This window comes from Lactococcus sp. bn62, assembly GCF_029492705.2.
Classification (GTDB): domain Bacteria; phylum Bacillota; class Bacilli; order Lactobacillales; family Streptococcaceae; genus Lactococcus; species Lactococcus petauri.
In genome coordinates this window covers 1,322,982-1,380,652 of record NZ_CP120417.1, presented here as the reverse complement: position 1 = coordinate 1,380,652, position 57,671 = coordinate 1,322,982, and the positions used below count along the sequence as shown (strand labels likewise).

Here is a 57,671-nt window from a genome sequence, read left to right as displayed (position 1 = left end):
CGGCTATTGCAGTGGATTGGATGGTCTTTGATAAACCTATCATCGCTTATGTGCCCGACTTTAAAAGCTATTCTAAAAAACCAGGTTTAACAATCGATTACTTGCAAGAATTTCCAGGAGCGGTTACTTTTAATGAAGGTGAACTTATCCAAGCGCTCCAGGCAACGGATAGCACATCCTACCAAAAGGAAAGAGCTCTCTTTTTCAAGAAAACCTACAACTATTGTGATGGCAAAGCGACAGAACGTGTGCTTAAGGTGATTGAAAATCTTATGACTGAAAAAACAGTAGAGAAAAATATGAGGGAAGTAGAGATATGAAAACGATAAAAAAACGAAAGAAGTTAGGTTGGTTTATTAGCTTTGGCCTTCTACTAATTGTAGGTTGGTCTGCATTTATAATTATGACTCCTAAAAAACAAGAAGAACCACATGGTCAAGCTCAAAGTGTACAACATACAGATCAAGAGTCAGGTTATATTGCCTCCAACAGTTCGAAAGAAGCAGTCAAGTCTTCTGAAAGTATTGTCAAAGATACAGGAGAAGCCCGCACGATAAAACTAAATTCGAAAGAGGGAGGCGAGAAGTTTACTGATCTTTCGTCGGGCAGTTTTAAAATTTATAAAGCCAACAATGTCGAAGTATTAAAAACGGCAACTTCGGTTGATGCTCCAGCTTTTACCTTGCAAGAAATTATGCAAAAATACCCCGAGGCCTTAATCATGAATGCTTCTGGATTTAATATGAGCACTATGCACATCACAGGGTTTCAGATGAATAATGGAAAACTTTTTAAGGATTGGGGTTCAGATAAGAGAGCTAACAATGCCTTTGTTATCAATAGCGACGGCAGTAGTCAAATCTATGACTCTTCTGTACCCGCCTCAACAATCATTGAAAATGGTGGGCAAATGAGTTTCAGTTTCGGTTCGGTGCTAATCCGTGATGGTGAAATTCAAAAAAATGATGGTTCAGTGAATTGGATGATTCACTCTTTTATAGCAAATGACGCGCAGAATAACCTTTACCTTATTATTTCGGATACAAGTACAGGATATGATCAGATTATGAATAAGTTTAAGGAGTTGAATTTAAAAAATGCAGTGGTTCTGGACGGCGGCGGATCAAGTCAAATGGCATTCAAGGGCGAAGTAATATATCCGAGTCAGGATCAACGCTCAGTTAATGATTTTATCATTCTTAAATAAGGAGAGAGTTATGGAAAAAGAAACGTATAGACGGTCAAGTGGAAAGAAAGCTACTCAAAAAAAGGGCAAGTTTCCTAAAGTTATCGGCATCACTTTACTAGTCTTGATACTTGTTTTTACTGGCTTAGGGGTATTCTTCTATCAAAGTTCTAAAACAGCCATCAATAAGGCTAATACTCTGCATCTGGCAGAAGCACGTCCGGTAAACTTAAAGAAAGAAGAAACATTTACGACTTTAATTCTAGGGACTGCTCATGTAGATAATGAGCAAGTTCTTATGACATCCAGCCTTACTTCTACAAATGCAAAGCTCAAAAAGACAAGTCTCATCAATGTTCAACCTCTTTTAGTTTTTCCAGATCAAACAACGCTCTATCAAAGTTATACTCAAGGCGGAGCAGCAGCAGTAAGCAAGAAGTTTAATGAGACCTTTGGTACAGAAACTAATAAAGTAGTAGAAATTAACTTTGACAACATGGGGAAACTGGTTGATGCAAGTGGAGGAATCGTTGTGCAAAATACAACAGCTTTTGTATCTAAGGGCCTCAAATTTGAGCAAGGTTCTGTCCAGTTAAAAACAGCGGATGAAGTTGCAGCTTACCTCAGCTTGCTTGACGCTAACGATCAGAAAGGCTATACAGACAGACTACAAGATGTGGCTATTGCTACATTTGAGAATTTGAAAAAGCCTTCTGTTCTGACGCGACACTCTTTAGCAATTTTGAAAATTTTCCCTGAGGTCATCAATACTAACATCAGCTTCTCAGAGTTTATGAATATGGTCAAACACTATAATAAGGCGCTTAAGGTAAGTAAAATAAACGTCCATGCGACTAAAATCTCAGGAAACAAGACCCAACTTGTTACCCAAGAAACGCTAGACAAGGTCAAAAATAAATTTGAAAATACTTTAAAATAATAAGGAAAATAAAGACGGCAGCTAGCCGTTTTTATTTATAATTTCATGATAAAAATTGGGTGAAAATTGAACTTTCCTATTGACAAGAAAATGAATAAGCGTTATAATGTGTATATACCAATTTGAAAAAGGAGACTCTCTTATGAAAGTTATCACCGTAAAAAACCAACTTGAAGGCGCAAAAATCGGCTTTGACTTACTCAAAGAAGCAATGGATAATGGAGCAAAAACACTTGGACTTGCTACAGGTTCAACTCCAGTAGAATTCTACAACCAAATCGTTAAATCAAATCTTGATTTTTCAGATATGACTTCAGTAAACTTGGACGAGTATGTTGGACTTGATGGTTCAGATGAACAATCTTACCGTTACTTTATGAGCAAACACCTTTTCAATGAAAAACCGTTCAAAGAAAACTTCTTGCCAAATGGTAAGGCGGCAGATTTGGAAGCAGAAACAAAAGCTTATGACCAAATCATTGCTGAACACCCGATTGATTTCCAAATTCTTGGAATTGGTCAAAACGGACACATTGGTTTCAACGAACCTGGAACTTCATTTGAAGAAACAACACACGTTGTCGATCTCCAAGAAAGTACAATTAAAGCAAATGCACGTTTCTTTGAAAACGAAGAAGATGTGCCACGTCAAGCGATTTCTATGGGTATCGCTTCAATCATGGCAGCTAAATCAATCGTATTGATGGCTTATGGCGAATCAAAAGCAGAAGCAATTAAAGGAATGGTTGAAGGTGAAATCACTGAAGATATGCCAGCATCTATCTTGCAAAAACATACTGATGTTGTTGTTATTGCAGATGAAGCAGCAGCGGCCTTGTTGAGCAAATAATATAAATAAAAAAAGGTCCAGAATTCTGGATCTTTTTTTATTTAAAAACACGTGTTGCTTCGACAGCTTTTTTCCAACCCTGATGAAGTGTTTGTCGTCGTTTTTCATCCATTTGAGGTTGGAAGCTTTGCCCTTCTGAATAAGAGCTTTTTATTTCATCAATGTCTTTCCAAAAACCAACTGCTAAACCAGCCAAGAAAGCTGCACCAAGAGCTGTAGTTTCAAGATCCTTGGCTTTTTGGACGGGAATATTAAGGATATCCGCTTGGAACTGCATTAAATAGCTATTATTAGCTGCACCTCCGTCAACTTTCAGTAATGGAATATCAATTCCTGAATCTTCTTGCATCGCATCAATAATGTCCTTGACTTGATAAGCAATACCTTGTAAGGTAGCTTTGATAATATCGTTATTGCTGGTTCCTCGTGTAATGCCAAAGATAGCCCCACGAGCATCCTGATCCCAATACGGAGCACCTAAACCCACAAAAGCAGGTACAACATAGACTTCATCATTATTGTTAGAAGCCAAAGCCGCTGCTTCAGATTCTTTACTGTTATCAATCATTTTCAGACTATCACGGAGCCATTGGACAGAAGAGCCAGCAACAAAAACGGACCCTTCAAGAGCGTAGGTAACTTGACCATTAATACTGTAACCAATCGTGGTTAAAAGATCATTGGATAGTTGTGCCTCTTGACCTGTGTTCATGACGATGAAGGCACCAGTACCATAAGTACTTTTAATCATTCCCGGTTCAAAAGCCATTTGGCCAAATAAAGCCGCTTGTTGATCTCCAGCCATCCCTGCAATAGCTATTTCTGAGCCAAAGAAATGATAGGGCTTGGTCATACCGTAGCATTCAGAATTAGAAACGGGGCGAGGAAGCATAGCTGCCGGAATATTCAAGAGGTCGAGAATATCCTGGTCCCATTGGAGATTATGGATGTTAAAAAGCATGGTCCGGCTTGCATTAGAATAGTCTGTTACATGCGTTTCACCATCGGTTAATTTCCAGACTAACCAACTGTCAATAGTACCAAAGAGCAATTCACCACGTTCAGCGCGTTCCTGCGCGCCGTCAACCCTATCTAAAATCCAACGTATTTTAGTGGCTGAAAAGTAAGAGTCAATAACAAGACCAGTTTTTTGGTGGATAAGTTCAGAATGGCCGTTTTTTTTCAAAGTATCAGCTATGGCCGCCGATTGTCTAGATTGCCAGACGATTGCATTATAAATGGGCATGCCTGTTTTTTTATCCCATACAACGGTAGTTTCACGTTGATTGGTAATACCAATCGCTCCGACTTCTGCAGGTTTGATGCCTGATTGGATAAGTGCTTCGGAGACAACAGATTGTACCGAATTCCAAATCTCATTGGCATCATGTTCAACCCATCCAGCTTGAGGAAAATGCTGCTGTAACTCTTTTTGTGAACTGCCGACGTGCTGTCCTTGCTTGTTAAAGATTATCGCGCGAGAACTTGTTGTCCCTTGGTCAATTGACATAATGTATTTTGCTTGCATGTAGAGCTCCTTGTATACTTCTCATTATCTTAATTATATCAGAAGTAGCAGAAGGGAGAAAACTATATCTGCACTATAAAACAAAAATACTTACAGCCGAATATTATGATTTTATATTTACACCTAAAACTGTCAAGTGACCATTTGAAATTAATTTAACGATAAGATGTGCAAAATCACTCGGTTTCATGGTACTCGGTGAAGAAACCCACCATTTAAGTGTGCCTGCTAAGATAGAAGTAATATAGCTGATGACAAAATCACTTGGAACTAATACATCGTGTTCCCGAATTTCCAGCTTATCGAAAAGTTCGGTATAACGTTCGGTTAATATCTCGATAAAACGATTAATAATCGTTTGGTCCTGTGATTTATCTATCACAATTTGTGCTACTTCTGGATTTTGACGTACAAAGTCGTAGAAGCGCGCCAACATCTCCTCAATATCATTGACATAAACGTCAGTTCCATCCACAGGATTTTGTTCATCTAAAATTTTGATAAAATCCATGATAAAAGTATCAATTAAACTGTCATAAAGATCTTGCTTGTCAGCATAATGTGCATAAAAAGTTGCACGATTTATCATTGCAGCATCTGCAATTTCTTGAATGGAAATTTTTTCAAATTTTTTATTTCTTAACAAAGAAAAGAAAGCTTGTGTAATCATTTTTCGTGTTCTTAAGACACGTAAATCATTTATTTTAGCCATATTAATACATTTCCTCTTTACTTGTAGGTTAAACAACATAATAGTAGTATCTGTTGTTTATTATAGTCCTTTATGATAAATTCTACCGATTTAAGCTATGTAAAACATTTTTGACATAAACGACACGCAACTTCTAAATGTTGTTTAAATGACATTAACTTGTAACTTGACGGTTGAAAAATGAGGAATAAATGATAAAATAGACAATGAATAAGATAAGCAACAGCCTGTCAAATAGAGAAGGAAAAAATACTATGAAAAGTTATAAGGCTGGGATTGATGTCGGCTCTACTACAGTAAAACTCGTTGTTTTTGATGAGGAATATCAGCTCCTTTTTAGCCGATATGAACGTCATTTTTCAGATGTAAAAACGGCAACGATAAAAGTATTAAAAGAATTGTTGGAAGAGAGAGGCGAGTGTTCACTTACCTTAGCAATCACAGGCTCTGGGGGAATGGGACTTGCAGATGTAATTGATGTCCCTTTTATACAAGAAGTTATCGCAAGCTCGATTACTATTGAGAAATTTATTCCTGAAACAGATGTCATGATTGAACTTGGTGGTGAAGATGCCAAGATGACCTTTTTTGACGCAGGTACCCAAGAGCTACGTATGAATGGGACTTGTGCTGGTGGGACAGGAGCTTTTATTGACCAGATGGCGGCTTTACTCAAAGTAGATGCTGCGGGTGTCAATACATTAGCTAAAGACTATGAGAAAATATACCCCATTGCTAGCCGTTGTGGAGTTTTTGCCAAAACAGATGTTCAGCCCCTTCTCAATGAAGGAGTACGCAAAGAAGATATAGCCGCTTCAATCTTCCAAGCCGTGGTGAATCAAACGATTGCTGGGTTAGCTTCCGGTCGTAAGATTACGGGAAAAATCGCTTTTCTCGGTGGACCGCTCTATTTTATGAGCGAATTGCGCAAACGTTTTATTGAAACTTTGGATATTGCAGAAGAGGATATTATTTTTCCGGAAAATCCTCAACTTTTTGTGGCAATGGGTGCTGCTCTGGCTGAGGAAACAAGAACAAGTACGATTCGTACTTTAATTGATAATCTAGAAAGTGACAATAGCGACAGCTTGATTCCGCAGGATACGTTGGATCGTCTTTTTGAAAATGAACAAGAGTTAGCAGATTTTCGAGCACGACATGCTAAGGCAAAAGCAAGCTATAAAAAGCTCTCTGAACATCAAGGAGCAACTTTTTTAGGGATTGATGCTGGATCAACCACAACAAAAATTGTGCTCATTGATGGTGAGGGGCATATTCTTTTTGATCATTATGGTTCAAATAATGGTGAACCTTTAGAGTCAGTCATTGACGTCTTAAAAGAAGTCTATCGTTTACTGCCAAAAGATGTTTATATTGCCAAATCTACTGTGACCGGCTATGGTGAACACCTGATTAAAGCTGCACTCCGAGTCGATTACGGGGAAGTTGAAACGATGGCGCACTATAAGGCAGCGGACTATTTTAATCCCGGTGTGGACTTTATTTTAGATATTGGTGGCCAAGACATGAAAGCTATGCGGATCACCGATGGTGCTTTAAGTTCAATATCTTTAAACGAAGCTTGTTCTTCTGGTTGTGGTTCTTTCATTGAAACTTTCGCTTATTCTTTGAAATACGATGTGCGTGACTTTGCTGAAATTGCACTATTAGCAAAACATCCTGTAAATCTGGGCTCACGTTGCACAGTCTTTATGAATTCGAAAGTGAAGCAAGTCCAAAAAGAAGGTGCGACTGTAGGAGATATCTCTGCTGGTTTAAGTTACTCTGTCATCAAAAATGCCCTCTATAAAGTAATTAAAGTTAAACGTCCTGAAGAATTAGGAACAAAGATTGTCGTTCAAGGTGGGACTTTCTATAATGAAGCTGTACTTCGTGCTTTCGAAAAAATCTCCGAACGTGAAGTTGTCCGTCCCTCTATAGCAGGACTTATGGGCGCTTATGGCTGTGCTTTAATTTCGCTAGAAAAGGAGGAGTATGGGCAAAAATCAAGAATTCTGAACTTGCACGATTTGGAAGCATTCAGCACACAAAAAGAATTTATGGTTTGTGGCCTTTGCGAAAATCAGTGTAAAATGACGTTGACCGTCTTTAATGATGGCAGTAAGTTTGTTACAGGAAACCGCTGTGAGCGAGGCGCAGAAAAAGCAACACAAGTAAAAGTTGACAAACGTGATAAAAAGGTTAATCTTGTCGACTATAAATACAAGAAACTTTTCAAATACCGGAGCTTAACCAAGAAAAAACAAACCCGTGGAGAAATAGGGATTCCGCGTGTCCTAAATATGTATGAAAATTACCCGCTCTGGCATACCATGTTAACGGATCTAGGTTTCCGAGTAGTATTATCCCCTAAGTCTGATAAAGAACTTTTTGAAAAAGGAATTGAAACAATTCCTTCTGATACAGTTTGTTATCCTGCCAAGCTATCACATGGACACATTATGTCCTTGATTCAAAAGGATGTTCCGGCTATCTTTTATCCTTCAGTGCTTTATGAACAAAAAGAACAGGCACAAGCAGAAAATAATTATAACTGTCCGATTGTTCAGTCTTATCCCGAAGTGATTCGTAACAATATTGATGAAATTCGAGAAGGTAAAGTTAAATACCTTCATCCATTTATTAATCTAGGTGATCAGGAAGGTGTAGCTGTCAATGTCCATAAAGCTTTGCTTGGACAGGGTTTCAAAGTGGATTTATCTGAAGTGAAAGCTGCGGTTTTCCACGGTTTTGAAGAGATGGAGAACTTCAAGCAAGATATTCGGGATAAGGCAGAAGAGTTGCTCATGCAGATTAATCTGAACAAGGAAAAAGCTATCGTTCTCTCAGGTCGTCCTTATCATTTGGATCCAGAGATTAATCATGGCATTGCTGACATTATTACGCAAGAAGGTTTCCACGTCCTTACAGAGGACAGCATTGCACATCTTGAAGAAGTTGCTGGGCTGCGCGTTGTTAATCAATGGGTTTACCACTCACGCCTATATGCTGCAGCGCAAGTAGTGTGTAAAAATAAAAATTTGGAATTAGTACAATTGAATTCATTTGGTTGTGGTTTGGATGCAGTGACAACAGACCAAGTCGAAGAAATTATGCGCAACCATAATAAACTCTATACAGTCCTTAAGATTGATGAAGGCTCAAATATGGGAGCAGTGTGTATTCGTTTACGTTCTCTCAAGGCAGCAGTTTCAGAACGTCATCGACATGGTGTTGAAGAAAATATTCAAATCAAAGAAATTGTTGAAACACATCCGGTTTTTACAAAAGAAATGTCTAAAAAACACACGCTTCTCATGCCAATGTTGTCGCCGATTCACCAAGAAGGCTTGCTTGAGAACGCTTTTGCAGCTTCAGGTTACAATGTAGTTGTTTTGCCGGAAACCCAAAGCTCGGTGAACAACGGACTAAAATTTGTGAATAATGATTCTTGCTACCCTGCAATCATAACGATTGGTCAACTCATCGAAGCTCTCCAATCTGGCGAATATGATGTAAACAATACATCCGTCATGATGACCCAAACAGGTGGTGGATGTCGCGCAACAAACTATATTCCTTTACTTCGTAAGGCACTTGTCGATGCAGGTTTCCCCCAAGTTCCAGTGGTAAGCTTATCTATGGGCAACCAAGGGACAGAAAAAGGCTTTAAGTTTACTGTGCCACTTTTGACTCGTTTTATGATTGCTGTGCTTTATGGAGATTTGTTTGAGCGCGTGGTTTATCGGACGCGGCCTTATGAAGCTGAAAAAGGTTCAGTCAATGCACTTCATGCGAAATGGTTAGAAAAAGCACAACATAATGTTAAATCTGCTTCTATTTTTGAATTCAACAAGAACATGAAACAGATAATCAAGGACTTTGATAATATCGAACTCCTTGATATTCAAAAACCTCGTGTGGGTGTTGTCGGTGAAATTCTGGTTAAATACAGCAAAACTGCCAATAATGATATTGTGAAAATTATTGAAGAAGAAGGCGCTGAAGCAGTAGTTCTCGATTTGATTGGCTTTATGAACTATTCTCTATACAACCAAATTTGGAAAACAGATGAGATTGGTTTTGCTAAGAAAAATAAATTGATGGCAAAAACACTACTCTCTATTATTAATATGTTGGAAAAACCGATGGATAAAGCTTTACGTGCTTCTGACCGTTTTGACGGTATTGAGTCTATTTATGAAATAGCGGCCAATACAGAAGGAATCGTTTCAGTAGGTAATCACACAGGTGAAGGCTGGTTCTTGACAGGAGAAATGATTGAGCTCTTGCAAAAAGGCGTTCAAAACATCGTCTGTCTCCAACCATTTGGTTGCCTTCCCAACCATATTGTCGGTAAAGGAATGCTGAAAGAGTTACGTCGGCAATATCCGGGTGCAAATATTAGCCCAATTGATTATGATCCAGGTGTTTCTGCGGTCAACCAGCTCAATCGGATTCGTTTGATGATGGCAACAGCTAAAAAAGCAATGAAGGAAGAAGTAACAGTTTAAAATAAAAAAAGCATTTTTGTAAATGCTTTTTTTTTTACTTAATTTTAGTTGGGAATTTATATTCTTGACAATTCTATTTTTTAAAAGTATAATTCAATTTATATAAAAGTATAGTCTTTTATAAATTAACATATATATTTAAGGAGAATCTTATGCTTACAATGGGATTTATCGGTTTTGGGAAATCAGCAAATCGCTATCACCTTCCTTATGTTATTCTGCGTGAAAACATCAAGGTTAAAATAATTTTTGATTTACACATTAATGAAGAACTTGCAGCACCATATTTGGAAAAGGGCGTGCATTTCACAACTGATTTAGAAGAAATGCTGAAGGATGATGACATACAACTTATCACAATTTGTACACCAGCCCACACGCATTATGAGCTGGCTAAGAAAGTAATTGAAGCTGGAAAATCAGTAATCGTAGAGAAACCTTTTGTTGACACATTGGAACATGCCAAAGAGTTGCTCGCCTTAGGGAAAGAAAAAGGTGTTATGGTGGCTCCTTACCAAAACAGACGTTTTGATGGGGATTATTTGGCAGTAAAGCAGGTTATTGAGCGTGGCTTACTTGGAGACATTCTTGAAGTGGAAGCGCACATTGATTATTATCGTCCAGGATCAATAACAGAAGAAGGTCCAAAAGAAGCAGGTGCGTTTTATGGTTTAGGTATTCACTCTATTGATAGACTCGTGGCACTTTTTGGGCGTCCTGAAGCAGTAACTTATGATATTAGAAACAATGAAGTTGCAGAAGCAGTAGATAATTTTTTTGACGTTGATTTGCACTATGGAAACCAATTAAAAGTTAAAGTAAAAACAAATCATCTGGTAGCACAAGATTATCCAAGATTTATCGTTCATGGAACAAAAGGTTCCTTTATTAAGTACGGTGAGGATCAACAAGAAAATGATTTGAAAGCTGGAATTATGCCTGAAGTATCAGAATTTGGGGAAGATAGTCCTATGAATTATGGTCTTGTTAAATATCAAAATGCAAATGGCGACTGGATTGAAAAACAAATAAAAACACCTGTTGGCGATTATGGTCGCTATTACGATGCTGCTTATGAAACTATTGTTAATGGTGTTGAAAAATTAGTGAAAGATGAAGAAGTTATCACCAATATTGAGATTTTGGAAAATAGCTTTAACCAAGTTTCACCTTCGGTTTACCGTTTAAGCATGTTGGACTAGGAGATATAGCACTATGAAAAGAATTTTAGGATATGAAGCTTCTGATTTTACACGAGAGAGTACATCAAAAGAATTCAAAGAAGCTATTTTAAAAGCAGAAGGACGCACAATACTCGTGGATCTAGCTGCAGAAAATGCACCACTCTATCCAGAGGTTACAAATGGTGAAATGGCGGCAGCTTTTGGTGCAGATTTATTACTTTTGAAAGATATTGATGTACAAAAGATGGTCATTCCTGGATTAGGGGAGGTTAATGACCTCTCAGAGTTACGGAAGTTAACAGGAACCGCTGTTGGTGTCAATTTAATTATCAAAGATACCGGATCTGAATATAAGAGAGTGACAGACGCATCGATAAAGGAAGTTCTTCGCAAAGGAATAAATTTCTTATCGTTAACAGCATATGTTACGCCTGAAGCAAGCCCAGAGCGTATCGTAGCGGATATTAAGCTGGTACGTCGTTTCTATAATGGCTTTTTAATGCTGAATCCCGTTGTCTCACATGGCTCAGATTTGGTTTGGGAAAACTTAAAAGCCTATATTGATGCCGGAATTGATATGCTTGACTTACCCGCTCCGGGGGCTGTACCAGGTACCACAGAAGAACAAATCGCACGATTAGCCTTTGCGACTAGAAAAACAGGTACATTGGTGGACTGTGTGGTTGGAACTTCGCAAGAAGGTGCAGATAAAAGTACGATTCAAAGTTTAGCTTTGGCGGCCAAACGTGCAGGTGCAGATGTCTTTGAGCTGGGAGATGCAGGCGTAGCTGGAATGCCAGCTCCGGAAAATATTTTTCATGCTTCAATGAGTATTCGAGGAAAACGTCACACTTATGTGAGAATGGCGCGTTCAGCCAATCGCTAATAAAGTAAAAATCATAAGTTACTATCACTTATGATTTTTACTTTATTTTCCTACGATATTGTGTAATAATAATGAGAATGTCAGTTTATGAGGTCGGTATATGAAAAAGAAACAGCCAAAATATTTGGTAATTTATGAAGATGTTAAGGAAAAAATTTTGTCTGGTCACTATCCTATCAACTCCAGGATTGCAGATGGTAACGCCTTAGTACAAGAGTATGATGCGAGTTTAATGACCGTTAAAAAAGCATTGGATATTCTTGTGTCAGAGGGTTTTTTGATCCGCCGAAGAGGTTATGGAACGATAGTAAAAGATTGGACCAAAGGCAAAAAAGCGCATCTCTATGCTGTAGAGGGTTCTTCCAAGCGTCATTCAGGACAAATGGAATCTAAAGTTTTAACTTTTGAAGTCGAGCATCCAAATGCGGATATTGCTCATAAATTATCCATAGATGTAGAGGAGTTCATATATCGTATTGAACGGGTAAGATATGTCAAAAAGGTGCCAACGATTATTGAGTACACTTATATGCCCATTTCCATTATTCCACAATTGAAATATTCCCATCTAACGGGTTCCATTTATAAATATATCTTGGAAGAACTTGGTCTTGTTATTCAGAGTTCATTTCTTAATGTTAAAGGTGTACGTCCCAACGCATTAGAAAAGCAGACTATGCATCTTACAGATACGGATTTTCTGATGCAAGTCGAGCAAGTTGCTAACCTTGATGATGGACGTATTTTTGAATATTCGATAGCCCGTCATTTACCTGAGTCATTTAACTTTGAGACAGTGATCTTTAACAACTAAACACAGGACAAAACTTACTTTTAGGTTCCTAAGTTACTCAAAAGTAGGTACTATACAAGTAGGATAATCTGCTATATAATGATTAGAGTACAGAAGTGAAGCTAATGACGAAAGGACCAAATAAATGGATTTAAAATTAACAAATAAACTTGCTTTAGTTACCGGATCAACCAAAGGTATTGGACGTGCGATTGCTGAAAGTCTTGCGGCCGAAGGTACCGATGTTATTATTAATGGCAGAACTTCGGATGTTGTGGATAAAGTAATTGAAGAACTTAACAAAAAATATCCAAACCAAACTTTTTATCCAGCAGCCTATGATTTATCAATAGAAAATGAACGACAAGCTCTTTTTCAAGCTTTTCCAGAAGTTGATATTTTAGTCAATAATATGGCAATATTTAACGATGCAAAGTTTGAAGACATCGAATTAGATGAATGGCGCCGTTACTTTGAGGTTAATTCAATATCAGGGATTGCTTTAGCTCAATTTTATCTTCCTAAAATGAAGACAAAAAATGCTAATGGGCGTGTCATTTTTATCGCATCAGAAGCAGCAATTATGCCAAGTCCAGAAATGCCGCATTATTCTATGACCAAAACAATGAATCTGTCTTTAGCGAAATCCTTAAGCCGTGAAACAGTAGGTACTACGGTAACAATAAATACAGTAATGCCAGGATCAACATTAACTGAAGGTGTTGAGAATTTATTGGCTTCACTTTATCCAGATATAGAGTCTGTTGAAGAGAGAAGTCGCGCCTTCATGTTGAACAATCGTCCAACATCAACGATTCAACGTTTGATTCATCCTGAAGAAATTGGTAATTTTGTCGCTTATGTCGCTAGTCCTCTTGCAGGTGCTTTTTCTGGTGAAGCTCTTCGTATGGATGGCGGGCTTGTTCCGACAATTTTTTAAATAAACAAAAAAACATTGGCCGTAACCAATGTTTTTTATTTACGATAAAGTCGTGTTGAATTTTTTAATTCAGCAAGGCTATAGGGCATAGGATCAGAGAATTTTTGATCAACATGTGCATCCAGACTTTCTGAGAACATTTCTTCATATTCTGGAATAGAAAGTTTTTTACGATTGTCTAAAAGAGCTTGGTGCTCTGATTTGCGGAGATGTTTCTCAAAGCCATCAACTAATTGACCAGAGAAAAATTCGGCAACTGTTCCAGAGCCATAGCTGAAGAGCCCAATCTTATCATCTGCTTTTAAATTTTCAGCATTTTCTAGCAAGGAAATCAAACTGAGATAAAGCGAACCTGTATAAAGATTTCCTACACGACGATTATAGACAATTCCTTTCTCATACTGCGCCAGAAGATGTTCTTGAACTTCAGAACTTTCATTTTCAAGTTGAGGAAGAAGTGCTTTTTTTCCCATCTTAGTATAAGGAGTATGGAAAGCTAAGGCAGCAAAATCAGAGAAACTAAGGCCAGTACGACGTGCATACTCTTGCCAAACTTTAGCAAAAGCCTCGATATAAGTAGCATTTGAAAACTGACCATCAACAGTTGGATAAGTATCACCAAAAGGACGCCAGAAGTCATAAATATCTTGTGTCAAGCTGACAGAGTCATCATTGAGTGCTAAGATATTAGGGTTAGCTGCAATTAACATGGCTACAGCACCAGCGCCTTGTGTGGGTTCGCCACCCGTGTTCAAGCCATATTTGGCAATATCAGTCGCGATAACGAGAACTTTACGCTCTGGGTGACGATAAACATGGTCTTTAGCCATTTGCAAGCCCGCAGTTGTTGCATAACAGGCTTCTTTAAGTTCAATAGAACGCGCAAAAGGTTGAATATCAAGTAAACCATGAACAACAACAGCAGAGGCTTTTGACTCATCAACAGAAGACTCGGTCCCAACAATGACCATGTCAATTGCTTGCTTATCTTCTTCAGTCAGAATTTCAGCAGCTGCGTTGGTCGCAAAGGTGATGAGATCTTGGCTGATCGGATTGACGGCCATTTGGTCTTGTCCAATACCGATATGAAATTTAGCTGGATCAATGTTACGCGCCAGCGCTAAATCAGTCATATCTACATAAGTTTCAGGAACAAAAAAGGCAAGTTTGTCAATACCAATATTCATATATATCCTCCAGTTTATATGCTTTATTAATTTGTATGTTTAAGCTCCAATTTTAACATAAAAGATTAAAAATTGGAAAAAACTTTTGACTATTTGGGGCAGAAATGTGCTATACTTGGCTTATGAAAGAAATAGTAATTATCGATGCGCTTCGTACGCCTGTCGGAAAATATGATGGTGCTCTGTCAGATAAGACAGCTGCAGAACTGGGTGTTCATGTAGTTAAAAATCTACTTGAGCGCCATGAAGATATTAAAGATGACGTCAAACAAGTGATTTTTGGCAATGTACTACAGGCTGGTACAGGGCAAAATATTGCACGTCAGATCTCAATCAATAGTGGTCTATCTCACCATGTTCCAGCTTCAACGATAAATGAAGTCTGTGGTTCAGGTATGAAGGCAGTGATTCTCGCTAAACAACTTTTACAACTTGAGGAAGCGGATGTCGTGATTGCTGGGGGAACAGAATCCATGTCTCAATCCCCAATCATTCGTCACCGTAAATCTGGCGAAGAAGTTCTTACAATGATGTCTGAGGGCTTGGTAGATGCCTTTAATGGCGAATCTATGGGTTTGATCGGTGAAACAATCGCCGAGCAATTTGAAATTAGTCGTGAAGAACAAGATCGCTTTGCTCAACGTTCGCAAGAAAAAGCTCTAGCTGCACGTACAGCGGGTGCATTTGAAAAAGAAATTGTACCATTTTCAGATTTAGCAGAAGATGAGACAATTCGTGCAAACTCGTCATTAGAAAAGCTTTCTTCACTACGTACGGCCTTCAGTGAAAACGGAAGTGTAACGGCAGGTAACTCATCGCCAGTAAATGATGGTGCATCTGCTTTGATTTTAGCAAACGATGATTATGCCGAAGCCAAAGAGCTTCCAGTCTTGGCAAAATTATTAGCTAGTGAAGAAGTTGGAATTGATCCTGAAATTATGGGTGTTTCCCCGATTAAAGCCATTCGCCAATTGCTTGATCGTACAGATTTGGATATTGAAGATATCGACTTATTTGAAATCAATGAAGCTTTTGCGGCTTCCAGTGTTGCTGTAAATCAAGAACTCAATATTCCAGAAGAAAAAGTGAATATTTATGGTGGAGCTATTGCTTTAGGGCATGCTATTGGTTCATCAGGAGCACGTGTCTTGACTACTTTAGCTTATGCACTTCAACGCGAAAATAAGCGCTATGGTATTGCTAGCCTTTGTATTGGTGGCGGTCTCGGTTTGGCTGTCCTCTTGGAAAACCCTAATTTAGTGTAAGCAATGAATATGAAGAAAAAATTTTACCAAATGAGTCCAGCAGAGCGTCTGGATTTTCTTGACTTAAAGTCAGAAACACGACAAATTCTAGAAGAAACAGTACTTGATGCGGCTTTAGCAGATAATCTCATCGAAAACCAAATCAGTGAATTCGAGCTACCCATGGGCTTGGCGCAAAACTTTGTCATTAATGGCAAAAAATTCCTCGTTCCAATGGTAACCGAAGAACCTTCCGTGATTGCAGCTGCAAGTAATGGCGCAAAAATAGCTGGAAATTTTCAAACGGTGCTTTCGGTACGATTAATGCGAGGGCAGATTGTTTTTTATGATGTTGATCAGGCAGACCACTTAATGCAGACTATCGAAGAAAATCAAGCAGGTATTTTTCGTGCTGCCAAAGAAGCTTATCCTTCCATTATTAAACGTGGTGGTGGTTTACGACAGGTGAGCAGTAGAGCTTTCGAAGCAGAAGGCTTTGTATCCGTTGATTTTAAAGTGGACGTGAAGGACGCAATGGGAGCGAATATTGTTAATGCCATTTTGGAAGGCGTTGCTAATCTTTTTCGCACATGGTTTCCAGAGCAAAAAATATTATTCAGTATCTTGAGCAATTATGCTACGGAATCTTTGGTTAAAGTCAGTTGTGAAATTCCCGTTGAACGACTGAGTAAAGGTAATAATGGGCAAGAAGTTGCGGAAAAAATTCAGGCGGCTTCACGTTTTTCTAAAATTGATCCTTATCGTGCTGCCACACATAATAAAGGCATTATGAATGGTATCAATGCTGTTGTCCTTGCCACAGGAAATGACACGCGTGCTGTGGCCTCTGGAATTCATGCTTATGCAAGCAAGGAAGGAAGCTACCAAGGTCTAGCGAAATGGGATGTCAGGGATGGCTTACTTTTGGGAAGTCTTGAGCTACCATTACCGGTGGCGACGGTTGGCGGGGCAGTGAAAGTTTTGCCAAAAGCTCAAGCTGCTTTAGAACTCTTAGAAATTACAGAAGCCAAAGAATTAGCACAGGTCATGGCTGCAGTTGGTTTGGCACAAAATTTGGCTGCTTTGCGTGCTCTAGTTTCTGAGGGAATACAGCAAGGACATATGAGTTTACAAGTTCGGGCCTTAGCAATGACAGTTGGCGCGAAAGACGAAGAAATCACTATTTTGAGTGAAAAACTTCGCCGAGAAAAAGTAATGAATCAAGCGATAGCTGAAAAACTTTTGCTAGAGATTCGTCAGAACAACAAATAATCAAGGCTCACAACTCGCTTTGCTCCCTACGTATTGCCATTCTAATCTGCTAAAGCAGAAAGAATAGTAATAAAAATGCTGTCAAGTTTTTTTCTTGACAGGGAAAAATTTTATGCTATAATAGTTAAGTAATAAAAAATAGAAATAGGAAATATAACATGTCTGTAAAAATTCGTTTAACTCGCATGGGTTCAAAGAAAAAACCTTACTACCGTATCAACGTTGCTGATTCACGTTCACCACGTGATGGTCGTTTCATCGAAACAGTTGGAACTTACAACCCACTTGTAGCTGAAAACCAAGTAACTTTGAAAGAAGAACGCGTTATGGAATGGCTTAACAATGGTGCACAACCATCTGATACAGTTCGTAACATCCTTTCAAAAGCTGGCGTTATGAAAAAATTCCACGAACAAAAATTCAGCAAATAATATTAAAAGCGGCTTAAGCCGCTTTTTGTCAATTTCACAATAATTTGGACGATTTTAGTCAGAGTAGAGGTAAGAAATGCAAAAAGATGTGAAAGAACTTGTAATGACAATTGTAAAACCTTTGGTCACAGAACCCGATGCTGTTTCATTGGAAATTATCGAAGGTGAAGAATTTATGGAGTACCATTTGGAAGTAGCGGAAGCTGATATTGGTCGTATCATTGGCCGTCAAGGACGTATCATTCAAGCAATTCGCACAGTCGTTTACTTTGTGCCCGTTGAGGGTAAAAAAGTTCGCCTTTTGGTGGATCAATAAGATATTAAATAAAAGAGCGCAGGTCATAAATCTGTGCTTTTTTATTTAATATCTTGGATTTGTGGCAAAAAACTAGACAATTTTAAATTTGGTTTAAGGAACAGTTAACTCACAAATAAGAAAAGAATAGTATATTAAAGATACGACTTTGAAAAATTGCTAAAAGGTTCTGAAAATGGGAATAAGAGGGATAAACTATGATTAAGCTATATACGGCGGCGGCCAACTCATCATCACAAAAGGTAAGAAAATGGCTTATGGATCATCACTTAGAGTTCCAAGAAATCAATCTCACCAAAGATACACTTACAAAAGAAGAAGTTCTTGCAATTTTTTCTTTAACGGAAGAAGGGTCTGATGATATTATTACACGTAGAGGAAAAGCCATCCAAAATTTAAAAGATGATTTTTATTCTTTAACGATTCAAGAACTGATTCAAGCAATCGTTGATAATCCTCTGCTACTTCGTCAGCCATTAATCATAGACAATAGCCATTTGCAAGTCGGCTACCACGAAGAAGATATCCGAAAATTTTTGCCTCGAGAAGTACGGAAAGTTATGATTGAAGACTTTGCTAAAAAAAGAAAATTATAAATAAAAAAATGCTGATTTAAAGGTCGGTATTTTTTTATTTGACAATTTTTAAATAAAGGAGTAATCTATATATGTAAATAAAACATGTTTAATTTACATATATAGAAAGAAGGACTAAAAATGAAAAAATACTCTACATTAAAAGACTTTATCGGCTCACATATGATTTATACCTATGACAATGGTTGGGAATACGAAATTTATATTAAAAATGAGAAAACAATCGATTACCGTATTCATGGCGGAATGGTTGCTGGTCGTTGGGTAAAAGAACAAGAAGTTGACATCGTGATGCTTACAGAAGGTATTTATAAAGTTGCTTGGACCGAACCAACAGGAACAGATGTTGCTTTAGACTTCATGCCAAATGAAGAAAAAATGCACGGTATGATTTTCTTCCCAAAATGGGTACACGAACATCCAGAAATTACGGTATGTTTCCAAAATGACTTTATCGATGTGATGCATGAATCACGTGAAAAATACGAAACTTATCCAAAATACCTAGTCCCAGAATTTGCTACAATCACGTATATTGCTAATGCTGGAACAGACAACGAAGATGTCATTGCCCAAGCACCATATGAAGGTTTACCAAATGATATTCGTGATGGTAAGTATTTTGATGAAAACTACCAAAAAGTAAACAAATAAGAAATAGAAAGATGAGTTTATTCATCTTTTTTCATTTATAGCCTGAGAGTGTTTATTTCAATATTATTCCGTTATAATAGAGTTTACATTTACAATTTTTAAAAATTGGGTTATTATGGAATAAGGGAGAAATAAAATGGCCAGTGAAGATAAATTGTCTTATATTATTTTGGGTTTGTTGAAGCACGAACCATTAACAGGATATGATTTAAAGAAAAATTTCGAAAGCGAAGTGGGCGAATTTTGGCAAGCAAATACGGGACAAATTTATCCGACCTTAAGAAAACTTTTTGAGGCTGAAGCAGTCGATTTTGATGTCGAAATTGTTGGTGCCAAATTAAAGAAAAAAAAGTACTACATCACAGATAAGGGGCGTGAAATGTTTGACCAATGGATTCAAGCGCCTGCTGAACTCTATGCCGTTCAAAAGGACGAATTTATGTTAAGGTTGTACTTTTTGAAGAATGACGACGATGTCCGAATTATTGACTTAATTAATGAAGAAATAGAAGTACATAAGAAAAAACTGAATTATCTTCTGCAACGTCAAGCACTTATCTTTGGAGGAGATAATCCTAAAGAAAAAGATGGACATTTTTTAGTTTTAGACTTTGCCATCCAAAGAGAAAACTTTCGACTTGATTGGCTACAAAAGGTGAAAAGTAGTCAAGTTAAGTCTGAGAGTCAGAGATAATACGAGCGTATAATAAAAAGCATCTAGAATTCTAGTGCTTTTTTATTAAACAAGCAGTGTCGCAATGAGGACCGGTAAAGTTTTTGCTATAATAGAGAAGAGAGAATTTTTAAGAATGATTAAAAAATAAAGGGGATAATCTATTGACGGTAAATCTTATAATAATAGTATTAATGATTGCTTTTACAGCTTTCTTTGTTGCATCTGAGTTTTCTTTGGTGAAAATACGTAAAAGTCGTTTAGAAACACTGGCAGCTGAGGGCAACAAACAAGCAAAATTAGCTATTGTTGTTGTGGAGCATTTGGATTCATACTTGAGCGCCTGTCAGCTAGGGATTACATTGACTTCTTTGGCTATTGGTTGGGTTGGAGAAAGCACAATTCACGCCTTACTTGCGCCTGTGATTCATTATTTTCCACTGCCTAATACGATTGCAGAAAGCTTTTCAATTGTTTTAGCTTTCTTGCTGATTACTTTTGTTCACGTCGTAATTGGTGAATTGATTCCGAAATCACTCAGTATTTCGAAGACAGAAGCTGTTGTTTTAGCAGTCGTAAGACCTTTGCACTATTTTTACAAGCTTACATATCCCTTTGTCTGGCTGTTGAATGTTTCCGCAAGCTCTATTGGGAAGCTCTTTAATCTTAGCCTGGCATCAGAAGGAGAAGAAACACATTCGGAAGAAGAACTCCTTTTGATAGCCAACCAAAGCTTTGCTAAAGGTGAAATTAACGAAAAAGAATACGAGTATCTCAACAAAGTTTTTGAATTTGATGATTTATTAGCCAAAGAAATTATGGTCCCTCGTCTCGATATGGAAACAATTGCTTCAGATAAAACAATTAAAGAAGCGCTAGAGTTTGCAATTGAAAAAGGACACACGCGTTTCCCAGTCATTGGCAAATCTAAGGACAATATCTTAGGATATGTGACTCTCCAAGCTCTTATTAAGGAGTATCTTGTGTCGCCAATGCAGAAAGTGCGTACGATTGCTCAGGAACCCATTGTCTTTATCGATACTAGCCCAGTCAAAATCTTGCTTTCACAAATGCAAAGTGAACACAAACATTTCGCAATTTTGTCTGATGAATATGGTGGAACCAGCGGTTTAGTAACGATTGAAGATATTCTTGAAGAACTTGTGGGTGATATTCAAGACGAGCAAGACCATGAAGAAGAAAATATTGTCGAAGTTGAACCAGGAATTTATCATGTCAAAGGGAAAACTCCTTTATCTGAAATTGAAGATAAGTTTGATACTGATTTCGATAATCCTTCGGCAAGCAATACTATCAGTGGTTATATTATTAATGCTTATCTGGAAAATAGAGAAGAATTTGACGTAGGGAGTATTAAAGTTTTGAATAATTTACAGATAAGGATTCTTGAAATGGACAGAGTGACTCCAAGTGAGTTAGAGATAACTAAAGTAGAAAAAATCATCTAGATTTTGATGATTTGTAGATAGTCAAAAGTTCACATAAAAATGTGAACTTTTTTTGATAAATATTTTAAAAAGACATTTCTTATATTTTGTGCACTTTTTAATATAAACTTGACAAACCAGATAGGACATGGTAGAATTCTATTTGTTCATGTGAATACAAACACAAGGAGAGATTATGAAAATTTGGACAAAATTAGGATTGCTTGCCATTGTTGGCCTTTCATTGACGGCATGTGGAGGAAATGCTCAAAATAAAAGTACGTCTTCTAGTTCATCAGAAAAGACTGATGCTAAAACAGGCGCCAGCAAAACTATGACTTATGCAGAACCGTCAAGCTTGAAAAAAAGCTATGATGTCATCATCGTTGGTTCTGGTGGTGCAGGGATGACAGCAGCTATCGAGGCGAAGGATGCGGGAATGAATCCTGTTATTCTTGAGAAAATGCCGATGGCTGGCGGAAACACTTCCAAAGCATCTGCTGGATTGAACGCTTCGGAAACATCTGTCGAAAAATCACAAGGTGTTACAGACTCAAATGATAAATTTTATGAAGAAACACTTAAAGGTGGTGGAGGAACAAATGATAAAGAACTCCTTCGTTACTTTGTCGATCATTCTGCAGCAGCAGTAGATTGGTTAGCACAGAATGATATAGTCCTTGATAATTTAACGACTACAGGTGGGATGAGTGTTTCTAGAACACACCGTCCACATGATGGTTCAGCTGTCGGAGCTTATCTTGTTAAAGGATTAGAAGAAAATATATCTAAACGTGATATTCCAGTTTTTGTTAATAGTGATGTGACAAAAATAAATGAAAAAGACGGAAAAGTCTCAGGTGTCGAAGTTAAAATCGAAGGTGAAACAAAACAAGTTGACTCAAAAGCTGTCGTTGTAACAACAGGTGGATTTGGGGCCAATCAGAAAATGATTGCTAAATATCGTCCTGACTTGAAAGACTATGTCACAACTAATGCAGCTGGTTCTACTGGGGATGGGATTGAAATGATTTCCGCTCTTGGAGGTGCTTTGGTTGATATGGATAAAATTCAAATTCACCCTACTGTTTTCCAAAAAACAGGATATCTTGTATCTGAGTCAATTCGTGGTGAGGGAGCTATTCTCGTAAACAAAGAAGGTAATCGTTTCTTTAATGAAATGGATACACGTGATAAAGTTTCCGCAGCGGAGCTCAAACAAGATGGCAAATATGCCTATGCCATTTTTGGTGAAGGAACAAAGGATAAAGTTAAAGCTGTAGATCAATATATTTCTAAAAATATGGTTGTTGAGGCAGATAATGTTGAGGAACTTGCGAAAAAACTTGATATAAAACCAGAAGAACTTAAAGCAACAGTGACTAAATGGAACAAAGCAGTGGCCGATAAAAAGGATTCAGAATTTGGACGTACAACAGGGATGACCAATGATATTTCTGGAAAGGTTTATGCTATTAAAGTTGCACCAGGAATTCATCACACTATGGCTGGTGTCAAAATTAATACACAAACACAAGTTCTAAAAGAAGATGGTCAACCAATAAAAGGTTTATATGCCGCTGGTGAAGTTACAGGTGGTTTGCACGGTGGTAATCGTATCGGAGGAAATGCAGTCGCTGATATCATTATCTTTGGACGTCAAGCTGGCCAAGAATCTGCAAAATATGCAAAAGCTTAATAAATATTTTCACTTGAAATAAAAAACATCCTAAAGTTGGATGTTTTTCTTTTTATAAAAGTTTTATTTTTCTCAACCAATACCAGACACCACCACTAAGGGCGAGCGAAATCGCCAAAACCAATAGGAAACCAAAGGAGAATTCTTCAAAGGGAAGTTTAAGATTTATGCCCCAAAAGCCATAAATCATGGTTGGTATAGTCAAAACGATAGAAATTTCGGTGAGAGTTTTCATTATGGTATTGAGACGGAAGGAACTTAGATTGTTGACCATTGTATCTAAGCTAGCAAGATATTTATTATAGGCTTGAGTAAGCTTTTTTAAACTGTCTAAATTTTCCTCAAGTTTTATAATGCCGCTATGTCCGTTTTCGTCTAAATTCAAAGTATTTTTTTCACGCTTAAAAAATTCTATTATTTTGTCATCACTATCATAGGTTAGGGATAAACTGATTAAATATTTTTTGAGTTGAAGTAATTGACTGAAGAGTGAGCGTGTAGGACCATTATCATTAATCGAGGTCTCTAATTTTATAATTTCATCCCTAATTTTTTGCGCATCTTCGGTCATTTTAGCAAGAGCTGCATTAATCAAGTCAACCAAAATTTCTTCGGTTTTTAATTCCTTCTGGCAGTTTTTAAGGAATTCTAAGATGAAGTCTTCTTTATCTTCAGTAATAATCATTACTGAATGTTCAAGCTTTAAAATAAGTAGAGAGTCAACCATATGCTCAAATTCAGCTTCCTCCCTCTCTCTTGGATAGAGAAGAAGTAAAGTGATATATCCATTTCCATTCTCTCCCTTATTAAAGAAATAGTTAGCCTCTTTTTTATCATAAAACAAAGAAGAGAGATCCTGTTGATATTGATTATTTAGATGTTTGAAAAATTGACGGTCAGGTTGATAAAAGTAAAATAAGGTATTATCCTCTTCACTTTCAAGGGGAGCTATTTTAGAAGCAGCAACTTCTAAAGCTTTAAGGATTTTATATTTAAACATTGACTTTCCTCCAAAAAGAGTCACTTCCAAAAGTAAAATAAGATATGATATGATAGCCAAAAGGCCCCTATCATAGAGGCCAACTTAGAAGTTAGATTTTAAGAAAGAAGCGGAAATGCTTACTCTACTCTCCCATTTTCAGGCGTCATGTCGTCAACTTTATCTTTTACTTTATCGACTTGTTTTGAGGTAAATTTTCCTGTCGTTTGCGCTGCGTCAACCACACGATCTTGGACAGTTACTTCGTCATCTTTTTGTTGTTCTTTTGTCTTAATGTCTGTAACTGTTACATTAACTTCTACAACATCTAGGTCCGTCATGTTTGCAACTTCTTTACGGATAACATCCTTGATGCGGTTATAAATTTCTGGAACATTTTTACGGTATTCTGTGATAACTTTCAAATCTACTGCAACTTGTGTTTTGCCCACTTCAACATCAACTCCAGAAGTTACGTCATCCGTATTTACAAGTTTTCCAGTTAAGTTAGAGAAGAAGCCACCTTCAACAGCCAGTAAGCCATCCACGGTTTCTAAAGCTAATCCTACAATTTTTTGGACTACTTTGTCTTCGTAAGTTAATTCTCCTTTGATATCCTGAGTATTTTCGTGATTCTTAGAAGCAGTATGCTCAGTTTCGGCCATTGTTCCAAAGGGTTTCATGTTTTCTTGTACCATTTAATTCTCCTTATTTTTAAGTTATTTCCGATTTTTTAAGTGTTCAATGATTCCAGTCTTTTGTAGAAATAAGCCCGCTATTACACCAAAGCCAATTAATATCAACAGTAGAACCATTTTCCAAAAACCAATAGTGAAGATGGCAATGGCAGCTATACCACCGATAATGCCACCAATAATTGGATATCGATATCTTTCCAGATAATCCATTGACACCTCCTATACAACGCGAGAGCGTTTATTGTTTGTTTCTTTATTTAATGCATTTACTTCAACTTTTATTTTTACAGGTTGATCTACACCAAAGAAAAGTTTTAAGCTATCAATAATCTCTTGTTCGAGCAATCGTGATTTTTCAGCAATTTCGACCCGAGGAATGATTTCCCCCTTCACATCAATGTTTATTTTCTTTTTATAGAGTGTAACATTAATGCGCGGAGATTTGAGAAAGTCATTTTCGAGAACTTTCTCACGGACAAGTCCTTCAATAGCTGAACGTTTTAAAGTGAGTTTTCCACCATGAGTAGGTAGTTCAATATCAATATAGGTACGAGGATAAAATGCAATGATGAGTAAGGCAATTATTAAAATAACAGCCAAGATAGCATTTCCCCAGAATAGATAGACAGGTATGAATTCACCGATATAGACGACTTGACTTGAAGCACTTGTCATATCGCCATACTCCACTAAATTGTAGTAATCCCAAGCTGAAGGAACTACAAGAGAAAGTAGGAGGAGATCAAATACGATGAGAATAAATTTCTTTCCAGATGACACAAGGCCTCCTTTCTAGATGCTTTAACGAAAAAATTAATGACTCATTTTTGATAAAACAAAGGATACAACGGCTACCACAATAACGGCACCGATGATTGAGGGAATCAAAGCCATACCGGCCAATGAAGGCCCCCAGCTTCCGAGGAGGGCTTGACCCACAGCAGAACCGACTAAACCGGCTAAGATGTTGGCAATCCAGCCCATGGAGCCTCCTTTAGTGATGACTCCTGCAATTAAGCCAATGATGGCTCCGACAATAAGTGACCAAATCATAAAATACCTCTTTTCTAGTATGTGCTGACATACATTTCTATTCTTAAAATAACACATCTGGAAGGCGGATTCAAATGATTGGTTTATTATTTTTTCATTATTCCAAAAAAATAAGAGCTTAGATTGCATATATATCTGACTTATGGAGTAATATTCCGAAAATTCAGAAAGATATTGATAGGATTTAAAAAATAAAAGTGATAGAATAATGAAAGGGGATACAAAATTGGTAAATAATACAATTTGTATCTCAAAAAATAGAAAGAAGGAGAAAATTATGATTTTAGGTTTTATTAAGGCAAATTTCCCAGGAGAACGTCGTGTTCCACTATTACCACAAGACATTACAGATTTTGATAATCAATTGCTGATTGAAACTGGATTTGGAGAGTTTTTAGATATTGAAGATGTTGAATATGAAAAAGCAGGGTGTAAAATCCTTTCAAGAGAAGAAGTCTTCAAACAGTCTGAAGCGATTTTTTCATTGAAACTTATCCAGCCAAGTGACTATGACTATATTAAAAAGGGCCAAATCATCATCGGTTGGACCCATCCTTATGGCTCTGGTAAGTCTTTTATGAAAGAACAAGCCATTCCTAAAGAGCTTATTGTTGTTGATTTAGATAATAATTTCCCTGCTATTTATTATAAGGATAAAGTCATCGAAATACAGATACCATCAGGTATTATGGAACGTAATAGTTTTTTTGCTGGTTATGCTGGTACTTTAGATGCTCTGCTGAAGTTTGGCATTTTACCAGATGAAAGCACTAGAATAGCAGTTCTTGGCTCAGGAAATGTCTCACAAGGCGCCTTTCATGCAGTTTCAAAATTTTCTTCAAATGTAAAAATGTTCTACCGACGGACACTTCCGGTTTTTAAGGAAACTTTTTGCACTTACGATATTATCATCAATGGTATCGAAGTTGGAGCGGGTAATGCCCCCATTTTATCCTTAGAGGATCAAAAACAACTGAAGAGAGGAAGTTTCATCATAGATACGGCAGCTGATGCGGGGAATACTATTGAAGGGAACCATTTCACAACAATGAAGGACTCAATCTATAAAGGAAAAGGTATTTATTACTATTGTGTGCCTAATACACCATCTATGGCTTATCGTAATGTTAGTCCAATGCTAAGTAAACAATTGAGTAAATACATTTTTAAAGAAAATGTTGAAATTTTTAAAGAAGCACTGAAACAGAGTAAATAATTAGTGACATAATATAACAATGTAACCTCTAGCTTAAGCTTACCTAAAAATAATAAACAAGTTGTTTGCTTGAATATTATGATTTTGTTATAATGAAATTGTTATGAAATTATAATATTATTTTAAAGGAAAGAGGTATTTTTATGATTTGGTCACTTATTGTTGGTGCAATTATTGGGGTGATAGCAGGAGCAATCACAAGTAAAGGTAAATCTATGGGATGGATTGCTAATATCTTAGCCGGTTTAGTTGGTTCTGCTGTGGGTCAAGCCCTTCTCGGAAGCTGGGGTCCTTCATTAGCCGGTATGGCTTTGATTCCCTCAATCATCGGTGCCGTTATTGTGGTAGCCGTTGTATCATTCTTCTTGGGTAAAACAAAAGATTAATACAATTCTTATAAAAAATCACTCTTTGGGTGGTTTTTTTCTATGATTAAACAGGCAGATATAGTACAATAATTCTAAAATGTTTTAGAATTAACAAGAAAATCAAGAACAACTTGTATAAGCAAGAAATGCATATCAGGAGGAAAAAGGAAAGTGACTGAAGAAGAACAAGAGCTCGTCTATTTTTGGGATGGTTTTGCTGAAGAATATGAAGAAATACAACAGGAATCGCCTTTCCCGATTGCTCAAGAGTTAGGAAAGTTCCTTGTACAAGAGAAAATTCTACCTTGTCAAACACTTTTAGATATTGCAGGAGGAAGCGGGCGTTACTTGTCCGTATTTCAGGACCAAGTTAAGAAATATACTTTAGCAGATATTTCACCAAAGATGTTAGAACTGGCAAGAGAGAAAAGAAAATCAGGGCATGTCGATTTCCTTAGGATTAGCCAAGAGGCGATGATTAAAACAAATAAAAAATTTCAAGTTGTTTTTTCCGCAATGAATCCTGCTTTGAATCGTCCTGAAAAGATAAAAGAATTGTGGCAACTCAGTCAAAAGTGGTGCCTTATCTTCCGATTGGTTAAGGATGAAGATAGCTTATTTTCTCCTTATAATCAGGAAGTGAACCCAGAGTTAAAATGGATGGCAGACTACAAAAACTTTCTTCAAAAAGAGAAGCAAGAATTTTTTGTGCAACAATTTACTTTTGAAAAAACAGAAATGATTTCAAAAGCCTTTTTCCACGCGTATTTTGAGGATGAATGCAGTAAACGGGAGTTGGAACGCCGTATAAACGAGCATTTTGGAGTGCAAGAATTATGCAAAAATTACCACAAAGTTGTTTACGAACTGATTTACATTCCATGTGACAAATAGTGACGATAAAGCATAATGCCTTGTACTATATTCATGATTTATGCCTAAGTCGAAAGAAAAACTAAACGCGATTCAAAAAAAGTATAAGTAAAAGCCCAAGAAAATTATTATTTTCTTGGGCTTTTGTTTTACATTACTGGAAAAGAAAAATAAATAAATTTATTCATTATCCTTTTTTAATATGAGTGGAGTTTAATCATGATAGCCGTAGAGTTTTAATTCGCCCGAAATATATTCTCCTAGATAGACTTCAGTAATTTTATGAAAGCCGTTTTCAACGATTTTAGTTTCGAGCCACTCTTCGTTTTTATTTATAATATCTAAAACATCATAGTTGGCTTGTCCGTCTACAATGATCGGGTATTTAATGTTTTCTCCTCCAAATTCGATAATTGTTAATTGACCATTTTGCTCTAAAATTGCGCGCTTTACATTTTGAACTTCATAAATTCCATTAGAGCGTAGCTTAAACATAAGTTCATTTGCAGAAATCCCATTTTTCAAACACTCCGTAACTTTTATTTTTCCATCTTGAATTAAAGTAAGTGGCTTTCCGTCTACGATGACTTTAATATAACGATTATGTTCTTTAGCAAATTTTAGGAGAAGTACAAGAAGAGTCCAGATGATTAAGACAAGGACAAATTGCAAGACGGTTATAGAATCATTATAAATGACACCTCCAATTATCCCACCTAGGACATAATTTTGAACTTGATCCATTGCTGATGAAGGTGCAAGATTACCTTTTCCCATGATGTTAATTTGGATAATTAAACAAACAATTCCGAGGGCAAATTTGATTATTATTGGACTGTATAATTGCATAGCTAACCTTTCTTATTATTTAGAAATAATATTGATTTTATTATTGAGCAGATGGGTTTCGGTGATAGTATAGGATTGCTGATCGGCATTGAGATTGACCGTGTAAAAATCATCTTTTACTTTTACAATGATTCCATCAGTAAGTTGAGTTGAACTTACCAGAATGTCTTTTTGCTCAACCTTCATATTATCTGCAAATTGCTCAACAAAATTGACCATTTGAGAGGATTGAGAATGCCGTGACTGATTAACCTGATAATTTGAATACTGTATTCCAAGAGAAAGGATGAGGAACAAGAAAAAAATGAGACTAAGATCTCGATATTTCGTCTTGATTCGATGCTTCAAATATAACGAAAAAACAACGATAAGTAGTATGAGTGAACCAAAAATGAAAATATACCATAGGTAATCTGTTAAGCCCGCTTGTGTTTTCAAGAAACCAATATCATAAAAATTCATAAAACCTCCAATAAACTATCTGCAATTGTCTCTTAATAACCAATATATTATTAAAAAATTCCACAATTATATACTATCATAAACAAACTAATATATATATAAAATATTTTTCATTCATCAACTTAAAATAAAAAACACAATAATAGTTTGTATAATTTTAAATAAAATGGTACAATTTTACCTAGTTAAAATTTTTAATATTTTAAATTATAGCTTATATCCATGGAAAAATAAGCTATAAGAAGAAGGGAGAAAAAGAAATTTGGGATTTTCGACAAAAGCAAAATTTGAAACCTACAGTAAAAAGGACAGTAGATTAGAAAAAACATTGGGGGTTAAAGACTTCTTGGCTTTAGGAGTGGGAACGATTATTTCTACTTCAATCTTTACTTTACCAGGAATTGTTGCTGCACAATTTGCAGGACCAGCTGTTGTATTTTCATTTTTGATTGCTGCAGTTGTTGCTGGTATGGTCGCATTGGCCTATGCTGAAATGGCCAGTGTTATGCCCTTTGCTGGCTCAGCCTACTCATGGATTTCAGTGCTCTTTGGTGAGGGATTTGGCTGGATTGCGGGTTGGGCCTTACTTGCAGAATACTTTATTGCCGTAGCCTTTGTAGGCTCGGGCTTCTCGGCTACATTCCAGCATATTCTAGCAACCTCTAATATACATTTACCTGCGGCTTTAGCTAATCCACTTGGCACTAATGGTGGTATCGTTGATATTATTTCTTTAATTGTTATTTTAATTGCCGCTCTTCTTGTATGGCGGGGCTCTAATGATGCTGGAATAATTGCGCAAATCTTAGTTGTGTTAAAAATTATTGCCATTATCACATTTATTGTTGTAGGTTTAACAGTGATTAAACCCCAAAATTATACACCGTTTATACCTAAGCACAATCCTACTACAGGCTTTGGAGGTTTATCGGGAATTTTATCGGGTGTTTCAATGATTTTCCTTGCTTATATTGGCTTTGATTCGATTGCGGCTAATTCAGCTGAAGCTAAAAACCCCAAACGTACAATGCCTTTAGGTATTGTAGGCTCGCTCATCATTGCCGTGGTTCTGTTTTCAGCAGTCACGCTTGTTCTTGTCGGCATGCATCCTTATACTGAGTATGCAAATAATGCAGCTCCTGTATCTTGGGCTTTATCAGAAGCAGGTTTTCCTTTGGTTTCACAAGTGATTTCAATAGTTGCTGATGCCGGAATGTTTATTGCTTTACTGGGAATGATTTTAGCGGGGTCTCGACTGATTTATGCTTTTGGTCGTGACGGAATGCTTCCAAAAGTATTGGGAGATGTAGACAAGCGTGAGAATCCAACCAATGCTTTGGTTGTTTTAACTACGGTTGCAATAATTATTGGGGCTTTTTTCCCATTTACCTTCCTGGCACAATTGATTTCCGCAGGTACGTTGATTGCTTTTGTCTTTGTTTCGATCGGGATGTTTGCTTTACGTCCGCGTGAGGGCAAAGACTTACCACAAGCAAGTTACAAAATGCCATTTTACCCGATTTTACCAGCTCTGGGCGCAATAGGCTCGATTATTGTATTTGAAAATCTTGATTCACTTGCGAAACTATACTGTTTTATCTGGATTTTGTTAGGTATTGTGATCTATTCTTTGTATGGTGCGAAGCGCGAAAAAAATTAAAAATTTTATACCGATTTGAGGATTTATCAAATCGGTTTTTACTTTAATTAAAAGTTAATTACCTCAAAACTAACTTTTTTTAAAGGAAGAAACACTTACAGAAGCATATAGGGAAATAATACGTGAATTATGATAAAATATCTGTATGACAAAATTTTACAATGTAGGCACAATAGTGAACACACAAGGGCTTCAAGGAGAAGTTCGTGTGATTTCAGTTACCGATTTTGCTGAAGAACGTTTTGCAAAAAACACAATTTTGGCTCTTTTTGACAAAAAAGGAAATTATGTCCAAGATTTGAAAGTTAAATCATCTAGAAAACAAAAGAATTTTTATATCGTCAAATTTGATGGCTTTTATCATATTAATGATGTTGAAGGCTTTAAGGAATTTACTTTAAAAATAGCTGAGGACAAGTTGAAGGATTTGGACGAAGGCGAATTTTATTATCATGAAATTATTGGTTTAGATGTATATGAAAATGATCAATTAATTGGACAGGTTAGCGAAATTCTTCAACCAGGTGCAAATGATGTGTGGGTCGTCAAACGTAAAGGCAAGCGTGACTTGCTTCTTCCTTATATTCCACCTGTTGTATTGAATGTTGATCTTCAAGCTAAAAGGGTGGATGTAGAAATTATGGAAGGTTTGGACGATTAGGATGAAAGTTGATATTTTAACCATTTTTCCAAATATGTTCGACTCACTCAACCAATCGATAGTTGGGAAAGCACAAGAAAAGGGACTGCTTGAACTTCATACCCACGATTTTCGCGAAAATGCGAGCAACAAGCAAAGACATGTGGATGATATGCCTTATGGCGGAGGTCAAGGCATGTTGCTGATGCCGCAACCTATCTATGATACAATGGATAAGATTCCGCATGAAAAGGCGCGTGTGATTCTCCTTGATCCTGCAGGCAAACGCTACAATCAAAAAATGGCTGAAGAGCTTGCCCAAGAAGAGCATCTAATTTTTATTTGTGGACATTATGAAGGTTATGATGAACGAATTAAAGATCTAGTGACGGATGAGATTTCGCTTGGCGACTTTGTCTTAACAGGCGGAGAAGTAGCAGCTACTGTTATTGTTGATTCTGTAGTACGCTTGCTGCCTGGAGCTTTAGGTAAAGCAGCCAGTCATGAGGATGATTCTTTTTCTTCAGGATTACTTGAGTATCCGCAATATACACGTCCAGAAGAGTTTCGTGGGAAGAAGGTCCCAAGCGTTCTGATGTCCGGTCATCACGAAAATATTCGTAAATGGCGCTTGACGGAGAGCTTGAAAAAAACTTTAGCACGACGTCCGGATTTGTTGGAGCAGTACGAGACAAATGCAGAAGAAGAGGAGATTTTGAAACAGCTAAAGATGGAAAGAGAAAAATCTTGATGGCTTGGAAAAATTATATTTGGGATTTTGATGGAACACTCTTCAATACCTATCCTGTAATGTTAGAGGCCTTGCGTGAAGCAATGAAGCAATCTTCAGTAGAATTTCCGGGGGATTTAGAAGCTTATATCAAACGCTTCTCTATTCGTAAATTCGCTTTTGAGTTTGCAGACGATGACTTTCTTGATTTGTATCATAAAATAGAAGCAGAGATGCAAGTCAATCCTCAGGTTTACCCTGAAATCCCACAAATTTTGTCAGAAATTGTAGAAAATGGCGGACAAAATTTTGTCCTCAGTCATCGTGATGATGCTACCTTTGAATATCTGGGTGAACTAAAAAAATACTTTACGGAAGTCATTACCAGTCAGCAAAATTTTGCACGGAAACCAAGTCCAGAAGCTTTGGAATATTTGATTCACAAATATAAGTTGGTGCCAGAAGAAACAGTCATGATTGGTGATCGTCCTCTTGATATTGAAGCAGGTATAAACGCAGGTGTAGCCACTTTGCTTTTAGATGAGAAAGCATATTTTGGAGATATCTCCGACAAGAAAATAAAAAATTGGAGTGAATGGAAATGACATTAACATTAGAACGTGATAAAGAATTTGTAAATCAATTTCACTATGATGCACGTAATTACGAATGGGAAAAAGAAAACGGAACACCTGAAACAAATATCAATGTACAATTTCAGTTAGTGCCTCACGATCAAGTACCTGACGGAAAAGTTGCTGCAGAAGATACAGCAATTTATGCTATCTTGACATATATGATTCCTTTGGAGAATATTGTCTTATCAGGTATGCTCAGCCAACTTAACTACATTCGTGGTCGCCAAGTGAAAGAGCAATCTGAATTAGAACAAGAAGAAATGGCTCAAATTGCTGACCCACTTTTTGATCTTTTGAAGCGCTTGGTGTACGAAACAACAGAGGTTGCCCTTGACCAACCGGGCATCAACCTCCAATTTTAAGGATTTTTTCAAGATTATTTATTATGAAATTAGCTATTATTACAGATACTTCGGCAGACTTTGCCGAACAATATAAAAATCGTGACGATTTATTTGTCTTGGAAATTCCCATATCTATTGAGGGAAAAGAATATAAACCAAGTGAAATGACACACCAAGAGTGGTATAAGTTGATGGCCGCAACTTCAGAGGCGCCTAAAACATCACAACCAAGCATTCTTGAATTAGAAGAATTACTGCGAACACTAAGACAAGAGGGCTATACTCATGTTTTAGGTGCTTTTTTGAGTTCAGGAATTTCAGGTTTTTATCAAAATGCATTTTATCTACAAAGTGAATTTGAAGATATGGTAGTCAAGTTTCCTGAAACCTTTATCACCTCTAGTCCACTTGGCTATATGATTGAGACAGCACTTGATGCGGCGGATGCCGGAAAGTCATTTGACGAAATTATTGCTCAGTTTGAGTATCAAAGAGAAAATGACAATGCCTTCATGCTTGTAGATGACCTTCATTGGTTAGCTAAAGGGGGGCGCCTGTCGAGAGGTGGAGAGCTTTTAGGAACACTCCTCAATATCAAACCTATTTTACAGTTTTCAGAAGATGGTAAAGTTGTTGTATATGATAAGGTGCGTACAAGCAAGAAAGCTGTGTCAGAGCTAAAGAAACTGATGCTTGCGAATAGTGATCCAAAGTCGCACAAGGTCTACGTTCTCCATGCTGATGCGGAAGATCGTGCGAAAGACCTTTATGATTTTGCCAAAGCTCATGGCTACGATGATGTCGAAATCGTAACATTTGGACCTGTTATTGCAACTCACCTAGGCTTGGGTGCGATTGCTTACGGGTTCTCACCTAAGAAATAATTTATTGTATAAAAATTAATTGTGAAAAGAGAAGGAAACATTTTAGTCATTCCTTCTCTTTTTTTTGGCGTTTTATAAAATAGTTATTTTTAAGGAAGTGTAAACGCAATCATATAAACGTTGAGAAATAATTGTCTATTTATTTCAAGTTTTGTTTGACTTTAAGTTAAAAAAATATTAAACTAAAGTTGTTATTATACGCATAAATATACATTAGGAGGTATATAATGGAAGCAAAAACTGGAAAGAAAAAATTCCAAATGCCATCGGCATACACGATTCTTTTCATCATCATTGTCCTTATTGCAATCCTGACCTGGTTTATTCCAGCAGGACATTACAAAGTAGATGATGCTGGCAATATTATTGCTGGATCATTTACACAGGTAGCTTCAAACCCTCAAGGGATTTGGGACATGCTTATGGCTCCCGTTAATGGGATGTTAGGTATTGAAGCAAATGGAAATGTACCTGCTACGCCAGCCGCAATTCCTATCTCATTCTTTATTTTAATGGTAGGTGGCTTTTTAGGTGTAGTAAATAAAACCGGTGCACTTGAAGCAGGTATTGCCTCAATCGTTAAGCGTTTTAAAGGTAAGGAGAAGATGCTGATTCCGGTCTTAATGATTCTCTTTGCACTTGGGGGATCAACGTATGGGATGGCGGAAGAAACATTGGCTTTCTATGCTTTGATTATCCCTGTCATGATTGCGGTTGGTTTCGATACGGTCGTGGCAGTTGCCATCGTTTTAGTTGGCTCTCAAGTTGGTTGTTTGGCTTCTACAGTGAATCCATTTGCTACAGGTGTAGCTTCTCAAGCAGTTGGTATCTCCATGGGACAAGGTATGGGACTTCGCTTCTTCATGCTAGTCGTACTTACAGGGATTTCAATTCTCTATGTTTATCGTTATGCTTCAAAGATTGAAAAAGATCCTACAAAGTCTTTAGTTTATAAAAATCGCGAAGCAGATATCCAACATTTCGACATTGCTTCTATTGAAAAACAGGAAAATATTACGCAACGTCAAAAACGGGTCAATGTTGTTTTCTTCGGAAGTTTTGTCATTATGATCATGTCACTTGTACCATGGGATATGTTGAATGAACACTTTACTTTCTTTAATGACTTTACTACTTGGCTGACATCAATTCCAGGCTTAGGTGTTGTTCTTGGTAAGAGCATGGTGCCGTTTGGTGCATGGTACTTCCCAGAAATTACAATGCTCTTCATCGTTATGGCCGTTGTGGTTGCTTTCGTTTACCGTATGAAAGAATCTGAATTTATTTCTGCCTTTCTCGAAGGTGCATCAGACATGATTGGTGTTGCTATCGTCGTAGCTGTGGCACGTGGGATTCAGGTTGTGATGAACAATGGGATGATTACAGATACAATCTTGCATTGGGGTGAACAAGGACTTCAAGGACTTTCATCAAGTCTATTTATTATCTTAACGTTTATCTTCTATTTGCCAATGAGTTTCTTGATTCCATCAACATCAGGTTTAGCAGCTGCTACTATGGGGATCATGGGTCCAATGGGCGAATTCGCCAATGTTTCAAAAGATTTGGTCATTACTGCTTATCAATCTGCATCAGGTATTTTGAACCTTATCACACCAACATCCGCTGTTGTTATGGGTGCACTTGCTATTGCCCGCTTTAATATCGGAACATGGTGGAAATTTATGGCCAAGTTGATTGTGATTCAGTTGGTTGTAATCATGATTATCCTTGGAGTTGCCGCAGTATTATAAAAAATGAATAAAAAGCTTTCCATCGGGGGAGCTTTTGTTGGAGGTCACATGAAAACTTTTATTACAGATGAATATCAAACAGCAGCTGTGCAATCACTAGGACGTTTAGTCAAACATGCCTCTGTATTAGACGAGAGTGATTCTGGTCCAGGCCATCCTTTTGGGAAAAAAGTTTTAGGTGCTTTAGAAGAAGTCTTGGAACTTTGTCAAGAATTAGGTTTTAAGACTTTCCAAGATCCTGAAGGTTATTATGGTTACGCTGAGACTGGCGAGGGCGAAAAACTTTTTGGCTTACTTTGTCATATGGATGTCGTACCTGCAGCAGACCAAGCAGGCTGGGAAACTGATTCTTTTGAAATGGTCGAGCGTGATGGTCTTTTAATTGGGCGGGGTACCCAGGACGATAAAGGACCAAGTATGGCTGCACTCTACGCAGTGAAGGCTTTAATGGATGCTGGTGTGACATTTGACGGGCGAATCCGTTTTATCTTTGGTACAGATGAAGAAACACTTTGGCGTTGTTTGGATAAATATAATGAAAAAGAAGAGGCAATCACCATGGGCTTTGCACCTGATTCTCATTTTCCGCTCAACTATGCTGAAAAAGGGTTGCTTCAAGCCTATCTTACTGGACCTGGCACAAAAGAATTCACATTACAAGCGCCCGGCGCTTTAAATGTCGTCCCCGATCGTGCGGCTTACACTTCAGAAAAATTAGCAGAAGTAAAAGCAGCTTTGGCAGCGCATGGTTTTTCTTATGAAGAAACCGAAAAAGGAATTTCCGTACAGGGCAAAAGCGTACATGCTATGGTGGCACCAGAAGGGATAAATGCCACTTTACGTTTGGCTATTGCCTTAGCAGAAGTATTTGACTTCAAGCCACTTGATTTCTTGGGTAAACTTGTTCAGGAAAATGCCACAGGTGAAAATGTTGTGGGCCAAGTTATGGATGAGCAATCTGGTGAATTAACCATGAATTTCACAGATGTTGAGGTCACTCCTGAACATACAAAAATCGGTGTGGATATGCGTATCCCTGTAACTATTGATAAAGATGAACTGGCTGGAAAGCTTGCTGCTCAAGCAGCGGATTATCAACTTGAATATAAGCAATATGATTGGTTAAATCCTCTCTATGTGCCGGTAGAAAGTGAACTTATCCAAACGCTTCTTGCTACTTATCGTGAAATTACAGGAGATATGACGGAGCCAATGGTTTCTGGAGGAGCTACCTTTGCTCGGACGATGCAAAATTGTGTAGCCTTTGGGGCCATGTTCCCTGAAACACCCGACTATATGCACCAAGCTAATGAACAATGGGCAATTACGGACATGCGTAAAACGATGGAAATATATGCTGAAGCCATCTATCGCTTATGTGCAGTGAAGTAAGCACGCCCCATAAAAAATGATTCTCCTTAGAATCATTTTTTATTATAAATAAGAAGAAAGTTGAATAACAATGACTTTTTCTCCTAAAATATCCGTATTCTCATTACTCTTTGGCAGTAAAAGTTTTTATATTTAAAAAAGATTTGCTCAGTAACTCTTTTTCAGATGAAAAGTGCTAAAATAGTAGTATGAAACTAGAGAATTTGCCGTCAGAATTTGTACAAGCTTTGCCGGTTTTGGAAAAAATACAGGCACATGGTTTTGAGGCTTATTTTGTAGGAGGAAGCGTACGGGATGCGCTTTTGCAAAGGCCAATCCATGATGTGGATATTGCAACCAGTGCATATCCGGCTGAAACCAAAGCCATATTTCCGCATACAATTGATGTGGGAATTGATCACGGTACCGTGTTAGTCTTAGCTGGTCAATCTGAAGCTGAACACTATGAAATTACTACTTTTCGTACAGAAAGCACTTATACAGATTATCGCCGTCCGGATTCTGTAGATTTCGTCCGAGAACTTTCGGAAGATTTAAAACGCCGCGATTTCACGATTAATGCCTTTGCTATGGATACTGAGGGACAGATTATTGATTTGTTCAATGGTCTTTCTGATTTATCTGGGTCACGCTTGCGTGCTGTTGGAATTGCAACGGAGCGTTTCAATGAAGATGCGCTTCGGATTATGCGGGCAATGCGTTTTGCTGCAACTTTAAATTTCGATGTTGAAAAAGAAACCTTTAAAGCTATGCAATCGCGTGCTCATCTTTTAAGCAAAATCTCTATTGAACGTATTTTCATTGAGGTCGACAAGTTGCTTTTGGCTAAAAATTGGAAAAAAGGCTTAGAAATATTGTTAACTTCGCAAGCTTATACTTTTTTGCCGGACTTGCAAGAAAAAGCTATACAAGCTTTACTTCAAACTCTAAAGGCGTCCTTTACTTTTGTCAATTCAGAGCAAGCTTGGGCTGCGCTCTTAGTGCATAGTGATCAGATAAATGTTAAAGCTTTCTTGAAAAAATGGAAGGTGTCGAATGACTTTATCAAATATGTGTATGATTTGACAGAAGCCTATAAGCTTGAAAGTTGGAGTTTAGAGAGCATTTATCGCTATGGGTTAGAAAAAGCTCTGCTGGTTGATCAGCTAAAAGTTGCCGCAGGGCAAGATATTGATTGTGATCAGGCTTATATCTATGATGCAAAGCTCCAGATACATAGCAAGTCAGAGCTTGCAGTAACTGGAAATGACATTATTCAAACATTTAATATCAAGCCAGGTCCGATTTTAGGGAAGCTGCTACATCAGATTGAAGAACAAGTCGTTAACAACCAATTAAAAAATGATAGAAACAAAATTTTAATATATATTAAGGAGATTCTATGATTACTCGTAAACAAGGTTCATGTACTACTATTTTGGTGGGGAAAAAAGCCTCAATTGATGGCTCAACACTTATCGCTCGTAATGACGATGGACATGAAGCACTGGATCCACAACGCTTTGTTGTGGTTCAACCAGATCAACAACCGCGTCATTATAAAGCTGTGTTAAGTGCTTTGGAACTGGACCTTCCAGAAAACCCAATGCGTTATACTGCTACACCAAATGCTGTTTTAACAAGCGGAACTTGGGCTGCTGCAGGGATTAATGCTGCAAATGTTGCAATGTCAGCTACAGAAACAATTACAACAAACCCACGTATCTTAGGACTTGACCCTTACAATGAAGAAAGCGGCATGGGAGAAGAAGACTATGTTACTCTTGTCTTGCCTTACATCCACAGTGCGCGTGAAGGTGTTGAACGCTTAGGTGCCCTTCTTGATCAATATGGAACATATGAACCTAACGGTATTGCTTTTGCTGATAAGGAAGAAGTTTGGTGGTTGGAAACAATTGGTGGCCATCATTGGGCAGCAGTACGTATTCCAGATGATTCTTATGTGGTTGCGCCTAACCGCATGAACATTGATCATTTTGATTTTGAAAGTGAAGATACACTTTGTTCAAAAGATTTGAAAGAACTGATTGATGAAAACCATCTTAACCCAGATTTTGAAGGTTATAATTTACGTCATATCTTTGGTTCCAGCTCAGTTAAAGATAGTGTATATAACAATCCACGTACTTGGTATGGTCAAAACGCTTTGGGAACGCCAAGTGACGATCCTCAAAATCCAGAATTGCCATTCATCTGTAAAGCCACACGTAAAATTTCAGTAGAAGACATGAAATTTGTGCTCTCAAGCCACTTTGAAAATACTGAATTTGATACTTACGGTACAACAAATACGCCGGAACAAGCACAACTTTTCCGTCCAATTGGGATCAACCGTAACCACAGTGTACACATTTTACAAATCCGTAATCATGTTGATGAAAAACTTGCAGGTATTCAATGGTTGGCATTTGGGGCAAATACCTTCAACCATGTCGTACCTTTCTACACAAATGTTGATGATACACCAGCTTGCTATCGTGATGCAACAGCGACATTTGACTTGAATAATATGTACTGGCTCAGTTGTACAGCAGCACTTCTTGGTGATACAGATTACAGCAAGTACGTTGATTTACGTGATACCTATGAATTGGCAACTGTAGGTAAATTCCGTGAAATCCAAAATAAAACGGATAAAGCGGGAGCTGCAGCAGACCTACAAGCAGCAAATGAAGAATTAGCAGTGTTTGCATTAAAAGCAATGACTGAAATGCTGGGGCGTATGGTAATTTCAGGTTCAAATCGCATGAAACTCCGTTATGATTTCAACGATTAATTCTGATAAAAGCACTTATGTGCTTTTTTTTGTGCCCTATACAAAATACTAAAAACTGTCTATCCCCTAAACGAGCGTAAAGTAGGTTCTTAGTTTTCAAAACATATTGTGCTAAAATAAAAAGAAGAAATTTATCTTACATTTTAATTTATTAAAAAGAAAGCAAGGAAAATGCGTAAAACATTCCAATCAACAAAAGACTTTTTTAAAAATACGTTTCATTATTTTGGTCCCGTCATCTTTTTTCACCTCTTACTTTTACTCGTTGTAGTTCCGACATTAACAGCGACCACTAATTTTTTACTTCACCGCAAGGAGATTGATTATCTGGCTTATGATAATGTACTCTCGATTTTCAGTCAACATCCCCTCACAGCGTTTGCTCTAGTAGGTATTTTGGTCCTGATTGTAGTTTCGGTATTCTTAGAATTTACTTTTCTAACGATACTGGTTCACTTTGTGAAGCAAAAAGAAAAAGTCACAATTCCTGAGTTACTTTATGCAACATTTTCACGGTTGCGACATCTCAGACCCTCTCTTATCTTATTTTTCTTGTTTTATTTTATGTTAGTTTTGCCTTTAAGTGGTTTTGCCAGCGGTATAGACATTATTTCCGCTATTCAAGTGCCTAACTTCATCTTGGAGTTTATTGCAACTAACAATTGGTGGCTTTTGACAGCCTACATTTTACTGACTTTATTATCCATGTTTATTGGATACCGTCTAATTTTTGTTCTGCCGCTCATGATTTTGCAGCAGAAAAAACTTAGGACCTCATTGAGTGTCAGCTGGCAGATGAGCAAAGGAAAATTTAAAGTTTTCTTTTTCCGCTTTATAGCAATTTTCATCAGTTTACTGGCTTCTTTCTGGGTAATCAGTCAACTCTTGATTTTGTTGCAATCCGCAATTGATCATCACATGCCTCAAATAGCGTTAGCATCTGCGACGATGATTATGTTTATTATCCAAGTTTCAGCTTTACTACACATGCTTTTGTCACTGATTTTGATTTTCTATGTGGTCATTAATTTGTTAGAGGAATTAACACCAGAAGAAATCTATGTTGAGCTAAAAGCTTTTCAACTATTGCCTAAAGGTTGGCGTTGGATGAGCCGAAGTTTATTGGGGCTTTTTACAGTCCTGTTTATTGCGCTCATTGGTGTTTTTAACGTTTATTACCTCAGCCAGGATACCTTATCAAATCCACTTATTATTTCACATCGTGGTGTGTCCGAGAAAAATGGTGTTCAAAATACAATTCCCGCCTTGATTGAAACTAGCCAAACCTATCATCCAGATTATGTTGAGATGGATGTACGTGAAACAAAGGACAAGCAATTTGTTGTCATGCATGATGAAAATTTACGTCATTTAGCTGGAGTGAACAAGAAAGTAAATGAATTGACTTTAGCTGAACTCACCAAACTCACTGTCCGAGAAAATGGTAAATCTGCCCCTTTACCAAGCTTTGATGAATACTTGAAAGAAGCAGATAGGCTTGATCAAAAATTACTGATTGAAATTAAAATCCCGCTTAAGGAAGATGTCAATGCAGTAAGTAAAAATTTCTTGCAACGTTATAAAAAAGATATTGAAGCAAGAAAACATCAAGTACAATCTTTAAGCTTTGAATTGTCACGCAGTCTAAAAAATCATGATTCATCTGCTTTTGTATTTTACATTATGACCTACAACCTTATCGGAGTACCGAAAAGTAATGTTGATGCATTTTCAGTTGAAATATCGACATTGGATTCGGAATTTGTGGAAAAAGCGCACGATTATGGTAAAAAAGTTTATGCTTGGGATGTTAATGATGCCAATACAGTACAACGTATGCGTCTATACGATGTTGATGGCTTAATCACAGATGATATACCGGTAGTCAAGAAAACTATCGAAAATACGCAAAGCGGTATGAGCTTTGCACAGAAAATTCGCATTTACTTATTAGATTTAGGAAATGCAGATTTAACAGATCTGAGCTCAGATAGTTTTTCTAGTTTTAATGTGTAGTATTTTATTTAATGTTGAAAGGCAAAGGGTCAAGGCTCTTTGCCTTTCTTAACTTGTGCTATAATAAATAAGAGTATTCAGAGAAAAAGATAGGATTTAGATAGAACATGGCAGATTTTTTAGTATCAGAATTAACAAAAAGCGTAGGAGATAAAACACTTTTTGATAAAATTTCATTTATTATACATAACCTCGATCGCATAGGGCTATTGGGCACAAATGGTACAGGTAAAACAACTTTGCTTAATACGATTGCGGGCATTCAAGGTTTTGATGGAGATGTTTCTCCATTTACTCACCCCCAAGATTATAAAATTACCTATTTGACTCAAGAGCCAGATTTTGATGATGAAGCAAGTATCATGGATACTGTTCTGGATGATTCACTTCCCCAAATGAAGGCCATAAAAAGATATGAAGCTGCACTTTTAAATATTGAAGATTTAAGCAAATTTGAACGTGCCCAATCTGATATGGATGCTTTAAACGCTTGGCAAGTAGAAGCAGATGTGAAAACAGTTTTAACAAAACTCAAATTGCCAGATTTTTCTTCAAAGATAGGCTCGCTTTCAGGAGGACAAAAGCGCCGTGTGCAATTAGCCCAAGCGCTCGTCAATCCGTCTGATTTACTTTTGCTGGATGAACCTACCAACCACCTTGATGTGGATACTATCGCATGGCTGCAAAACTATCTCAAAAATAGTAAGAGAACAGTGCTTTTTGTGACACATGATCGTTATTTTTTGGACAATGTGGCGACACGTATATTTGAGCTAGACAAGTCAAAACTCAAAGAATACCAAGGGAATTATCAAGATTATTTGGCGCAACGTGCTGAAGCAGAGGAACGTGAAGCTGCAAGCTTGCATAAAAACCAACAGCTTTACAAATCAGAATTAGCTTGGATACGCAAGTCTCCGCAAGCACGAGCAACTAAACAACAGGCACGTATTGACCGTTTTGAAAGCTTAAAAGAAGATGTACGTACAGATAAAGACTTGGGTGATGTAGACATCAGCTTGGCGACGACACGTTTAGGAAAAAAAGTCATTAATTTTGAAAATGCAGCTTTTGCATTTCCTGATCGTCCAATCTTTTCTGACTTGAACTGGATTGTACAGAATAAAAGTCGTGTTGGTATCGTTGGTGATAATGGTGTAGGTAAATCAACCTTGCTCAATATTATCGCCGGAGAACTTGAGTTGACGTCAGGAACGATGGATATCGGTGAGACTGTTAAGATTGGATACTTCAGTCAAGAAATACGTGGACTTGAAGAGGATAAACGCATCATTAATTTCTTGGAAGAAGTAGCTTCCGCTAGCCAAAATACAAGCGGTGAGACAATTTCGATTGTTAATCTTTTGGAACAATTCCTCTTTCCAAGAAGCACACATGGGACTTTGATTCGTAAACTTTCTGGTGGTGAGAAGAAGCGCGTTTACCTCTTAAAAATATTATTAACACAACCTAATGTTCTGCTCTTGGACGAGCCAACCAATGATTTGGATATTGCAACTTTGACAGTTTTAGAAGATTTTCTTGCAAAATTCCCTGGCGCTGTAATTACCGTAAGTCACGACCGGTATTTCCAAGACAAGGTTTCCAATGAGCTTTTGGCTTTTGAGGATGGAAAAATTAACCATCTTTTTGGTGCTTATAGTGACTACTTGGCGACAAAAGTGGCAGCTCCTGTGGAAGTAGCTACTCCGAAAGTTGATACACGCGTACGCGAAGATGTAAAACCAAAGATGACTTGGGCCGAGAAGCAAGAATGGGCAACCATCGAAGAAGATATTGCAAAATTAGAAGAACGAATAGAAGAAATTGATTCTGAAATGAACGAAAATGGTTCAGATGCCGGTATGCTTTCTACTCTTCAAAAAGAATTAGATCAAGTAACGACAGAACTTGAGACAAAATATGAGCGCTGGGAAATGCTCAGTGAAAAAATATAAAAAGCAAGCGAGTTCTTGCTTTTTTTGTTTCTTTTTCTATTTTGATTGTCATAATTACTTTAAGAGAATGGAACTAACCTCTAAAAGTTTGTTTATTTATATGGTATAATGTTAGTCATAATAAAGCGAAAGTAAGAGAGGGAAATATGACCTACGCAGACCAAATCTTCAAAGAAAATATCAGTAATATCCTCGAAAATGGCGTGTTTTCAGAAAATGCGCGTCCAAAATATAAAAATGGCCAAACAGCCAACAGTAAATATATTACAGGATCTTTCGTCACTTATGATCTTGAAAAAGGGCAATTTCCTATCACAACTCTTCGTCGTATTCCTATCAAGACGGCAATCAAAGAACTCATGTGGATTTACCAAGATCAGACCAGCGCACTTGACGTTCTAGAAGAAAAATATGGTGTGAAATATTGGGCTGAATGGGGTATCGGTGATGGTACCATTGGACAACGTTATGGAGCAACCGTTAAAAAATATAACATTATCGGCAAGCTTCTCGAAGGTTTGGAAAAAAATCCATGGAACCGTCGGAATATCATTAATCTTTGGCAATATGAAGATTTTGAAGAAACCGAAGGACTTTTGCCTTGTGCATTTCAAACGATGTTTGACGTAAGACGTGAAGCAGATGGACAAATTTATCTGGATGCAACCTTGATTCAACGTTCAAACGACATGCTTGTGGCGCATCATATTAATGCGATGCAGTATGTAGCTTTGCAAATGATGTTGGCTAAACACTTCAGCTGGAAAGTCGGCAAGTTTTTCTACTTTGTCAACAACTTGCATATTTACGATAATCAATTTGAACAAGCGAATGAGTTACTGTCACGCACGGGTTCAGAAAAAGAGCCACGCTTGATTTTAAATGTACCAGATGGAACGAATTTCTTTGATATTAAACCAGAAGATTTTGAATTGGTGGACTATGAACCTGTGACTCCACAACTCAAATTTGATTTGGCGATTTAAGATGAACTGTCGACATTACTGCTCAACGATTATGCTGAGATTGCTGATTTGTTTTATACAACAGTACATACAATCAATACTGCGGATTATTCTGCAGAAGAGTTAGAAGCATGGGCGCCATCTGATAAGTCTGATTTTTTTCCGGAAAAACTGCTGGCTGAGAGTTATTGTATAATTGTAGAAGAAAGTGGAAAAATTTTAGGCTTTGCTAATGCGACAAGCGAAGACAAATTTGATTGCCTGTATGTTGATAAGGATTCTCAGAAACGAGGTGTAGGAAATCTCCTTGCCAAACAGATTGAACAATATTGTAAGGGGCAGGGGGCAGAAAGAATAAATGTTGATGTTTCCTTAACTGCGCGGCCTTTTTTTGAAAAACGTGGCTATGAGATTTTAGAGCAACAAATCGTCCTACGACGCAACCAAAATTTAAAAAATTACAAAATGCAATTAAAGTTATAAAAGACGGGAAGGAAAAATGTACGAAAAATTTATCGCAGAGGCTAATCTAAATCCAGATAACTTCAGTGATGCTTGGGCCTTTGGTAACACTCCTCAAATGGCTGATGAGCTATTAGAACTTGTACTTGAGGGGAAAAAAAGAGCTACAGCAAGCGCATTGTCCCTGTATGGACCAGACGATTTTTTACCTGCTGTGGATGGAAGATATGAGATTTTACTCGATGGCAAAGGAAATCCACGAGCCGCGATTCAAACAAGCAAGGTCTATATTACTAAGTTTAATAAGGTAACAGAGGATCATGCCTTTAACGAAGGTGAAGGAGACAGGAGCTTGGCCTATTGGCGGCAAGTTCATGAAGCTTTTTTCCGAGATTTAGATTGTTATGCACCAGATATGGATATTGTCTGTGAAGAATTTGAAGTTTTATATAAATGTTCGTAAAAAGCGAATGATATTCAAAAAAGATATTACTTTCACAAGTAATATCTTTTTTTGTACTCTAAATAAGGTTAGAATTAAATTATAAAATAAAGAGGAGGCATATCGTGAGAAAGGGACGCTTACTTTATGAAGGTAAAGCAAAGAAGCTTTATGAAACAGAGGATGAACAGCTGGTTTGGGTGGAGTATTGTGATAACGCAACAGCTCTAAATGGTAAAAGAAAAGAAGAAATTAAAGGCAAAGGGGCATTGAACAATCAAATTACATCCCTGATTTTTCAAAAATTGAATGCCGAACAAATCAAAACATCTTTTATCACATAACTATCTAAAACCGAACAATTAAACCAGAAAGTTGAGATTATACCTCTAGAAGTGGTCTTAAGAAATCGTGTTGCTGGCTCTTTTGCAAAGCGATTTGCTTTGGAAGAAGGTGACATTCTTCCTCGACCTATTATTGAATTTTATTACAAGTCTGATGCACTCGATGATCCTTTTATCAATGATGAACATGTCTATTTTCTTGAACTTGCTCAACCAGAAGAACTGGAGTTCATCAAGTCAGAAACACTGAAAATCAATACCCTTCTCCAAAAAATATGGGGGGAAATCGGCTTGAGTCTGGTTGATTTCAAACTCGAATTTGGTCGTATAGCAGATGGCGAAATTATCTTGGCAGACGAAATTTCACCAGATACCTGTCGCCTTTGGGATGCGGAGGGGAACCATTTAGATAAAGATGTTTTCCGTCGTAATATTGGAGACTTGATTGAAGTATACAGTCGTGTACTCACAGCCCTTCAAGAAGAAAAAGAACTTTAAGACTTAATGCCGTAATGGCAGAGACAAATAAAAGAAAGTGAACGAGAAAGAGAAAATGAGCAAAGTAGAAGTTTACGTAACCTATAAAAAATCAATTTTGGATCCTCAAGGACAAGCAATCAAGGCAGCAACTCAAAAGCTAGGCTACTCTGAAATTCAAGATATTCGCGTTGGTAAATATTTTGAAATCGAAGTTGAGGGAGATTCTCAATTGGCCGTGAAGAAAGTGGAAGAGATAGCTGAAAAATTATTAGCAAATCCAAACATGGAAACTTACAAGGTTGAGGTGGTAGATTGATGAAATTTGCAGTTATTCAATTTCCAGGATCAAATTGTGATTTCGATCTCCTCTGGGCTATTCGTGATGTGATGCAAGCTGAAGCCGAATTTGTCTGGCATGAGGAAAAGTCTCTTGCAGGCTTTGATGGTGTGTTGATTCCTGGAGGTTTCAGTTACGGGGATTACTTACGTTGCGGAGCCATTGCTTCTTTTTCGAATGTTATGCCTGAAATTAAACGTTTGGCTGCAGAAGGAAAACCTGTCTTTGGTACCTGCAATGGGTTTCAAATTCTTATCGAAGCAGGACTTTTACCAGGTGCTTTGATTCAAAATGACAGCTTAAAGTTTGTTTCAAAGTGGCAAAACTTAAAAGTAAATAATAATTCAAAATTTACAACTGTCTTTTCTAAAGATGAAGTGATTAGCTTGCCTATTGCACATGGGGAAGGCAAGTATATTGCTGATGAAGAAACCTTGGCAGATTTAAAAAATAACGGACAAATCGTTTTCACTTATGCAAATGGAAACCCCAATGGTTCTGCTTTAGACATTGCTGGGATTTGTAATCAAGAAGGGAATGTTTTGGGGATGATGCCCCATCCAGAACGCGCCGTAGAATCCTTACTTGGTGGAAATGATGGTAAAAAAATGTTTGCCAGTATCTTGAAAAATTTTGTAGAAGAAGGAGCGTCACAATGAGCGGTGAAATGAGTCCAGAACAAATCCAAACGTCAAAAATTTATCGTGAATGGGGCTTGACTGATGAAGAATATTCTAAAATTAAAAATGAGATTCTTGGTGGTCGCCTGCCTAACTTTACAGAAACTGGCATGTATGCCGTGATGTGGTCAGAGCATTGTTGTTATAAAAATTCAAAACCTGTCTTGAAAAAATTTCCAACAGAAGGTCCACAAGTACTTATGGGACCAGGTGAAGGTGCTGGAGTCGTTGATATTGGTGATGACTGGGCAGTTGTTTTCAAGGCAGAGTCACACAATCACCCAAGCTATGTCGAACCCTATGAAGGTGCAGCAACAGGATCGGGCGGGATTATTCGTGATATCTTTTCGATGGGAGCGCGACCAGTTGCTCTTTTGGATAGTCTTCGCTTTGGTCAGATTGACAATGCTAAAACACGTCACATTGTTGACCGTGTGACAGCTGGAATAGCAGGATATGGTAACTGTATCGGTATTCCTACAGTAGGTGGAGAAGTAGCTTTTGACGAATCTTATGCGGGAAATCCTTTAGTGAACATGATGTGTGTGGGCTTGATTGAGCATAAGCACATCCAAAAAGGACAAGCCAAAGGTGTAGGCAACACAATCATGTATGTCGGCGCGAAAACAGGACGTGACGGCATTCATGGTGCTTCGTTTGCCTCTCAGGAGTTTGGTTCAGGTTCTGAAACACAACGTTCTGCCGTTCAAGTGGGCGATCCTTTTATGGAAAAACTTTTGTTAGAGGCTTGTCTTGAAGTGATCCATAATCATTCTGATATCCTTGTCGGTATTCAAGATATGGGGGCTGCTGGATTAGTTTCTTCAACTTCGGAAATGGCTTCGAAAGCTGGCTCAGGTTTGAAACTTAATTTAGACTTAGTACCACAACGTGAAACGAACATGACGCCTTACGAAATGATGCTTTCGGAATCACAAGAACGTATGGTGCTTTGCATTAAAAAAGGACATGAAGATGAAATCGTTGAGCTCTTTAAAAAGTACGAACTTGATGCGGTAAATATCGGTGAAGTCACTGACGATGGGATGTACACATTGTTCCATCAAGGTGAAAAGGTTGCCGAAATTCCAGTAGACTCTTTAGCTGAGGATGCACCGGTTTATTATCGTGAAATGAAAGAACCTGCACGCATTGCTGAATTTGAAAAAGCTGAAAAGTTTATCCCGGAAATCGTAAATGCAACAGAGGTTCTCAAAGATCTCCTTAGACAACCAACAATTGCGAGCAAGCGCAGTATTTATGAAACCTACGATAGTCGAGTAATGACAAATACAGTCGTTGCACCAGGATCTGATGCAGCAGTTATTCGCCTCCGTCATTCCAATAAAGCTTTAGCAATGACAACAGACTGTAATGCGCGCTATCTCTACCTTAATCCCGAGATTGGTGGACAAATAGCTGTCGCAGAAGCAGCACGAAATATCATTGCTTCAGGGGGGAGACCTTTAGCAATTACGGACTGTCTTAACTTTGGTAATCCAGAAAAGCCAGAACAATTTTATGAGTTAAGCAAGGCATGTGATGGTATTTCGGAATCTTGCCGTGTGTTATCTACTCCGGTCATCTCAGGTAATGTTTCCCTTTATAACGAAACGAACGGTCAAGCTATTTTACCGACACCAATGATTGGAATGGTTGGCTTGATTGAAGATGTGGCACATATTACGACACAAGATTTTAAAGAAACAGGTGACTTAATTTATCTTATCGGTGATACTGCCGATGATTTCTCCGGTTCTGAAATTCAAAAAATGATGACAGGAGAGATTTCAGGTACGCTGAACTTTGAACTGCAAGCTGAAAAAGAAAATCAGGAACGCGTACTAAAAGCAATCCAAGCGGGTCTCATTCAGTCAGCGCATGATTTATCTGAAGGTGGCTTAGCTGTTGCTCTTGTCGAGTCAGCTTTTGCGAATAATAAAGGAATTTCTGTTCATTTTGATGGCAAAGTATCACAACTTTTCTCTGAAAGTCAAGGTCGCTTTATTCTCTCAGTTCGCCCAGAAGATGAAAAGGATTTTGAAGAAATGATGGTAGGGAAAGCAAGCAAGTTAGGGCATGTTACAGACAAGTCAGAAATTAAAATTTCAGCAAAAGATGGTGAAATTTCCCTATCTACTGAAGAAGCGAAAGCGATTTATGAAGGAGCGATTCCATGCCTTATGAAGTAAAGTCCTTGAACGAAGAATGTGGCGTTTTTGGCATCTGGGGACATCCTGAAGCTGCACAACTGACTTATTTTGGACTTCATGCCTTGCAACACAGAGGACAAGAAGGTGCCGGTATTCTGTCAAATAATGATGGGCAACTTCAGCGGCATCGTGATTTAGGCTTGGTAACAGAAGTTTTTCGTCACGAAAAAGATTTACAAAAATTATTAGGGAAAGCAGCTATGGGCCATGTACGCTACGCCACAGCAGGTTCAGCAGAATTAAACAATATTCAGCCTTTTCATTTTAAATTTCAAGACACACAGCTTGGTCTAGCCCATAACGGTAACTTGACCAATGCCGTATCGCTACGACGTGAGTTAGAAGCACAAGGTGCTATCTTTTCTTCAAGTTCAGACACCGAAATTTTGGCGCATCTGATTCGCCGCAGCCATCATCCTGAATTTATGGGAAAAGTAAAGGAAGCCTTGAATACTGTTAAAGGTGGCTTTGCTTATCTCTTGATGACAGAAGATTCAATGATTGCAGCTCTTGATCCCAATGGCTTCCGTCCTTTATCTATTGGGAAAATGGCGAACGGTGCGCTCGTTGTAGCCAGTGAAACCTGTGCTTTTGATGTTATCGGTGCAGAGTTTGTCCAGGAAGTCAAACCCGGTCAGATTATCCAAATTAATGATCAAGGCTTGCATGTTGAGCAGTTTACAGATAAGACCAATACACAAATTTGTTCAATGGAGTATATTTACTTTGCACGTCCGGACAGTGTTATTGCAGGTGTCAATGTTCATACCGCACGTAAACAATCAGGGCGTATCTTAGCACGTGAGGCACAGATAGATTCAGATATTGTTATTGGTGTGCCAAATTCGTCACTCTCAGCAGCATCCGGATATGCAGAAGAATCTGGATTACCTTACGAAATGGGCTTGATTAAAAATCAATATGTGGCGCGTACATTTATTCAGCCTACGCAAGAATTAAGAGAACAAGGTGTACGGATGAAGCTCTCGGCTGTTTCCAGTGTAGTCGAAGGTAAAAAGGTTATCATGGTGGACGATTCTATAGTACGTGGAACGACAAGCAGACGAATTGTGCGTTTACTTAAAGATGCCGGCGCTGCTGAAGTTCACGTTGTAATTGCGAGCCCACCGCTTGCTTATCCATGCTTTTATGGTATCGATATTCAAAAGCGAGAAGAGTTGATTGCAGCGGAACACTCAGTCGATGAAATTTGCCAAATCATTGGAGCAGATAGTCTTACTTTTTTAAGCCAAGAAGGATTAGTTGAGGCTATTGGACATGATAATCTGTGTCTGTCTTACTTTGACGGTATATATCCGACGCCACTTTACGATTACGAAGAAAATTACCTGAAATCTTTAGGAGGAAAAAATGTCTAAAAATGCTTATGCAAAGGCAGGAGTTGATGTTGAAGCGGGTTACCAAGTGGTTGATCGCATAAAAAAACACGCGGAAAAAACGAAAAGGCTGGGAGTTCTTGGAGGACTTGGAGGATTTGGAGCGGCATTTGATCTTTCAAAACTTGATGTTAAGGAACCAGTGCTTATTTCTGGAACAGACGGAGTAGGCACAAAGTTGATGCTGGCTATTGAAGCAGACAAACATGACACGATTGGGATTGATTGTGTGGCCATGTGTGTTAATGATATCGTTGCAGCTGGAGCAGAACCTCTCTACTTTCTTGACTATATCGCTACCGGGAGAAACCATCCGGAAAAGCTCGAAAAAGTAGTCGCAGGTGTTGCCCAAGGATGTTTGCAGTCAGGTGCAGCCCTGATTGGCGGTGAAACAGCAGAAATGCCAGATATGTATGATACAGATGATTATGACCTTGCAGGTTTTGCTGTCGGTATTGCCGAAAAGTCAGCCTTAATTGATGGCTGCAAGAATGTTGAGGCAGGTGATATCTTATTAGGGCTTCCTTCCTCCGGTATTCATTCGAATGGATACTCGCTCGTCCGGAAAATCTTTAAAGATTTTGATAAACAAGAAATTCTTCCTGAGCTGGAACGCCCCCTTGGAGAAGAGTTACTTGAACCCACTCATATCTACGTCCAAGAGCTGTTGCCACTTATAAAGGACAATATGATTAAGGGGATATCACATATTACAGGAGGTGGTTTTTATGAAAATCTTCCGCGAATGTTTAGTGATCAATTAACAGCTGAAATTATAGAAGACAGCTGGGAGATTTTGCCTATTTTCAAAGCTTTGGAGAAATACGGTCAAGTTCCTCATGACGAAATGTTCCAAATTTTCAATATGGGAATTGGTATGGTCCTTGCGGTGGCCCCAGAAAAGGCTGAGGAAGTGAAGCAAAGAGTAAAATGCTACGAAATCGGAAAAATTACTCCACGTGTGAAACAAGCGGTAATTATAAAATGAGGATTGCCGTTTTTGCCTCAGGATCAGGATCCAACTTTGAAGCTCTTGCTCAAGCTTTTCCCGCTGAAGTTCAGCTCTTATTCTCGGATAAGATTAAGGCTTATGCTCTACAAAGAGCACAGCAGTTCAAGATAGCTGCTGTCAGCTTTACCTTAAAATCTTTTGCTGATAAGCAAAGTTATGAAGAAGCCTTAGTTGCTTTGCTCCGTGAACATCAGATTGATTTGATTTGTCTTGCAGGTTATATGAAAATTGTTGGTCCTACTCTTTTGCAAGCTTATGAAGGCCGGATCATTAATATCCATCCATCTTATCTGCCAGCTTTTGCGGGTTCAGCTCATGCTTTAGAGGAATCCTGGCAAGCTCAAGAAGGCTTGGGAATCACAGTGCATTGGGTGGATTCTGGAGTCGATACAGGAGAAATTTTAGCCCAGCAGCAGCTTGATTATTACCCAGAACTCGCCGAATATGAAAAAAAGCTCCATCAAATAGAGCATGAATTGTATATAAAAGTAGTAGAAGAGCTTATCAAAAAATAGTAAGAGCTATTATAAACTTAAAAATAGAAAAGGAATAAAAATGACTAAACGTGCGCTTATCAGTGTTTCGGATAAAAATGGAATTGTTGAATTGGCGGAGTCTTTAAGTAAACTCGGTTTTGAAATTATCTCAACTGGCGGAACTAAAAAAGCTTTGGATGAAGCAGGAATTGCAACCTTAGCGATTGAAGAAGTGACGCAGTTTCCGGAAATGATGGATGGACGTGTGAAAACATTACATCCAATGATTCATGGTGGACTTTTGGCACGACGTGATTTGGACAGCCATCTAGCTGCCTTAGAAGAGCACAATATTACACCCATTGACTTGGTTGTTGTCAATCTTTATCCTTTCAAAGAGACACTCTTGTTAGGAGCTGATCATCAAACAATTGTCGAGAATATTGATATTGGTGGTCCTTCAATGTTACGTTCTGCAGCAAAAAATCATGCAGACGTTACTGTTCTTGTTGATCCCACAGACTATGCTGCAGTGCTCCAAGAATTCGAAAAAGCTGGGGAAACCAGCTTAGAGCTTCGTCAACGTTTGGCTGCCAAAGTTTTTCGACATACTGCTGCTTATGATGCACTCATTGCACAATATTTAACAGAAAAGTTTTCTGAACATGAGGAAAAACCTGAAAAGTTGACACTGACCTATGATTTAAAACAAGGGATGCGTTATGGTGAAAATCCACAACAAGATGCAGATTTTTATGAAAATGCCCTTCCAACTGCTTATTCGATTGGGCAAAGTGTGCAATTGCACGGTAAAGAATTATCTTACAACAATGTGCGTGATGCAGATGCAGCCTTGCAAATTGCGCGTGATTTTACGGAGCAACCAACTGTTGTGGCGCTTAAGCACATGAATCCTTGCGGCATTGGTCAAGGGGAGACGATTGGGCAAGCTTGGGATTATGCTTATGAAGCAGACCCTGTTTCAATCTTCGGAGGTATTGTCGTTTTAAATCGCCCAGTTGACCAAAAAACAGCTGAGAAAATGAGCAAAATCTTTTTAGAAATCATTATTGCACCAGCATTTTCTGATGAAGCTCTGGCAATTTTAACGAAAAAGAAAAATATCCGTTTGCTTACGCTTGATTTTGAACAAATTGGTGCATCAGAAAAAGAAGCGATGATTACAGGTGTACTTGGAGGTGTCTTAGTACAGGAGCAAGATGTTGTTGCAGAACAAGAAGAAAGTTGGACAGTAGCAACGCAAGCTCAACCAGATACAAAACAATGGGAAGCGCTGAAATTTGCATGGAAAGCGGTCAAATATGTGAAGTCTAACGGTATTATTGTCACAAATGAACATCAAACACTTGGGGTTGGACCTGGTCAAACAAACCGTGTAGCTTCAGTGAAAATAGCAATTGAAGCAGCACAGGAAAAAAATCTAGATAATGCTGTGCTTGCCTCCGATGCTTTCTTCCCCTTTGCAGATAATATTGATGAGATTGCCAAATCTGGCATCAAAGCGATTGTCCAACCAGGTGGTTCCGTTCGTGATCAAGAAGTCATTGAAGCCTGTGACAAGTATGGCATCACGATGATCTTTACAGGTGTGAGACATTTCCGTCATTGATAAAAGAAGTTCTGCTAGTAAGTAGGACTTTTTTTGCTGAAAAGATGAAGATTTTGTACAAGAATTTTAGAATAACTTATCCCTCATTTTATTTTAATATTACTGTTCGATATATTACAATATAATTATATTAGTATTACTCTGAAACAACAAAATACTTGACGAGGAATTGTGATGGACTATAATCTATCAGCACAGCACAGCACAGCACAGCACAGCACAGCACAGCACAGCACAGCACAGCACAGCACAGCACAGCACAGCACAGCACAGCACAGCACAGCACAGCACAGCACAGGCGGTAATTTTCTGTTCTTTTTCGCATACATCAAAACGTCCTGTAAAAATAGGCGTTTTTTCCGTATCCGCTCGTTCTTTAATAAAAAGCAAGTAAAGCGAGGTGAGGAGAAATGAGACAAAGAAAAAGAAAGTTGATAACCATAGCTATATTGGCTCTAGCTCTACTTATTGGTGGTACCTTTGCTTATACTGCTTTTAACCAACAGGCGCTCAATGACCGTGCTAATGCTTTCAGAAGCCACGCTCCTGGCCGTATTCATGATTATTACAATAGAGATACAGGCAACAAGGACATCTTTGCCGAAAACTACGGACATGATGCCGAGGGAGAGGAGCCTATTATGGTACGTATTCGTCTGTCGGAGTACATGGCTATTCAAAGACTTGGCGAAGATGTTTTCATCCCTGTGGTTGAACATTCAGAACTTGATGATACGCGGACATGGACACCTTACAGATCAGCACAAAATGATATCAATGTACGTACAGGAGACTCGCTAGCCTTCAATGACTATATCAACCTCACTTTTGGCTGGCAGCGTGCAGGGCAAGAAGCACCTTGGTATATGCCCACCTTTAACCATGAACTTGAGAGTTTGAAAACAGCAGCCGCAGGCCATGCCCGTGACTATATCCAAGGGGATGGTGCCAAGGATGGCGAAACAGATGGCACCACACATCCAGGAGATGGAACAGATACTTACTGGACTGAAACTGGTCCAAATAGCTCCTATACGAACACAGGGACTTGGCCGGGCGCAGCCATTATGCAAGAGACAAAACAACACCTCCGACAAGAGCGTCCACCAATGACCATTCAGCAATGGGAACAATTAAACCCTAACCAAAGATTCGGCAACTTCTGGGTGCTGGACCACAATACAGGATGGGCTTATTGGGCAGAATTGTTGGAACAAGACGAGGCAACCTCTTACCTGCTTGACGCAGCTGTAGTAAGAGATGAAGTAGTCAGAAGAAGTTTTGTCAATGGTTCCTACTATTATGCCATCCATGTGGATAGTCAAGTCATCTCGCCTCTAACCATTGACAGGTTTTTAGAAGATGATGACCAAGGGCACCACGATACACGCTTAGCGGACTTTCTGGAAGTTGTCGCAGGCGATGGCAACCCACGCTGGAATAGAGATTCACCACCTAGCGCATTCAACTTTGCAATCATGAGACCGGGACGTATCTTTACTATGGCGGGTCAGCAGTACCGTTATTTGGAAGATATGGGTAGTGGCAACCATATGATTATTCGTAACGAGCCTATCCGTGAGCGTTCTTTCGCTCAACAAGAAGGCGAATTAACGACTTGGTATGGGGCTCTTGCACCAGAGGTTCGAGATATTGTGGCTCCTGTAGCTTCTAGCTTTATGACAGGAAATGTCATCGATGGTTCTGTTAATTTTACAGGAGGTACACGCTGGTTGCCTTCTAATCTTGTGGCCTTGAGCAACCAAGATGTTCATCAAGATATAACACGAGTTGTGCCAGATGGCGTCAAGCGTGCCGTTGCCCTATCGCTTGCTGATGTGACACGCTTGTCAGGACCTGACTTAGCTTTCCCAGACCATGCTGGTCGTGTAGGTTTTAATAACAGGTGGTGGTGGCTACGTACCCCTGGTGCTCCCGGCAATGCTTGGCTCGTGAACTCTGGCATTTATGTTGGTCAGTTGCGTGGCAATGGTGGCGTAAACCTTAGCACAGCCTACGGGGGAGTCCGCCCTGTCCTTATCATCCATCAATAAACTATCATGCACAAAAACTCGAGAATTACATTTTCTCGAGTTTTTACATGTACTAACTTCTTTTAGGAAATCCCACAACCTCATCTCAATGCTTCTGCCGTCTCGAAAATTCAGTAAAGCGAAACTTATCTACCTGATGTCGGCTTTCCGTATACTGGAAAACATTATTATTGGCGAGATAAACATGACTGCGCACACTGACGACATGGCGGTCCTTAGGGTTCAAATCCAAATAAGTTTTATCTTCATCATTGACAAAATCAATTGTGATTTCTTTTTGAGCATATGAAATATCAAGATGAACATGATCTTCAAGGTAAGCATATAGAGAAGCCTTTACTTTTTCTCTGGTCATATCAGGTGCTGCAGAAGCTAAAATATAGTCGCGGTCTAGGATAACGAACTGCTCATCAATATTTCGTCGGCGGAGGATATGAAAAGCTTGAGAGCCTTCTTCAAAAAAAGAAAGTTCTGAGAGGTCTTTATCTACAGTTATTTTTTCAAAAATTAATATTTCAGTGGTTGAGCTGAAGTTTAAAGAATCTTTGAGCTCTTTGAAAGAAGTTAACCCTGAAATGGGGAACATCAATCTCTCTCTTGGAATAACAATGGAGCCAAAGCCGTGACGGCGTTGAATAATCCCGTTTTCTTCCAAGATTTTGAGCGCTTGTCGTACCGTTGCACGGCTTGTTTGATAGAGCACTGTAAGCTGGTTTTCACTGGGCAAGAGCTCATTTTCGGGATATCTTCCTTCATGAATTTTTTTCTCCAAATCCCGAAGAATAATTTCGTACTTTTTCATAACCTAAGTGTAACAAAAAAGCACTTTAAGTTAA

Annotated in this window: 56 protein-coding genes and 1 pseudogene (1 of these 57 only partly in view); 46 read left to right on the top strand and 11 right to left on the bottom strand. The window is 38.1% G+C overall.

Annotation, left to right across the window (positions count from 1 at the left end; translation table 11 throughout):
* From P3G65_RS07175 to nagB, 4 genes are all read left to right on the top strand, one after another.
* A protein-coding gene (locus tag P3G65_RS07175; protein WP_019292740.1) for a CDP-glycerol glycerophosphotransferase family protein crosses the window boundary here: on the top strand, positions 1-320 show its final stretch. The gene continues 826 nt to the left of window position 1, outside the view; only the last 320 of its 1,146 coding nucleotides appear in the window; its start codon lies beyond the left edge, outside the window; it ends in the stop codon at positions 318-320.
* Entirely contained in the window at positions 317-1,207 is an 891-nt protein-coding gene (locus tag P3G65_RS07170) for a phosphodiester glycosidase family protein (RefSeq protein ID WP_017370437.1), read from the top strand. The genes P3G65_RS07175 and P3G65_RS07170 overlap by 4 nt, the downstream gene beginning before the upstream one ends.
* A 10-nt stretch (positions 1,208-1,217) precedes the next feature.
* Complete coding sequence (locus tag P3G65_RS07165) at positions 1,218-2,126, top strand: LCP family protein (protein WP_019292739.1); 909 nt, start codon at positions 1,218-1,220, stop codon at positions 2,124-2,126.
* Positions 2,127-2,268: 142 nt separating this feature from the next.
* On the top strand, positions 2,269-2,976 hold the full coding sequence (nagB, locus tag P3G65_RS07160) for a glucosamine-6-phosphate deaminase (RefSeq protein WP_019292738.1): 708 nt from the start codon (positions 2,269-2,271) through the stop codon (positions 2,974-2,976).
* A gap of 37 nt (positions 2,977-3,013) precedes the next feature.
* Here nagB and glpK read toward each other — a convergent pair whose 3' ends face one another.
* Positions 3,014-4,504: a glycerol kinase GlpK gene (gene glpK, locus P3G65_RS07155; RefSeq protein ID WP_019292737.1), complete on the bottom strand. Its 1,491-nt coding sequence runs from the start codon at positions 4,502-4,504 to the stop codon at positions 3,014-3,016.
* Positions 4,505-4,607: 103 nt separating this feature from the next.
* Positions 4,608-5,216 carry a TetR/AcrR family transcriptional regulator gene (locus P3G65_RS07150; protein WP_019292736.1) on the bottom strand — a complete coding sequence of 203 codons (609 nt, stop codon included), beginning with the start codon at positions 5,214-5,216 and terminating at the stop codon, positions 4,608-4,610.
* Between the two features lie 254 nt (positions 5,217-5,470).
* On the opposite strand from P3G65_RS07150, the gene P3G65_RS07145 reads away from it, so the two are divergent.
* From P3G65_RS07145 to P3G65_RS07125, 5 genes are all read left to right on the top strand, one after another.
* Complete coding sequence (locus P3G65_RS07145; RefSeq protein ID WP_040087566.1) at positions 5,471-9,730, top strand: 2-hydroxyacyl-CoA dehydratase; 4,260 nt, start codon at positions 5,471-5,473, stop codon at positions 9,728-9,730.
* A gap of 152 nt (positions 9,731-9,882) precedes the next feature.
* Positions 9,883-10,932 carry an oxidoreductase gene (locus P3G65_RS07140; RefSeq protein WP_284071140.1) on the top strand — a complete coding sequence of 350 codons (1,050 nt, stop codon included), beginning with the start codon at positions 9,883-9,885 and terminating at the stop codon, positions 10,930-10,932.
* Positions 10,933-10,945: 13 nt separating this feature from the next.
* On the top strand, positions 10,946-11,800 hold the full coding sequence (locus P3G65_RS07135; protein ID WP_019292398.1) for a hypothetical protein: 855 nt from the start codon (positions 10,946-10,948) through the stop codon (positions 11,798-11,800).
* A 100-nt stretch (positions 11,801-11,900) separates the two neighbouring features.
* The gene (locus tag P3G65_RS07130; protein ID WP_019292397.1) at positions 11,901-12,614 is read left to right on the top strand and encodes a GntR family transcriptional regulator; all 714 of its coding nucleotides are present in this window, start codon (positions 11,901-11,903) and stop codon (positions 12,612-12,614) included.
* Between the two features lie 124 nt (positions 12,615-12,738).
* The gene (locus P3G65_RS07125) at positions 12,739-13,533 is read left to right on the top strand and encodes an SDR family NAD(P)-dependent oxidoreductase (RefSeq protein WP_019292396.1); all 795 of its coding nucleotides are present in this window, start codon (positions 12,739-12,741) and stop codon (positions 13,531-13,533) included.
* A gap of 35 nt (positions 13,534-13,568) precedes the next feature.
* On the opposite strand, the gene P3G65_RS07120 is transcribed toward P3G65_RS07125, so the two are convergent.
* Positions 13,569-14,720, bottom strand: a complete 1,152-nt coding sequence (locus P3G65_RS07120; protein WP_019292395.1) for a hydroxymethylglutaryl-CoA synthase — start codon at positions 14,718-14,720, stop codon at positions 13,569-13,571.
* A 122-nt stretch (positions 14,721-14,842) separates the two neighbouring features.
* On the opposite strand from P3G65_RS07120, the gene P3G65_RS07115 reads away from it, so the two are divergent.
* The 9 genes from P3G65_RS07115 to P3G65_RS07075 all read left to right on the top strand — a co-directional run bounded on the left by P3G65_RS07115 (position 14,843) and on the right by P3G65_RS07075 (position 23,053).
* Entirely contained in the window at positions 14,843-15,985 is a 1,143-nt protein-coding gene (locus tag P3G65_RS07115; protein WP_029343395.1) for a thiolase family protein, read from the top strand.
* Between the two features lie 9 nt (positions 15,986-15,994).
* Positions 15,995-17,236: a hydroxymethylglutaryl-CoA reductase, degradative gene (locus tag P3G65_RS07110; RefSeq protein ID WP_029346180.1), complete on the top strand. Its 1,242-nt coding sequence runs from the start codon at positions 15,995-15,997 to the stop codon at positions 17,234-17,236.
* Positions 17,237-17,394: 158 nt separating this feature from the next.
* Entirely contained in the window at positions 17,395-17,667 is a 273-nt protein-coding gene (gene rpsP, locus P3G65_RS07105; protein ID WP_004256337.1) for a 30S ribosomal protein S16, read from the top strand.
* Positions 17,668-17,743: 76 nt separating this feature from the next.
* Entirely contained in the window at positions 17,744-17,983 is a 240-nt protein-coding gene (locus tag P3G65_RS07100; protein WP_004256341.1) for a KH domain-containing protein, read from the top strand.
* Positions 17,984-18,180: 197 nt separating this feature from the next.
* Positions 18,181-18,579, top strand: coding sequence for a Spx/MgsR family RNA polymerase-binding regulatory protein (locus P3G65_RS07095; RefSeq protein ID WP_019292392.1), 399 nt, complete (start codon positions 18,181-18,183; stop codon positions 18,577-18,579).
* A gap of 120 nt (positions 18,580-18,699) precedes the next feature.
* Positions 18,700-19,233: a phenolic acid decarboxylase gene (locus P3G65_RS07090; protein ID WP_019292391.1), complete on the top strand. Its 534-nt coding sequence runs from the start codon at positions 18,700-18,702 to the stop codon at positions 19,231-19,233.
* A 136-nt stretch (positions 19,234-19,369) separates the two neighbouring features.
* Positions 19,370-19,927, top strand: coding sequence for a PadR family transcriptional regulator (locus P3G65_RS07085; RefSeq protein WP_019292390.1), 558 nt, complete (start codon positions 19,370-19,372; stop codon positions 19,925-19,927).
* A 143-nt stretch (positions 19,928-20,070) separates the two neighbouring features.
* Positions 20,071-21,375, top strand: coding sequence for a hemolysin family protein (locus P3G65_RS07080; RefSeq protein WP_019292389.1), 1,305 nt, complete (start codon positions 20,071-20,073; stop codon positions 21,373-21,375).
* Between the two features lie 175 nt (positions 21,376-21,550).
* Positions 21,551-23,053, top strand: coding sequence for a flavocytochrome c (locus P3G65_RS07075; RefSeq protein WP_019292388.1), 1,503 nt, complete (start codon positions 21,551-21,553; stop codon positions 23,051-23,053).
* A 52-nt stretch (positions 23,054-23,105) separates the two neighbouring features.
* Here P3G65_RS07075 and P3G65_RS07070 read toward each other — a convergent pair whose 3' ends face one another.
* The 5 genes from P3G65_RS07070 to P3G65_RS07050 all read right to left on the bottom strand — a co-directional run bounded on the left by P3G65_RS07070 (position 23,106) and on the right by P3G65_RS07050 (position 25,783).
* Complete coding sequence (locus P3G65_RS07070; protein ID WP_019292387.1) at positions 23,106-24,053, bottom strand: magnesium transporter CorA family protein; 948 nt, start codon at positions 24,051-24,053, stop codon at positions 23,106-23,108.
* 119 nt (positions 24,054-24,172) lie between these two features.
* The gene (locus tag P3G65_RS07065) at positions 24,173-24,730 is read right to left on the bottom strand and encodes an Asp23/Gls24 family envelope stress response protein (protein ID WP_019292386.1); all 558 of its coding nucleotides are present in this window, start codon (positions 24,728-24,730) and stop codon (positions 24,173-24,175) included.
* Positions 24,731-24,751: 21 nt separating this feature from the next.
* On the bottom strand, positions 24,752-24,940 hold the full coding sequence (locus tag P3G65_RS07060) for a DUF2273 domain-containing protein (RefSeq protein WP_014024981.1): 189 nt from the start codon (positions 24,938-24,940) through the stop codon (positions 24,752-24,754).
* 9 nt (positions 24,941-24,949) lie between these two features.
* Entirely contained in the window at positions 24,950-25,510 is a 561-nt protein-coding gene (gene amaP, locus P3G65_RS07055) for an alkaline shock response membrane anchor protein AmaP (RefSeq protein WP_019292385.1), read from the bottom strand.
* Positions 25,511-25,543: 33 nt separating this feature from the next.
* Positions 25,544-25,783 (bottom strand): GlsB/YeaQ/YmgE family stress response membrane protein, encoded by a 240-nt coding sequence (locus tag P3G65_RS07050; RefSeq protein ID WP_004256350.1) that lies wholly within the window; start codon positions 25,781-25,783, stop codon positions 25,544-25,546.
* A gap of 277 nt (positions 25,784-26,060) precedes the next feature.
* Here P3G65_RS07050 and P3G65_RS07045 point away from each other — a divergent pair, with 277 nt between their 5' ends.
* The 3 genes from P3G65_RS07045 to P3G65_RS07035 all read left to right on the top strand — a co-directional run bounded on the left by P3G65_RS07045 (position 26,061) and on the right by P3G65_RS07035 (position 28,261).
* Complete coding sequence (locus P3G65_RS07045; RefSeq protein WP_019292384.1) at positions 26,061-26,999, top strand: N(5)-(carboxyethyl)ornithine synthase; 939 nt, start codon at positions 26,061-26,063, stop codon at positions 26,997-26,999.
* A gap of 143 nt (positions 27,000-27,142) precedes the next feature.
* A complete protein-coding gene (locus P3G65_RS07040) occupies positions 27,143-27,385 on the top strand; it encodes a GlsB/YeaQ/YmgE family stress response membrane protein (protein ID WP_014024978.1) in 243 nt (80 codons plus the stop codon).
* A 153-nt stretch (positions 27,386-27,538) separates the two neighbouring features.
* Entirely contained in the window at positions 27,539-28,261 is a 723-nt protein-coding gene (locus tag P3G65_RS07035; RefSeq protein ID WP_019292383.1) for a bifunctional 2-polyprenyl-6-hydroxyphenol methylase/3-demethylubiquinol 3-O-methyltransferase UbiG, read from the top strand.
* Positions 28,262-28,453: 192 nt separating this feature from the next.
* Here P3G65_RS07035 and P3G65_RS07030 read toward each other — a convergent pair whose 3' ends face one another.
* Positions 28,454-29,089 (bottom strand): DUF421 domain-containing protein, encoded by a 636-nt coding sequence (locus P3G65_RS07030; protein ID WP_019292382.1) that lies wholly within the window; start codon positions 29,087-29,089, stop codon positions 28,454-28,456.
* A 15-nt stretch (positions 29,090-29,104) separates the two neighbouring features.
* Positions 29,105-29,551, bottom strand: coding sequence for a DUF3290 domain-containing protein (locus tag P3G65_RS07025; protein ID WP_019292381.1), 447 nt, complete (start codon positions 29,549-29,551; stop codon positions 29,105-29,107).
* Positions 29,552-29,813: 262 nt separating this feature from the next.
* On the opposite strand from P3G65_RS07025, the gene P3G65_RS07020 reads away from it, so the two are divergent.
* From P3G65_RS07020 to P3G65_RS06900, 25 genes and pseudogenes are all read left to right on the top strand, one after another.
* Positions 29,814-31,211, top strand: coding sequence for an APC family permease (locus P3G65_RS07020; protein ID WP_019292380.1), 1,398 nt, complete (start codon positions 29,814-29,816; stop codon positions 31,209-31,211).
* Between the two features lie 145 nt (positions 31,212-31,356).
* Positions 31,357-31,872: a ribosome maturation factor RimM gene (gene rimM, locus P3G65_RS07015; RefSeq protein WP_017370130.1), complete on the top strand. Its 516-nt coding sequence runs from the start codon at positions 31,357-31,359 to the stop codon at positions 31,870-31,872.
* A gap of 1 nt (position 31,873) precedes the next feature.
* Complete coding sequence (gene trmD / locus P3G65_RS07010; RefSeq protein ID WP_019292379.1) at positions 31,874-32,602, top strand: tRNA (guanosine(37)-N1)-methyltransferase TrmD; 729 nt, start codon at positions 31,874-31,876, stop codon at positions 32,600-32,602.
* The gene (locus tag P3G65_RS07005) at positions 32,602-33,186 is read left to right on the top strand and encodes an HAD-IA family hydrolase (protein ID WP_019292378.1); all 585 of its coding nucleotides are present in this window, start codon (positions 32,602-32,604) and stop codon (positions 33,184-33,186) included. The genes trmD and P3G65_RS07005 overlap by 1 nt, the downstream gene beginning before the upstream one ends.
* Positions 33,183-33,581, top strand: a complete 399-nt coding sequence (locus P3G65_RS07000) for a DUF1149 family protein (protein ID WP_050810949.1) — start codon at positions 33,183-33,185, stop codon at positions 33,579-33,581. The genes P3G65_RS07005 and P3G65_RS07000 overlap by 4 nt, the downstream gene beginning before the upstream one ends.
* A gap of 23 nt (positions 33,582-33,604) precedes the next feature.
* On the top strand, positions 33,605-34,447 hold the full coding sequence (locus tag P3G65_RS06995; protein WP_019292376.1) for a DegV family protein: 843 nt from the start codon (positions 33,605-33,607) through the stop codon (positions 34,445-34,447).
* A gap of 227 nt (positions 34,448-34,674) precedes the next feature.
* The gene (locus P3G65_RS06990) at positions 34,675-36,201 is read left to right on the top strand and encodes a YfcC family protein (protein ID WP_284071139.1); all 1,527 of its coding nucleotides are present in this window, start codon (positions 34,675-34,677) and stop codon (positions 36,199-36,201) included.
* Between the two features lie 48 nt (positions 36,202-36,249).
* Complete coding sequence (locus tag P3G65_RS06985) at positions 36,250-37,593, top strand: M20 family metallopeptidase (RefSeq protein WP_284071138.1); 1,344 nt, start codon at positions 36,250-36,252, stop codon at positions 37,591-37,593.
* 188 nt (positions 37,594-37,781) lie between these two features.
* Positions 37,782-38,978: a CCA tRNA nucleotidyltransferase gene (locus P3G65_RS06980; RefSeq protein WP_019292373.1), complete on the top strand. Its 1,197-nt coding sequence runs from the start codon at positions 37,782-37,784 to the stop codon at positions 38,976-38,978.
* The gene (locus P3G65_RS06975; RefSeq protein ID WP_019292372.1) at positions 38,975-40,369 is read left to right on the top strand and encodes a C69 family dipeptidase; all 1,395 of its coding nucleotides are present in this window, start codon (positions 38,975-38,977) and stop codon (positions 40,367-40,369) included. Before P3G65_RS06980 ends, P3G65_RS06975 begins: the two co-directional genes overlap by 4 nt.
* Before the next feature lie 171 nt (positions 40,370-40,540).
* On the top strand, positions 40,541-42,385 hold the full coding sequence (locus P3G65_RS06970; RefSeq protein WP_019292371.1) for a glycerophosphoryl diester phosphodiesterase membrane domain-containing protein: 1,845 nt from the start codon (positions 40,541-40,543) through the stop codon (positions 42,383-42,385).
* Positions 42,386-42,492: 107 nt separating this feature from the next.
* Positions 42,493-44,343: an ABC-F family ATP-binding cassette domain-containing protein gene (locus P3G65_RS06965; RefSeq protein ID WP_019292370.1), complete on the top strand. Its 1,851-nt coding sequence runs from the start codon at positions 42,493-42,495 to the stop codon at positions 44,341-44,343.
* Positions 44,344-44,489: 146 nt separating this feature from the next.
* Entirely contained in the window at positions 44,490-45,329 is an 840-nt protein-coding gene (locus P3G65_RS06960) for a thymidylate synthase (protein ID WP_019292369.1), read from the top strand.
* Between the two features lie 48 nt (positions 45,330-45,377).
* Entirely contained in the window at positions 45,378-45,791 is a 414-nt protein-coding gene (locus tag P3G65_RS06955; RefSeq protein WP_019292368.1) for a GNAT family N-acetyltransferase, read from the top strand.
* 16 nt (positions 45,792-45,807) lie between these two features.
* On the top strand, positions 45,808-46,233 hold the full coding sequence (locus P3G65_RS06950; RefSeq protein WP_019292367.1) for an ASCH domain-containing protein: 426 nt from the start codon (positions 45,808-45,810) through the stop codon (positions 46,231-46,233).
* Positions 46,234-46,337: 104 nt separating this feature from the next.
* Positions 46,338-47,054: pseudogene (gene purC, locus P3G65_RS06945) on the top strand (phosphoribosylaminoimidazolesuccinocarboxamide synthase).
* A 55-nt stretch (positions 47,055-47,109) separates the two neighbouring features.
* On the top strand, positions 47,110-47,352 hold the full coding sequence (purS, locus tag P3G65_RS06940; protein ID WP_019292365.1) for a phosphoribosylformylglycinamidine synthase subunit PurS: 243 nt from the start codon (positions 47,110-47,112) through the stop codon (positions 47,350-47,352).
* On the top strand, positions 47,352-48,032 hold the full coding sequence (gene purQ, locus P3G65_RS06935) for a phosphoribosylformylglycinamidine synthase subunit PurQ (RefSeq protein WP_019292364.1): 681 nt from the start codon (positions 47,352-47,354) through the stop codon (positions 48,030-48,032). Before purS ends, purQ begins: the two co-directional genes overlap by 1 nt.
* Positions 48,029-50,245 (top strand): phosphoribosylformylglycinamidine synthase subunit PurL, encoded by a 2,217-nt coding sequence (gene purL, locus P3G65_RS06930; RefSeq protein ID WP_046401013.1) that lies wholly within the window; start codon positions 48,029-48,031, stop codon positions 50,243-50,245. The genes purQ and purL overlap by 4 nt, the downstream gene beginning before the upstream one ends.
* Entirely contained in the window at positions 50,230-51,645 is a 1,416-nt protein-coding gene (gene purF / locus P3G65_RS06925; protein WP_040087550.1) for an amidophosphoribosyltransferase, read from the top strand. Before purL ends, purF begins: the two co-directional genes overlap by 16 nt.
* Positions 51,638-52,651 (top strand): phosphoribosylformylglycinamidine cyclo-ligase, encoded by a 1,014-nt coding sequence (gene purM, locus P3G65_RS06920; RefSeq protein ID WP_019292361.1) that lies wholly within the window; start codon positions 51,638-51,640, stop codon positions 52,649-52,651. The genes purF and purM overlap by 8 nt, the downstream gene beginning before the upstream one ends.
* The gene (gene purN, locus P3G65_RS06915; protein ID WP_284071137.1) at positions 52,648-53,190 is read left to right on the top strand and encodes a phosphoribosylglycinamide formyltransferase; all 543 of its coding nucleotides are present in this window, start codon (positions 52,648-52,650) and stop codon (positions 53,188-53,190) included. Before purM ends, purN begins: the two co-directional genes overlap by 4 nt.
* Positions 53,191-53,230: 40 nt before the next feature.
* Positions 53,231-54,781: a bifunctional phosphoribosylaminoimidazolecarboxamide formyltransferase/IMP cyclohydrolase gene (gene purH / locus P3G65_RS06910; RefSeq protein WP_019292359.1), complete on the top strand. Its 1,551-nt coding sequence runs from the start codon at positions 53,231-53,233 to the stop codon at positions 54,779-54,781.
* Positions 54,782-54,955: 174 nt separating this feature from the next.
* Positions 54,956-55,195, top strand: a complete 240-nt coding sequence (locus P3G65_RS06905; protein ID WP_153925091.1) for an adenine methyltransferase — start codon at positions 54,956-54,958, stop codon at positions 55,193-55,195.
* On the top strand, positions 55,192-56,835 hold the full coding sequence (locus P3G65_RS06900) for a hypothetical protein (RefSeq protein WP_019292358.1): 1,644 nt from the start codon (positions 55,192-55,194) through the stop codon (positions 56,833-56,835). Before P3G65_RS06905 ends, P3G65_RS06900 begins: the two co-directional genes overlap by 4 nt.
* Positions 56,836-56,920: 85 nt before the next feature.
* Here P3G65_RS06900 and treR read toward each other — a convergent pair whose 3' ends face one another.
* A complete protein-coding gene (gene treR, locus P3G65_RS06895) occupies positions 56,921-57,637 on the bottom strand; it encodes a trehalose operon repressor (protein ID WP_019292357.1) in 717 nt (238 codons plus the stop codon).
* Between the last annotated feature and the right edge of the window lie 34 nt (positions 57,638-57,671).

Coding starts and splice junctions, on each gene's coding strand:
- P3G65_RS07170 (WP_017370437.1), top strand. CDS start 317: ATGAAAACGATAAAAAAACGAAAGAAGTTAGGTTGGTTTATTAGCTTT.
- P3G65_RS07165 (WP_019292739.1), top strand. CDS start 1,218: ATGGAAAAAGAAACGTATAGACGGTCAAGTGGAAAGAAAGCTACTCAA.
- nagB (WP_019292738.1), top strand. CDS start 2,269: ATGAAAGTTATCACCGTAAAAAACCAACTTGAAGGCGCAAAAATCGGC.
- glpK (WP_019292737.1), bottom strand. CDS start 4,504: ATGCAAGCAAAATACATTATGTCAATTGACCAAGGGACAACAAGTTCT.
- P3G65_RS07150 (WP_019292736.1), bottom strand. CDS start 5,216: ATGGCTAAAATAAATGATTTACGTGTCTTAAGAACACGAAAAATGATT.
- P3G65_RS07145 (WP_040087566.1), top strand. CDS start 5,471: ATGAAAAGTTATAAGGCTGGGATTGATGTCGGCTCTACTACAGTAAAA.
- P3G65_RS07140 (WP_284071140.1), top strand. CDS start 9,883: ATGCTTACAATGGGATTTATCGGTTTTGGGAAATCAGCAAATCGCTAT.
- P3G65_RS07135 (WP_019292398.1), top strand. CDS start 10,946: ATGAAAAGAATTTTAGGATATGAAGCTTCTGATTTTACACGAGAGAGT.
- P3G65_RS07130 (WP_019292397.1), top strand. CDS start 11,901: ATGAAAAAGAAACAGCCAAAATATTTGGTAATTTATGAAGATGTTAAG.
- P3G65_RS07125 (WP_019292396.1), top strand. CDS start 12,739: ATGGATTTAAAATTAACAAATAAACTTGCTTTAGTTACCGGATCAACC.
- P3G65_RS07120 (WP_019292395.1), bottom strand. CDS start 14,720: ATGAATATTGGTATTGACAAACTTGCCTTTTTTGTTCCTGAAACTTAT.
- P3G65_RS07115 (WP_029343395.1), top strand. CDS start 14,843: ATGAAAGAAATAGTAATTATCGATGCGCTTCGTACGCCTGTCGGAAAA.
- P3G65_RS07110 (WP_029346180.1), top strand. CDS start 15,995: ATGAAGAAAAAATTTTACCAAATGAGTCCAGCAGAGCGTCTGGATTTT.
- rpsP (WP_004256337.1), top strand. CDS start 17,395: ATGTCTGTAAAAATTCGTTTAACTCGCATGGGTTCAAAGAAAAAACCT.
- P3G65_RS07100 (WP_004256341.1), top strand. CDS start 17,744: ATGCAAAAAGATGTGAAAGAACTTGTAATGACAATTGTAAAACCTTTG.
- P3G65_RS07095 (WP_019292392.1), top strand. CDS start 18,181: ATGATTAAGCTATATACGGCGGCGGCCAACTCATCATCACAAAAGGTA.
- P3G65_RS07090 (WP_019292391.1), top strand. CDS start 18,700: ATGAAAAAATACTCTACATTAAAAGACTTTATCGGCTCACATATGATT.
- P3G65_RS07085 (WP_019292390.1), top strand. CDS start 19,370: ATGGCCAGTGAAGATAAATTGTCTTATATTATTTTGGGTTTGTTGAAG.
- P3G65_RS07075 (WP_019292388.1), top strand. CDS start 21,551: ATGAAAATTTGGACAAAATTAGGATTGCTTGCCATTGTTGGCCTTTCA.
- P3G65_RS07070 (WP_019292387.1), bottom strand. CDS start 24,053: ATGTTTAAATATAAAATCCTTAAAGCTTTAGAAGTTGCTGCTTCTAAA.
- P3G65_RS07065 (WP_019292386.1), bottom strand. CDS start 24,730: ATGGTACAAGAAAACATGAAACCCTTTGGAACAATGGCCGAAACTGAG.
- P3G65_RS07060 (WP_014024981.1), bottom strand. CDS start 24,940: ATGGATTATCTGGAAAGATATCGATATCCAATTATTGGTGGCATTATC.
- P3G65_RS07050 (WP_004256350.1), bottom strand. CDS start 25,783: ATGATTTGGTCACTTATTGTCGGAGCCATCATTGGCTTAATTGCAGGA.
- P3G65_RS07045 (WP_019292384.1), top strand. CDS start 26,061: ATGATTTTAGGTTTTATTAAGGCAAATTTCCCAGGAGAACGTCGTGTT.
- P3G65_RS07040 (WP_014024978.1), top strand. CDS start 27,143: ATGATTTGGTCACTTATTGTTGGTGCAATTATTGGGGTGATAGCAGGA.
- P3G65_RS07030 (WP_019292382.1), bottom strand. CDS start 29,089: ATGCAATTATACAGTCCAATAATAATCAAATTTGCCCTCGGAATTGTT.
- P3G65_RS07025 (WP_019292381.1), bottom strand. CDS start 29,551: ATGAATTTTTATGATATTGGTTTCTTGAAAACACAAGCGGGCTTAACA.
- rimM (WP_017370130.1), top strand. CDS start 31,357: ATGACAAAATTTTACAATGTAGGCACAATAGTGAACACACAAGGGCTT.
- trmD (WP_019292379.1), top strand. CDS start 31,874: ATGAAAGTTGATATTTTAACCATTTTTCCAAATATGTTCGACTCACTC.
- P3G65_RS07005 (WP_019292378.1), top strand. CDS start 32,602: ATGGCTTGGAAAAATTATATTTGGGATTTTGATGGAACACTCTTCAAT.
- P3G65_RS07000 (WP_050810949.1), top strand. CDS start 33,183: ATGACATTAACATTAGAACGTGATAAAGAATTTGTAAATCAATTTCAC.
- P3G65_RS06995 (WP_019292376.1), top strand. CDS start 33,605: ATGAAATTAGCTATTATTACAGATACTTCGGCAGACTTTGCCGAACAA.
- P3G65_RS06990 (WP_284071139.1), top strand. CDS start 34,675: ATGGAAGCAAAAACTGGAAAGAAAAAATTCCAAATGCCATCGGCATAC.
- P3G65_RS06985 (WP_284071138.1), top strand. CDS start 36,250: ATGAAAACTTTTATTACAGATGAATATCAAACAGCAGCTGTGCAATCA.
- P3G65_RS06980 (WP_019292373.1), top strand. CDS start 37,782: ATGAAACTAGAGAATTTGCCGTCAGAATTTGTACAAGCTTTGCCGGTT.
- P3G65_RS06975 (WP_019292372.1), top strand. CDS start 38,975: ATGATTACTCGTAAACAAGGTTCATGTACTACTATTTTGGTGGGGAAA.
- P3G65_RS06970 (WP_019292371.1), top strand. CDS start 40,541: ATGCGTAAAACATTCCAATCAACAAAAGACTTTTTTAAAAATACGTTT.
- P3G65_RS06965 (WP_019292370.1), top strand. CDS start 42,493: ATGGCAGATTTTTTAGTATCAGAATTAACAAAAAGCGTAGGAGATAAA.
- P3G65_RS06960 (WP_019292369.1), top strand. CDS start 44,490: ATGACCTACGCAGACCAAATCTTCAAAGAAAATATCAGTAATATCCTC.
- P3G65_RS06950 (WP_019292367.1), top strand. CDS start 45,808: ATGTACGAAAAATTTATCGCAGAGGCTAATCTAAATCCAGATAACTTC.
- purS (WP_019292365.1), top strand. CDS start 47,110: ATGAGCAAAGTAGAAGTTTACGTAACCTATAAAAAATCAATTTTGGAT.
- purQ (WP_019292364.1), top strand. CDS start 47,352: ATGAAATTTGCAGTTATTCAATTTCCAGGATCAAATTGTGATTTCGAT.
- purL (WP_046401013.1), top strand. CDS start 48,029: ATGAGCGGTGAAATGAGTCCAGAACAAATCCAAACGTCAAAAATTTAT.
- purF (WP_040087550.1), top strand. CDS start 50,230: ATGCCTTATGAAGTAAAGTCCTTGAACGAAGAATGTGGCGTTTTTGGC.
- purM (WP_019292361.1), top strand. CDS start 51,638: ATGTCTAAAAATGCTTATGCAAAGGCAGGAGTTGATGTTGAAGCGGGT.
- purN (WP_284071137.1), top strand. CDS start 52,648: ATGAGGATTGCCGTTTTTGCCTCAGGATCAGGATCCAACTTTGAAGCT.
- purH (WP_019292359.1), top strand. CDS start 53,231: ATGACTAAACGTGCGCTTATCAGTGTTTCGGATAAAAATGGAATTGTT.
- P3G65_RS06905 (WP_153925091.1), top strand. CDS start 54,956: ATGGACTATAATCTATCAGCACAGCACAGCACAGCACAGCACAGCACA.
- P3G65_RS06900 (WP_019292358.1), top strand. CDS start 55,192: ATGAGACAAAGAAAAAGAAAGTTGATAACCATAGCTATATTGGCTCTA.
- treR (WP_019292357.1), bottom strand. CDS start 57,637: ATGAAAAAGTACGAAATTATTCTTCGGGATTTGGAGAAAAAAATTCAT.